Origin of the sequence: Paenibacillus xanthanilyticus, assembly GCF_042682185.1 — a bacterium.
Lineage (GTDB): Bacteria > Bacillota > Bacilli > Paenibacillales > Paenibacillaceae > Paenibacillus_Z > Paenibacillus_Z xanthanilyticus.
The window spans coordinates 2,533,955-2,591,625 of the sequence record NZ_JBHUHA010000001.1; the positions used below are offsets into that span (position 1 = coordinate 2,533,955).

The window sequence follows — 57,671 nt, forward strand, 5'->3', positions numbered from 1 at the left end:
CGGTGACAAGCGATCCGTCCGGACGGACGCCGTTGCCCGCGTCCGGCAGCTCCTGCGCGCCGCTCTGCTGTGCGCCGTATTTCTGCTGCGAGAAGCCGTACGAGACCGTCCGGTCCTTCGGCGTCCAGCCGATTGTCGGCACGGTCAGCAGCACGCTGCCGCCTTTGCCGCGCACGTCGTCGATGAACCGGTCGCTCGTCGAACCCGAAGGCAGCTGCTCCGGATTGGCGTTGTCGTTCGGATAGTTGATGTAATACCAGTCATTCGCCCGGTTGGACGTGTCGAGCTCCCAATTGTAACGGGTCATCTGGTTGCCGCCCCAACGCTGAACCGGGAACGGCAGCTCCGATTCGGTCGGATGCATGTCGTCGTAGTTGATGCCGTAGATCTCCGGGTTGATCGGCTTGCGGTCCGCCGATGCGTCGATGCCGACGCTGACCGCCGGCAGCTGCGGCTCGGGCAGCTCGCCCGCATGAAGATTGCGAAGCAGCGAGATGTCGTCGATATACACCGCGCCTTGATTCGCTTCGGTGGCCGCTTGGAAAATAACGCCGTCGAATTGGCCGTACGACAGCCCCAGATCGGCCAGATTCACCGTCACGGTCGTCCATTCGCCCGGCTTCAGACCGCCTTCCGGCAAATAATGGCCAAGGTCGATCGCGCCCACGCCGCTGTTGCCGTCGTACGCGTGCACGAGCAGCTGCTGCCCGCCTTGACTGCCGCCGTGGATCGCGAAACGCAGGCCGTAGTACGCCTCGACACTGCGCTTGTTGTCGCCTGCAATCCAGACGCCGTCCCAGCCGTCCGGCTCGAACTTGATCGACAGCTCGCCGCTTGCGGCCTGCTCCCGGTTGGCGAAGTCCTTCTCATGCCAGCTGAGGTTGCGGAAACCTTCCGCCAGCTCCTCGCCGTACACCGCCTCCGCCGCGACCTCCGTCACCTGCACGTACGTTTCGGCCGCGAACGTCTTGTACGTTGCCGTTACCTTCGCGATGCCCGGCGCGAGCGCCTTCAGCTTACCGCCCGGGAGCACCTCCAGCAGCTCCGGCCGATCGACCGTCCATTCCGCCGCATTCGTCACGGTCTCCGTCAAGCCGTTGCTCAGGAACGTCTCGGCCTGCAGCGCCTGCTCTTCGTCCGGCAGCATGACAAGCTGCGGACGGTCGGTGCGCAGCTCGACCACCTTCGCCTGAACCGAGGCCTTGGCGATGAGCGCCAAGTCGTCCAGATATACATCCGGCTGCAGCCCGCCATTTTCGGTACCGGCGATGAAGAGACCGTCATACAAGCCGCCCGGCAGCTTCAAGTCCGCGAGCGGAATTTCGACCTTAGCCCATTCGCCGGCCGGAACTCCCTCGGGGAGCAGCTCGCTCAGCTGCTTCGCGGCGACGGTCTGGCCGCCGGCTTTCCACTCCAGACGCAGCTCCTGCCCGCCGACTGCGCCGCCGTGCACCCAGAATTGCAGCTTCTCGTATTCCTTTGTCGTAAGCGGCCGGTCGCTATAGAAGTACAGCGCCTTGTCGCCGTCCGGCGCGAAGCGGATCGAACGCTCGCCGGTATGCACCGTCTCCGTCTCCGACAGACTATGTTCGGCCCAGCTGTAGTCCGTGATCCCTTGGCCAAGCGCGTCATCGAACAGATAGACGCCTTCCACCGGGTCGATCGGCGGCGCCGGCGTCCCTTCGACGACCGTTACCTGCAGCTGCGCCTCGAAGCCTGCATAGGACACGCGGATGACCGCTTCGCCTGGCGCGGCCGCCGACACGAGCCCGTCCGATACGGTCGCGACGGCTTCGTTCGACGAGCTCCATTGCGCGCCTTCCTTCACCGGCTTCTGCGTGCCGTCTTCATGAACGGCCGTCAGCGCTGCCGCGCGCAGCTGTCCCGCCTTCAATACGAGCTGCGGCTGGTCGAACAGGACCGCCGCCACCGGCGACGGCTCCGGCTCCTCGCCCGGCTCGCCCGTTCCGCCCTTCGCGTAGAAGGCGATGTCGTCAAGGAAGAGCGCCTCTTGATCGCCGCTCCCGCCCCAGATCCAGATGCCGTCAATAATGCCGCGCACGCCGTAATCGGCGAGCTTCACGGCGACCTGCCGCCATTCGCCCGCCGGCGCGCCAGCCGGCAGCAGCCTGCTCGAGTCGATCTCGGCCACGCCTTGGCCGCCGAGCGACAGCACGAGCTTGAACGTCTGCCCGCCCGTCTCTCCCCCGTGCACCCAGAAGCGCAGCGACTCGTAATCGTCCGCGTTCATGACCCGGTCTTTATAGAAATATAGCGCCTGCCCTTCGTCCGGCTCCATCCGGATCGAACGGCCGCCCCCGTGCACGGTGCCGCTCTCCGCGAGATTCTTGTCCGCCCAGCCGTAATCGGCGAATTCGGCCGCCAGCGCGTCGTCGTAGACGGCGAGCATGCGCGGCGCGTCGCCGTACGTCTTCGCCGGGATCTCCGCCAGCGGCGCAAGCAGCACGGCGGCGGCGAGCGTCATCGGCACAAGCACGCGCCTAGCGCTCCATCTTTTTGCTAGATTCATCATCGTTCCCTCCCTGTTTGTGTTCCCTCTCATCGTATGGGGCCGCGCGCTCCGGCACTAGTGACGCCCTGTCACAACATTTGTCACAGCGCGTCATTGGGCGCTCTCGTCACTATGCGGGCGCGGCATAGTTTGTTAGAATTTGAGCAGCGGCGGGTTGCGCGGGCGAAAATGACAGCGCGCGGTCCGTCTATTACTTTCATGAACGCAGAGGATGGGAACGGATGATACGAATATTGATAGCCGATGACCAAAGGCTGCTCCGGGACGGCCTGCAGACGATTCTGCAGCTGGAAGACGATCTCGAAGTGGTCGGCGTGTCGGAGAACGGGCAAGAGGCTTACGAAGCCGTGCGGGAGAAGCGGCCCGACATCGTCTTGATGGACATTAAAATGCCGGTGCTGGACGGAATCGAGGCGATGAAGCTGATCAAGCGGGATTATCCGTCCACGGTCGTGCTGATCTTAACGACATTCGCCGAGGATAAATTCATCGTCGACGCGATGGCGGGCGGGGCGGACGGCTTCCTGCTGAAAGACATGCCCGCGGACAAAGTGATTCAAACCGTGCGGGAGGCGGTCAAAGGGCAGCTGATCCTGCCGGCGGCGATCGCCGCCAAGCTGGCCGCTCGTCTGTCCGTCCTATCGGACACCGGCGCCGACGCGTTCGACGAGACGGAGCTGCGCCGCCAAGGCCTCGTGCTGACCGAACGGGAACGCAAAATCGTCCTGCTCATGATCGAGGGCTACTCCAACCGCCAAATCTCGTCGGCCTTGTTCATGAGCGAAGGGACGGTCCGGAATTACATCAGCGTCGTCTATAACAAGATTGGCACGAACGATCGCAAAACCGCCATCGCCAAGCTGAAGGACCTTCTGCTTGGCGAGGCGCTGTAAGCCGATGAGACGGTTAGGCCGATTCGCGGCGGCGGGACTGCTCATAGCCGCGGCGGTGCTCGGCGGATGGAGCTTCAGCGCGGGTTGGGCAGGCGCGGACTTCGCGCTGGCGGCGGGGGTAGACGGAGACAAGGAAACGGCCTTGCCGATAACGGGCGTGAGCAGCGGCGGCGCCTCCTCGGCAGAGACGTCCAACTCCGCGAGCAGTGTCAAAGCCGATAGCCCGAGCCGCCCGGTAAAGTCGTCGGGATTGGACTGGGACAAATATCCGGTACGCTATTTGATCAACTGGCAGCTGTACCTCGGGGAGAAGCCCGGTCCGGATGCGAAATGGCAGCCGCTCGACGAAGCGGCCGGCAAGCGCTTGGCCGATTATGAAGGTACGCTCTGGCTGAAGCGCGAGCTGCCCCAGCTCCCGCCGCGCGACCCGTATCTCTTCCTCTTCGAGTTCAAGCACGTGGAAGTGTTCGTGGACGGCAAGTCCATCTACGAATTCAATATGCGCAAGCCGGACAAATACATGAACCCGGCCGCCGCGCTGCTGCCGGTCCGCCTGTCGCCGGATGACGGAGGCAAGACGGTGGCGATCAAGCTGCTGTGGGACCATAAGCCGATGCCTTCCTTTTGGAACAACATCGGCGACCGGTTCACGCTATTCAAGTCGATGATCGGGCGCGATTGGATTCTCGTCGTGTACAGCGTCATTTTCCTGGTCAGCGGCACCATCTCGCTCTTCATGTTCCTCCGGCGCCGACAGGAGCTGCTGTACTTCTGGTTTACGATTCTGACCTACTGCGCCGGCATCGGGATGATTACGCTCATCATCTCCATGCAGTGGTTCTTTAGCGGCATCTACCGCCTGTATTACTTCCGCGACGCGCTGCTGACGATCGGCATTACCGCGAACATCGGCTTCTACACCGTCGCGCTCGGCAAGGAATACCAGCGGACGTACCGGGTGCTGATCGGCGTCATGGGCGCGTATTCGCTCATCACCGTCATCGCGTCCTTCATCCATCCCGGATTGTACGTCAGCCTGATCGTGCAATGGCTGCCTTATATCATGATTGCGCTATTCTCGGTCATGACCTACACGCTGGCCCGGTATATTCGGCACAAACGGACGCGCGAGACGTTCTGGCTCGGCTTCGGGTACGTGTTCCTGCTGATCTTCGGGTTTCTGCACGTCCTGATGAACTATTTCGCGTTCCTGCAAGACCGCTTCCAATGGCCGCGGTTCGTGCTGGAGCTCAGCCCGCACATGCTCCCGATCGGCATTCTGCTGTTCCTCTTCTCGCTCGCCATGGTCATCTTCGGGCGCTTCTCCGAGGTGCACCGGCAGCTGCAGCGCTATGCGCGCGAGCTGGCGGCGAAGAACGAGGAGATGGCCGTGTACGACCAGCTGAAGGACGACTTCCTCCGGAATACGTCGCACGAGCTGCGCACGCCGCTGCACGGCATTGCCGGTCTGACCGAGTCGCTGCTCGACGGGGCGGCCGGTCCGGTCGACGGCCACATGAAGGGCAATCTCCAGCTTATTCTGGACAGCTCGAACCGGCTTCTTCGGCTCGTCAACGATATTCTGGACCTGTACCATATGATGCACCGCGATTTGAAGCTGAAGCCCGAGCCCGTCGATCCGCGCCAAGCGGCCGGCGTCGTCGTCGCGGCGCTCACCCCGCTCTCGCGGCGCAAAGGACTGGCCACGCGCGTCGACATCCCGGCGAACAGCGGCCTGGCCGTCCATGCCGATCCGAACCGGCTCGAGCAAATTCTGTATAACCTGATCGGCAATGCGATCCGGTATACGGTCGAAGGGACGATTACGGTCGTCGCCGAACCGGCCGAAGGCAGCATGGTCACCGTAGCTGTCGAGGATACCGGACCAGGCATCACGCCGGAGCGGATGACGACCTTGTTCCAGCCGTTCGCGGCTGCCGAGAGCAGCTCGGGCGGCGGTACCGGCCTCGGCCTGTCGATCACGAAGCAGCTCGTCGAGATGCAGGGCGGCACGTTCGCGATCGGCCCGCGCCCCGGCGGCGGCACGCGGGCGAGCTTCACCCTGCCGGCGGCACCGGCCTCGCCGGAGGAATCGGCGGCCGAAGGCGCCGCGGCCGCATGGACGGAGCTGGCCGCGCTCGCGCGCGAGCCGGCGGCGGTGCTGCCGCTCGCGCCCGTCTTCGACGACGGCCGGGACGATGCCGCCGCGGGCAGCGAATCCCGATGGGGCGCTGCTGAAGCGACGGATCATGCAGATGCAGCCGAAGCGCGGGTGCATGCCGAGCAGGATGCCCGCGTGACCGTCGCCGCGACGGCGTTCGAAGGCGGTCCGGGCGCGCCTACGATTCTGCTCGTCGATGACGAGCCGATCAATCTTCAGGTGCTGCAGCATTTTCTCCGCGGGGAGCCTTACCGGCTCGTGCAAGCCAAGGACGGACAGGAGGCGCTTCGCCTGCTGGAAGACGGCGAGAAGCCGCAGCTCGTCCTGCTCGACGTCATGATGCCCGTCCTCACCGGCTATGAGGTGTGCCAGCGCATTCGCGAGCGATGGACCCCCAATGAGCTGCCGGTCATCCTGCTATCGGCGCGCAACCGGATCGTCGATATGACGCAAGGCTTCGACGCCGGGGCGAACGACTACCTTTCCAAGCCATTCTCGCAGGGCGAGCTGCTGGCGCGCGTTCATATTCAGCTGAAGCTGGCGCAGTTCCACCATTCGCTCGAAGAACAGGTCGTGCTGCGAACGCGCGAGCTCGAGGAAGCGAACCGCATTCTCGCGGGCTCCGTCCGCGAGACGGCCGAAGCGCTCACCGAAGTGTCGGTGCTCGAGGAGCGCAACCGGATCGCCCATGAAATGCATGACGTCGTCGGGCATACGCTGACGGCCGCGATCGTCCAGCTGGAGGCGGCAAAGAAGCTGTCCGACCGGGATTTTGGCAAGTCGGTCGAGCGGCTCGACGTCTCCAAGGAGCTCGTGCGCAAAGGCTTGGACGAGATTCGCCGCGCCGTGCGCATGCTCAGCGACGAAGGGGCTCCGTTCGATCTGGCCACAGCGCTGAACGAGCTGATCCAGGATACGCGCGACAACGCCGGCGTCACGATCGACTACAAGCCGGAGCCGCTGCCGCCTCTAAGCGGATTGACGCAGCGCGTCATCTATCACGCGCTCATGGAGGGCATGACCAACGGCATCCGTCACGGACGCTGCACGGCATTCGCGTTCGAGCTGTACGCCGAGGACGGCTGGGTCTACTTCGACCTCAGCAACGACGGCGAACCGTACGGCACCGCCCGCCCGGGCTTCGGCCTGACGTCGATGATGGAGCGCGTCCATCTGCTCGGCGGCTCCGTCCGTATCGGCTCGCGCAGCGGCGAGGCCGCCGGCGCCCCCGAGGGCTGCCGGCTGGCCATCTCGCTGCCATTGTCGGATGAGCGGTAGCTGCGACTATAGAACCGAACGCCAACCCGGCCGTTAAGGGCCCGGTTGGCGTTCGGTTTTTTGCTGCGAAAAGAGCGGCCGTCGTTCGCAACTATTTGGAAGAAATAGGCGTTTATTTCATGAGCGAATGGCAATATGCGATCTGCGGGAAGAAATTCCGACGGTCGAGTAGTTGGCCGCCTCCTTCCCACGCAATACGATCCCTTTAGGGCGATCGATTACACCTACAGGAGTTGAGGATTCATGCAAACCATTCGAACGATGTTCGCGCATTTGGATTGGGCGAACCGCCGGCTGCTCGAGTCGCTGCGGTCTGCCCGGTTGGATGAAGCCGGCAAGGCCGCGCCGCTGTTTCAGCATCTGCTGCAGGCCGAGCGAATTTGGCTCACCCGCCTGCGGCGCGAGGATAGCCGGCACCTTCCGCTGTGGGGCGACGACGTCGATCTCGACGCCTGTGCGTCGCTGATCGTCGCGAATGCCGCCGGCTTCCGCGACTTGTTCGACACGCTGCACGAGGACGCGTTGGATCAGCCGGTCTCCTATCGCAGTCAGGCTGGCGATCCGTTCGAGTCGACAGTGCGGGACATTTTGACCCACGTCGCCCTACATGGCCAATATCATCGGGCACAGATCAACACCGCGCTGCGCGCCGGCGGATTCGAGCCCGCGACCTTGGATTACATTCTGTACGTCAGACTCCGCGACAAGGCGTAATTCGCGACAGGTTGAACATGCCCTACGCGACATTTCATCTGACTCTCAAGCTGCGTGTTGTCGTCCTGCTCGCGCTTACCCTGTCGACGCTGGCGTCGTCGGGCTCGACCGCGCATGCGTTGTCCTGCGTCGAGCGGGAAGGCGGTCCGCAAGAAACGTTGAAGCTATACGGCGGCGCGATATTCGGCGAGGTCAAGCAGGTCAAGGACGATTTGCTTCAGGAAGGATTCGTTGGGAACAAGGAATTCGTGCGGAATGTACTGCTGGACGTGAAACAAAGCTGGAACATGGCGTTCGACTCCCAAGTCATCGTCGCGACGGATTTCGACTGGGGCTTTGATTTCAAGGAGGGCCGATCCTATCTCGTCTATGTGTACGACGATCGCGGCCGCTTGGTCAGCAGCCCATGCAGTCCGACGTATGAACTGGAAGGGCTGGCCGAGGCGTCCCGGTTGCTGGGGGATGGTCTACCGCCGGGAGACGAGGTGAATCTCGCCTACAAAATGTGGTTCATGACAAGTTACGACCTCGACTTATGGATTGTCGGCGGCGCTGCATTGCTTATCCTTACGCTGGCGGTTGTCGGGGTACGATGGCGGTTGCGAAGAAAAAGGCGCCGATAGCGTTACTCTGGCCTCAACTGTCCAACTTGCCCGCTAAAAAGCCCCTTGCCCGCGCGCCGGTTTCGATCCGGTCCTTGCGGGAAAGGGGCTTTGCCATTATTTACGCTTCGCTACATTCTTGTTCTTGTCGTCGCCGTGGTCGTCATCGTCGTCTTTGTCCTGTCTCGCGTCATGGAATTCGATCTTGGATTGCGCGGTAATGTAGTCGAAGGGCGTGTAGTCATTCGAAGGCCATCGTTTGTTCCGCACGGCCTGGATCAACACGGCTCCGCCTAACAGCATGATGCTGCCCGTGGCCCCGAGTATCATATAAACGCTGAAGTCCATTGGTCCGTCCCCTTCTCGGCTGCTGTGCCCAATTCATCGTTCGGCACACAGGTCCGCATGATCATCTGGTACGATAATCGCGACCGATGAAGGCAGACGGCTCCTTCCACCGTTGAAAGCGGGACAAGATCGCTTCGGTCTCCTGCCAGAGAATCGCTAGCGATTGGACGCCATGATTGGATCGACTAACCCCGGGAACGGCCCGGGAAGGAGGGTCTGCCAAACGAACCTGTACGAGCAGAGCGCCGGCGCACTCGATGACGAGCAGATAACAGATCGGCATCCGGTCTTTCAGTTCGAACGCCAATCGGCCGAAATCTCCGCGCACGAACATCAGCGCAAGCCGTAACAGCATCATAGGGTTTCCCTCCTTGTCCCGGTTCTTCAAGCTCTGCTTCTTTTACCATGTTGCCCGATGTCTTCGATTTCGTCAAATTCCCATGCAGGACGCCAGCCGTCTTGCTTCCAGCGGCAGCCCGAGCGCGAACAGCCTTGTGCAAACCGCCCGGACGACCTCGTAGTTGTCCACGCCCTGCGCCTGACAGTCCCGGATAAAACCGAACAAGCCCGATTGCTCCGCATTCTCGACGTAGGCGACCAGCTGCTCGGCATCCCGCTCCGGAATCGGCTTCCCTTGCCACGGATGCGCCGCCGGTTTCGTTGATGCAGCGTCTGTTGCGCCATGAAGCGTAACGCCCAACCCGTCAGACGTGGGGAGGATTGCGGCGAGCGAGCGGGTCAGCCGCGCCTCCTGCATATAAGCATAGCCGTCCGGAATCAGTTGGAAGCCGAAGCGCTCTAGGGCGGAGTCGCGAACGATGCCCCGCTCTCGCTTCCACTGCGCTCGACTGAAATAACCGCCGGATTCTTCTTCGTCCTCGTCTTCCTCGTCTACTTCTTGCTCTTTCAAATACTGCAGGTACCGCGCCTCAGAATCGAAATCGTTCAGCAGCAAACCTTGATGATCCGAGAAGTGGAGAGCGAAAAATTCGCGTATATTGTTGGCAACGATGCGCGTGCAGTTCCCGAAATCCATCGGGTCGACGCAAACGATCGGGGCTTCGCTCAAATCCGTTACGGCACCGAAATCCGTCAAAAACGAATAATGCGTGCCATCCATCCCCGTATTCGCGAATACGATCGCATCGGCAGGCGAACTCTGGTACCCGCCGTTGTCAGCCGGATCGAATTGCAGAAAGTATCCGGTCGGCGTCTCCAAATAAGGGACGTTGGGCTTGACCTCTTTCTCCCATTGCATCAACTCGTCGAGCAAAGGCGGTATGATATAGTTTGGTTCTCTATTCATGCGGCTCTTATCTCCTCCATCTTGTCCTAGCAGATATCCCGAATCATTATTGGCTCCCAGCCTGACGCTTTTTTCCGTTTGCCTAGTCTATATTCATGTGAAGAAAGGAGGCCGGCGAAACGTGCAGGGCGATTATATGAGATATCTATCCGAAATTAGTATAACGGATTTCCGGCTGGCGGTTGAAGCCTACGGCGACGACGTGTGGATTATGCCTACGTGCTGACGCGCGACCGGCACTTGGCGGACGAGATCGCGCAGGATACGTTCGTCAAGGCGTACAAGTCCTTTCAGACCTATCGGGCCGAAGCGTCCATGAAAACATGGCTGCTGAAAATCGCGCGAAATACGTGGCTGACCCACCGCAACTCGGCTTTCTTCCGAAGAGTCGTGCTGGCTCCTTTTCTAGCCGTCAAAGGGACGGCACCTTCGGCGGAGAACGCGTATATGGACAAGGTCGTCACGAGCGAAATCTGGGAAACGGTGCTGCGTCTGCCCGCCAAATACCGGGAGGTGCTACTGCTGCATGCGCATCATCAGCTCGAACTGGGCGAAATATCCCGCGCATTGGGCATCTCGGTGAGCGCCTGCAAATCCAGGCTGCGTCGGGCGAAAAAAATGGCGGCGGACGCCATGAACGAGAGGGGCGGATGGCGATGAAGGAAACCGAACGGAACTGGGAACGCGAGTTGAGACAGCCTCCGACGGCCGACAGGTTCTCGGAGGACATGTGGCTCGAAGTGGAGCGCAAGCTGCAGGCGAAGCCGAATCCATTCCGGTTCATGAAGCCGATCGTCGGAGCGGCATGCGCGGTCATGCTGGCCATCTTGGCCGTTTACTACTTCCCGGCTGAACAGGCGGATTACACCACGACGAGCGGAGATCCCGTCTATGCACAGATTGAAGATGAAGTGCTGCGAGATCTCTATAACGATCCCGACATTGAAATGATTCATGAATACCGCGGACATACGGACAATTGGGCGGTCGTGTACGTGGATTATCATCGCAAGGGGGAAGCACTGCATACCGAACGCGTGCTGTATCGGTATATTGGCGACGGACCCAAGCCGACGGGCCGCATCAGCTACTATTCGTATTCGCAACCCCGCGGCGTCCAAACAGGTAGCAGTTCGGTTTCTGCGGCAGAAACGCACGATTGGAAGAAGGTGTTCGAATTCGGCTCTTCCGGGCATGGAGGCGGTCCGGAGACGATATCCGCTTACTACCAGATCCAGCTCAACTGGAATCGGCAAACCGAGGAAATCAAGCTCTTCAATGCGAATCCGTCGCAGCAAACCACCGTGCTCGGCATCGCGCATACGTGCGACATTCCGCCGCGGGAAATCAGGACGAGCGACGGTCGTTTCTACCGGCTGTATAATGAGAGTACCGCCATCGACCCCGCCGTCAAGCTCGAATCGGTGACGTGCAAAGAAGGCGTATTCGAGCGTACAAACGAGTCTAGCGGCAATTCGAACGCGGTCTATACCATTACCGGCGGGCATCAGCTGCTCCTCGTCGGCAATTGGGGAAGAGCCCTCTATACCGAGATCGAGCTAGACCAAAACACTTCGGCCCAGGCCCAAAACCAACCTTAAGTTGATGCGAACGGATAAGAAGAGCAGCCGATCACCGGATCAGCTGCTCTTCTTCATCAAATAGACGATTAAAGCTTGCCTCAAGATGCATCTCGCCGAATAAGCGGGCACCGTTCCGCCGCATGCAATTCATGTCCCCTGCACCCACCGGGCATCTCACCCTTCGCGATCCATTCATCGAGGTGCCGCAACAGCTCCGGATTTTGATGCTCCAAGCCCAGCTGCGCGATAACTAGTCTGACATCGATCGTTCGTTTCACGCCATCCATCCTCCTATCGTTGATATGACCTACGTTGCCTTGTAAATAAAAACCGCCCGGAAGAAAGCCGCAGCTTCCTCCGGGCGGTCTTGCTTACATCGGGCTGTCGGCGATAACCGCCCCCGACCGCTCCATGACGCGCGCGACCAGCGCGGCCGCCTCGACGCGGGAAGCGGTGCGCTGCGGCGCGAGCTGTCCGGCTGCGCCGGTCAGCCAGCCCTCCCGGACGGCGGTCTCGACAGCATCCTTCGCCCAATCGGATACGGACGCGCCATCGCGGAACTCGGCTAGGTTGGAGGCTGCGTTCGACGTTGCCCCCGGTGCAGCGCCCATCACGCGCGCCAGCATCGCGACCATCTCCTCGCGCGTGACCGCGTCGTTCGGACGGAACTTGCCGTCCGCGCCCCGGACGAGGCCGAGCTCCGCCGCTTCGTTCACGTAGCCGGCATACCAAGCGCCGGACGCGACGTCCGCGAATGGCTGCGGCTGCGGCAAGGACTCGCCGATGTTTGCCCCAGCTTGCGTCTCCGGCAGCGCGCGCGCCAGCAGCACGAGCAGCTTGGCGAATTCGGCCCGCGTGATCGCCCGGTTCGGATCGAAGCGTCCGTCCGGCGCGCCGGCCGCCAGGTGGCGGCTGGCCAGCAGCTCGACCGCTTCCCGGCCCCAATGGCCGGTCAAGTCTCGGAACGAAGGCTCATAGAGCATGACCGCGTACGTGCCGGAATCGGTCATTGGCGCCGTCACGAGCCGGTTCTTCGTATCCACGATTCCGCCCATGTACGACCACCCGGAAGCAGTGTCGTCAGCTTGGCGATACACGCCAAGCTTGCGCGGGTCGGCTCCCTTCAGCAAGGATACATCATACGACACCGAGAGCTCGGCACGCTTCAGCAGCGACCCGCTACCGACATGCAGCCGGTAAGCCGGCGATGCGACAGTCCATCCCGCTGGCGCCGCCGGATTCCCGACCTGCTCGGCGGTCAGCTCGGTTGATTCTCCAACCGCATTCGCCGCCAGCCGCAAGGTCAGCTTGCCGTCAAGCAATCGATGCTTCCCGCCCTCGGCCGTCAGCTCGATCGTCTCGCTTACGCTTGCCTCCGGTTTGTCGTCCGGCTCCCCGGTCTGGCCGCCCGTCACCGGCCCCGGCCCTGGTCCCGGATTGCCGCCCGGTCCGCCGGAGGTGCCGGCAGACGTGCGCGCTGTCAGCGTCACGCCGGACGATTCATTGCCCGACTTATCGACGGCTAATATCGTTACTTCGTACTCTGTCGACGCCGTCAAGCCTTCGATGACATGCCGCTGCACGCCTTTCGCGACTTGCGCGGTCCCTGCCGCTACCGCATCGCCGCTCTTGCGCCAGCTCACGGTGACGACGTCCAGATCGGCATCGGCCGGATCCGTCCACTTGACGGCGATGCTGCCGCTGCCCGGCGTCAGCTGTATTGAAGCTGCCGGTTTGGGTCCCAGCACGTCGGCGCCCGCAAGCTGCTCGCCGGCGGTTCTTGCCTCGATGGCCGTCTTGGACGCATTGCCTGCCTCGTCGACCGCGAGCACGTCGATCGCATAGACCGTGCCGCTTGCCAGACCGTTCAGCAGCGTCCACCTCACGCCTGGCTCCACGGATGCCGTCTTCGGCTCGCCCGCCGAGCCTTGGACGCGGTATTGAATATCGACCCGCGACAAGTCCGGATCGAACTGCTCCTGCCAGCCTAATATGATCTGCGAGGCATCTGCCTCTGCATTCACCTCGGTTACGGCAAGCGGCGGCGTCTCATCCGCTTCGGCGACGAGGAACTCCGCTTCATATGCGGCTGCCATCGGCACGCCCGCATAGCTTTGAACCGCGCCGTCGACCGCGAGCTTATACGTTCCGCCGACGGTCAGCGGCGCAGCCGGGGTGAATCGGACGGAACGCGCGACCTGCTTGCCGTCATAGGCGATCGCATCGACGGCTGCCCACTCGCCCGGCACCGTCTCGCCGCTTGCGGCATCGGTTACCGCGAATAGCTGTCCGTTCGCGTCGTCCGCCAGCACATGCCGGTTGAACACCGCCTCGACCGACCCGCCACCGGGAGCCGCGCCGACGCGCGTCACGCTGGCCGGCTGCGTCGAGATCATCGCCACGTTCACGTCGAAATGCGGCGGAAGGACGATCAGCTCCCGGCTCTCGGCCGGCAAATACCCTTCCTTCTCATACCGCACCTTCCACTTGCCCTCCGGCACATCCCAGCCATAGCGGCCGGCATTGTTCGTATGCATCGGATTCAGTTGGCCGTACCATTCGGCGTTCCAGACCTGCCAAGCGCCCGCTCCCTCGTTCCACCGCAGCGCCGTCGTCCGCACATCGGGAATCCGGTTATCTTCGGTCACTTCATACACGTAGCCGCTTGGATCATGAATCCACTCCGGATCGGCCAAGTCGTCGTCCGGGCGATCGTCATCGTCGTCTTCCTCGTCTCGACACTCCGCATCATTGGCGATCGCGTTGCGCAGCCCTTGCAGACGTCCGGCCATCTCGCCGTCGAGCACCTTGCCAGCGGCGTTGGTTACCATGAACATAGCGATCGTGCCGAGCCCGAACGTCTCCGGCCCCGCGAGCACGCCGATGATCATCAGGGCAGCCTTCGTCGATTCATAGGCGATCAGGCGCGTATACAGCGAATCCAATTCATTCACGTAACGGTTCACGGCGGACGTCGAGCAGCCGTCCGTCACTTGATCCAGAATCGCGCTCATCTCGGCGAGCGTCTCGTTCACGCCCAAGCCGTCGACGAGGCTGTAGCCCGCATCCATGGTCTTCCATGTCAGATCGCCTGCCCGCGAGGCGAAGGCCGCGCTGAGCCGTGTCGCCACGACGTTGACCGCGGCGTTCACCGCCGCGCCCGATAGCGCCGCCGTGCGAGGCGATCCGGAAGCGCCGCTCCGCAGGCCAAGCCCGCCCTCGGTCAGGAGCGCCATCGCCCGCTGCGTCGTCAGACCTTCGCCGGTATCCGGCATATAGGCACTCAGCTCGATGGTTAGCTTGCCGTCCCGGAAGCCGTGGCTCATCTGCAGCCCGTACAGCGCCACGCCGGTCTCCCGCTCGCGCGCCAGATCGGCGGCCGTCGGCACGTACTGCTTCCGTTCCATCGTGACGCCCAGCCGCATGTCGACATCGCCGCCCGACGTCGGGATCGTCCCCTTCAGCGTAGCGGTTTGCCTGGTTGCGCCAGGCGTTCGTTCCGACACGTTCAGCTCCTTATCCTTTACATTCTGGAAGGCCGGCGGCAGCTGGCCGTTCAGTTCTTCGGCCGGCGGCGCCTGCGCGGCATCCGTAGCCGGCGCTTCGATCGTCCGGTAGGACACGCTCACGCGGCCGTAGGAACCTTTGACGACCGCGCGGAAGACGCCCTTGTCGTCCTGACTGGCCTTCACGCTCGCGTCTCCGAAACGGAACACCACGTCGCGCACCAGCTCCGGCTTGTTGAATTTCAACGCGAAGGTGAAGGGCATGCCCGGCACATATACGTACGGGAATCGCCCTGTGCCATCGGCCGGATCGAGCTGCACTTCCCGCCCGTCCGTCTGCTTCATCGTGAAGCTCACCATCTCCGGATGGCCTTCGTCGTAGCGGATCATCACCGGGTCGCTTGCGTAGTGACGTTCGCCCTTGACCGCTTCCGCCCGAATGCGATGAATCGCGGTCGCGCCTACTCCGGCAAGCTCCGCCTTCAACGACCAGAAGCCGCCCGGCGTCGCCGTCGTCTCGCCGAGCAACCGCGCCCCCTCGAGCACGACGACACGGCTGTCCGCGGGCGCCCGGCCGCCAAGACGAACGTCCTTGCGTCCGATCGTGCCCGGCGCTTCAAGCGTCAAATGCTGCAGCTCGGCCGTCACCGTGCCGATCGCCTCTTCCCGCTGTTCCCCGCCGACCGTATAGACGATCTTCGGCACGATCGCAAGCGGCTCGGCCGGTTCGTTCTCGGCCGCCTGGAGACGATACTGCACGACGCCCCCCATACGCGTCAACAAATCGCCGAGCGCAACCGCGATCCGCCCGCCTTCGCGGATGACCTGCTGCGGCTGACCGGCGTGCAGGACGCTGCCTTCGACAAGCGACGTGCCCGCCGGGACATCGAGCACCAGCTTGGCGTCTTTTACGGTTTGGCTGCCTTGATTCCGAACGCTCGCTCTCACCAGCATGTCGGTGCCCGGCGTCAATACATCGCGATCGAGCGTGACCTCGTTGCCCTCCCGACCGCCGAACCATCCATCGCCCGCGAAGGCGATCTGCCCCAGATTGACCGTCTGGTCCGCCGCCGCTTGGAACGTTCGCTTGACGTATCCGTTGTGGTCGGGGCTGAATACCTCAAGCTCGTATTCGCCCGCCTCCGGCAGCTGCCATTGCATGCGGCGCTCGCTCCAGGCGCCGTCCGCAATCAGCCGGCGGGCGCCGTTCCGCTCGCGGCCGAACATTTTCCACGTATTCGGCGCCTCGGGATCAACCGGCTCCTTCCAATCGGCTACCGCCGCGGCACCTGATTCCTCCAGCCAAAGCTCGACTTGGCCGGTCCGCTCGGCGGAGATAACCGCCTCGCCGCAGACGAGCGGCATGCCCGCTTCCAGGCCGTCCGCGCAAATTCGCACCTTCTCGCCCGGATTCGCCTTCACGACCAGCGGATTACTCCGAGATAGAAGCAAGTGCGAGGAATCGATATGATAATGGACGAACGTCCGCCAATCTATCTCGTGCGGACCGATCCACGCTCCCCCCGCGGCGCGGGTGAAGAGCTCGACTTCGACCTTGGACGGAAGCTGCTCCGTGATGTGCAGCGGGACGTCGTTGACACCTTCCGCCATCGTCTTCGAGATCCAAGGACCGTGCGTATACGGCGGAATGGATGCCTGGATTGCAGCCTCGCCGCGAAGGACGCGTGCTTCATAGCGTCCCTCGCGGTCGGTAAGCGACGAGAAGATGCCATCGCCTTGCCGTATGGTTACGGTCGCCCCGGCGATCTTCTCGCCGCCCTGTCCGGTCACGGTTCCGCGTACGACCGCGTTCGCGTTCCACGGCAGCTCAATCGCGGCGTTGTTCATGCCCCTTGCCAGCTTGCTCGTTATTTCGGCCGGCAGCAGCCGGTCCGATCCCGCCTCCACGCGAAGGCGAACCGTCCTCCCGTCCATATCCGGCAATCCGCCGAACTGCGCCTGGCCGCTCCCATTCGTGACCGCCGTATAGCTGCGGCCGCTGCCCGGCTCCACCATCGTGACCTTGGCGCCTCCCGCTGGAAGATTGGAAGGGGTTCTCGCGGTTACGGTCACACGCACCGTATCCTCCGGTTCGATCCCGACCGTTGTTCGCGTCCCTGCCGACACCTTAACGGGAGCCGGAGGCGCATCGAGCAGGAGGTCACCCGATTCGGGGTGATTAAGCGTCACTGCATAATCCTCCGCGGGCGCAAGCCCCTTCAGCAGAAGCGTGCCGCTAGCTCCTGGACGCGTCGTCCGGGCGGCCTCCGCCCGGACGCTTTGCACCGTCAAGATCGCCTGCTGCGCCAGCGTGCGATTGCCCGTAATATGGATCTGCAGCGACCCGCCGACTGGAATCGCCTCGCGCCATACCGCGGATCTCGCGCGTTGTCCGTCCTTCTCGGCCGAAACCTCGGCGCTCAGGAGCCGAGCCGCGTCGCCGGGGATCGTTACGCTGCCTTTATAGCGCCCGGTAACGCCTTCCGCCTTGATCGACACGGCCAGCTCCCGGGTCGCGCCGCCGGTGGTTTCGTAGACGATCGTTCCGGACGCTTCCGCTCCCGGCTCCGACATGAAGCCGAAGTCGACGCGGTCGCCGAGGCCGGCGTACGTATTCGCATACAGCGGCATGACATAATGAACACCGGTCACGGCCAAGGTCCTCACCGTGATGCCGCGTTCATGCGTGTACGGCGCCGAGATGCCGCTGCTATCCTTCGCGACGAGCGCATATCGGTAGGTCTTGCCTGCCTGCGCGGTCTCGTCGGTATACGAGCGGACCGTGACGTCCTCCAGCGCCGCCAGCTGCACCGGCTCCTGATCGCCTTCGCGGCGCATGACGGCCAGCGACGCGATATCTCGACCCGCAGCCGGCGGGTCCCACTCCAGCCGAACCCCGCCGCTCGCGGGCAGCGACAGCTTCAACTCGGCGAGCGTGGGCACTGCCATCGTCCGGGCGCTTGCGGTCGGACCGTCCGTCGTCCATGTCCCGCTGCCCGACGAGGCTTCAACCTTCAATTCGTAAGCTGTATCCGGCTCAAGTCCGGTCAGCTTCGCCGTCGTCGCGCCGTTAGGCGCATCCTTGACGACGCCGCCGTAGTGGATCCGGTAAGCTGTCGCGCGCTCCGCCGCCGTCCAGCTGACGGTCAGCGAGTCATGACTGGCTGCCGTCACCGTAAGCGCGCTGCCCGCCGGCCATGCGGCCGCAGCCGGCTCCGCCGTTTCGACGCTCGTCACGAACAGATCCAGCTGCTTGCGCAGCTCGCCGGTCACGAAGTTGTTCGCGCTGGATTGGAACGTCATCCAACGTCCATCCCCGCTCAAGTCGCCGCGCACCGCCGAATCGTTGCCCTGCTGCGCCGGATCATGCGGCAGCGTGGCCCGGATGTTCGTGCCTTTCACCAAATCCCGCACGAAGACGTCCGCCTGGGCGTTCGTATCTCCTTTGACCAACGTCTGGTCGTTCGAGGTGAACGCCACGTAACGCCCGTCGTCGCTGATCGAGGCGCCTTCGCTGTAGCCCATCGGCGACCTGCCGTCGTAAGGGACGACGACGGATTGCGGTGTCGCGCCTGCCGCGGCCTCGCGATCGACGAGGAATACGCCGCCCATTCGGTTCTCCAGCTCGCCGATGCCGAACACGATGTAGCGCGCATCCTCGCTCATGTCGTAAGTAGAAGCCCATCCGCGCTGGAATCCTTCCGGGAATTTCGAGATCCAGGTCAGCTCCTTGGTCGCGAACGCGTACGCATAAATATCCTGCTTGCCGTTCTCGTCTCCGGGCGCATTCTCCCCGAGCGTCGCGAACACGGCATGCGAGCCGTCTCCGCTGATCGCGCCGTTGGACAGCTCCGGCGTCGTGCCGTCGGCCAACGTTAATCGGGTGAACGAGCGATCCGCTCGCTCATAGCGGATGTAGTGGTAGTCGTCCGGCGCATCCGGCGTCAAATTCCGCGCGCGGCTCATGAAGAGGATGCTGTCGCCGTTCGTCGTGATCGTCGGCTGCCAGCTGCCCCCGTTCGTCTGCGCACCGTCCGGCAGTAGCGTGATTTTCGTAAGCGTTACGCCTTCCTCGTCGAACACGCCGTTTTGATCCGGATCGCGGTCATGCAAGAAGACGTCCCAGTTCTTGTTCGTATCCGGCGCGGCGGTCAGATTGGTCGCGCCGGAGCCGAAGACGATGAACCGGCCGTTGCCGCTGATCTTAGCTCCGCTGCTGGCGCCGTTGGCGGTTGTGCCGCCATCGCCCAGCGCACGGCTGATTAGCGAAGTGCGCCCTAGCTCGCGGTCGTACAGAAACACATCCTGTTCGCGGTTGTCGTCACGCGCCGCGATGTCCGCCGCGTCGGTCGCGAAGACAATGTAACGTCCGTCGTCGCTCATGCTCGATTCGTCGATATCGCTCGCGGACATTTTGCCGCTGCCCGGCCGGACGTTAACCCGTTCCACGCGCGGACCCGCTCCGGTCGTTGCGCCCGCCCACTCCGAGGCGGACATATTCCCGTCGCCGTCATACGCGAGCACCCGGAACTCGTAGGCGGTCCGGTTCATGAGACCCGGCACCTCCGCCCACTCGTCTCCGCGGGCAAACATCGGCGTCTCTCTCGGCTCGCCTCCGGCCTTGCGCCACTGCAGCTTGACGCCGGTCACGTCGAGATCGTCCGGGTCCTGCCACGTCACGCGCATCCCGCCCGGAATCGGCGCGCCCTGGACGTTCGACGCTTGCCCTGGCGCCTCCGTCTCCGGCTGCGCAGACGTATTCTCCGTCAGCTCGAGCGCGGCTGCGGACCAGACGAAGTCCGCGCTTCCCGCCTGTACGCGGAAGGAATAGGTCGCCTCCGGCGCGAGGCCCGCCGAGACGTAGCTCGCCTCGGACGTGATCGCTTCGAGCGCGCCGTTCCGATAGATCCGGTAATGCGCGGCTCCTTCAGCAGCCGGCCACGATAAGCCGATGTACGTTGCGCCGAGGCGCGACGCCGTCAATTCGGCGCCTGCGCTCCAAGCCGGCGCGCTCGTACCGGGATCCGGCAGCGCGGCGGCGTAGATATCGTAGAACCCGTCCGTATCCGCCGGGTCGAGCAAATTCGCCGCGTGCGACTCGAACGCCACCGTACGGCCGTCCGCGCTGATGAACGCGCGCACGCTCCACTGATCGCCCGAGCCCCCCGATGCCGCCCGGCTGGCCCAGAACGTCCGGCCGAGCGCGCGATCGCGAACGTACACATCAGCCACGCCCGTATCCGCCGGATCGAACGCGTTATCCGTATGGAACGCGACGAACCGCCCGTCGGCGCTAATCGTCGCGTCGTTGCTGGACAGCTTCCCTTTGACCCCGTCGGAACCATAGCTTGCAACCTCGGTCAATCCGGTTAGCCGATCGTAGACAAGCACGTCCTGCTGCGCGTCCGTATCGCCGGGCGCCAGATTGGACGCATACGATTGATAGGCCACATAGCGGCCATCGGCGCTGATGAACGGGAAGCGGCTGTCGCCGTTGCCCTGCGCGCCCTCGGCCGATACGCTGATCCGCTTCAAGCTCTCGCGCTTCGTATCGTACAGGAAGATGTCGCTTCGTTCGTTCGTATCGCCGCTCACGAGGCTTTTGTAATAGGAATCGAAGACGACGTACCGGCCGTCCGCGCTGATCGACACGCGCGGCAGCGGCGGCTGTCCGAAGACGAACACCTGGTCCGACGCCTGCTGCACGTTGCCGGTCACCCGGTCCTTCACCATCACTTCCCACCCGCTGAATGAATTCGGCTTCGGCCCGGCGAACGCGATATAACGCCCGTCCGCGCTCATCTGGAACGGACTGCCCGCCGCCCCGTACAGGGATGCCTGCACGTTGTCGAAGATTTTCTCGATCGACCCCTTCTGGTCGTCGTACAGGTACAGATCTTCCAGCCCGCTCGTATTGCCCGGCATATTCTGCGCCTTCGACGTAAACAGCACGAAACGTCCGTCCAGGCTGATGACCGGCAAATAGCTGTGGTTGTCCGCCTGCTGGCCGCCGGGACCGAGGTTAATCCGCTTGGTCGTTCCGCTCCCCCGGTCATGCAGGAATATATCCGCGTACCCGTTCGTATCGCCATCGACCAGATTGCTCGCCTTCGAGGCGAACGCGAATTTCGCGCCGTCCCCGCTGACCGACGCCGTCTGGCTGTCGCCCGTCGAGACGCCACCCGCCGAGGAGCTCGCCTTGTACAACCCGCCGCTTACGTTCGCGAGCACGGCGTTCTCCTCCGCCAGGCCTTCTTCCTCCTCTCCTGACGCGGTATCATCCGATTCCAGCTGGCCGTCGGCCGCCGAACCGCCCGCTCCAGGCTCGCTTTCGACCTGGCCCTCCGCCGCCGGATCACCCGTCGTTGAATGCTCGATCGTCACATCTCCTTCACCGGCCGTGATGTCCTGCAGCCCTTCCAACAGTTCCTGCAGCTGCGGGTTGACCGCTTCTTCCGCGGCATCCGCGCCGTATGCGTCCGGCTGCGCGACCGCGCCGAACAGCAAACACCCGATGAGCAGCATCGGGATCCAGTTCCATCGTTTTCTGAAGCTTCGCTTGCGTTTGTCCATTCCCACTCTTGCGTTCCTCCCCGTCTACGCCTCGCATGCCGCGACTTCCGCGCATGCCGCTGCTATGCTACTCATCGTAAACGCTCGCAGGCGGGGCCAGCCAGTGACCGGCTGTCATCATTTTTGTCATTCGAAACCGCGACCGTCATGACGACAGATGACCGTTTTTTGATTTTAACTACAGGTAAGCGACGAAGCGCGAACAATTCCGATCTTTCTATAGCTGATATAACGATTTCCAATATGGCGAGATTGCTTACGGCATGACCGGGCGCGTCCGGGCATGACAAAAAGCCGAGGCGCAAAGCCCCGGCTCTCCATGTCGATATTCGGTTCGCGCGCGATTAACCAAGGAACGACTTCAGCATCCACACATGCTTCTCGAGCGAGCTGTGGATGGCCAGCAGCATGTCCCCCGTCGTCTCGTCGCCTTCCTCGTCCGCGATGCGCATGCCTTCCTTCAGCTCGTCCACGATCCGCCCGAAGTCGCCCTTGATCGCGCTCACCATGTCGGTCGCCGACTCCCCGCCCTCCGCGTCCCGGACGGTAGCCAGCTCCAGAATTTCGCGCAGCGTCGCGACCGGGCTGCCGCCCAGGGCGAGCAGGCGCTCCGCCAGGTTGTCCACGTGCAGCGCCGCTTCCGTGTACAGCTCTTCGAATTTCAGGTGCAGCGTGAAAAATTGCGGTCCTTTGACGTACCAGTGGTAGTTGTGCAGCTTCGTGAAAAGCAGGCTCCAGTTGGCGATTTGAACGTTCAGTACTTGAGGCAATTGGCTAGACATGCGGGTGTCCCCTTTCCAAATTCAAAATTAGCAGTATTTTGCAGGGACCACTATATCACAGCCTCGCCTCGGCTGCCTATTCGTTTTGTCACACCCATCGCTGCAAATTTCGTATAGAAATTAGCTAATCGATTGCTATACGAAGTATAGCGAACGCGATATTGCTTGACTCGGAAACTCGGTGGACGCCCGCTTGTTCACCGATCTATCATTGATCTTGACGGCATTCGGCGGTAGAATGATAGAAAAAACGGAGGCTTCCCCATGATCCAACGTACCGTACTGCTCAAATTCGCCGACACGACGACGCAAGAACAACTGCAAGAGGTCATCCGCCGCTTCAAAGCGCTGGATCAAGTATTGACCGGCATCGTGGAGATCCAAGCCGGACTGAATATTGCCGAGAAAAGCAAGGAATATCAAGTGATTCTCATGGTTCGCTTCGAGAACCAACAAGCACTCGACGCGTATACGGCCAATGAGGATCACCAGGCCGTCGCCACCTTCATCCGCGAATCCGGCAGACTCGACAGCATCGGCGTCGATATCGAGCTGTAATCGAATCGCGCCATGACGAACAGGCTTACCCTCCTTCATCCCGGGATGAAGAGGGTAAGCCTTTTTAGCATTTGCGCCAATGACAAGCTGGCCGCCTACGAACCGGACTGCCCTCCGGTTTGTTTGAATATGCAGCCGAATTGGAGCATCGGCACATCCAGGCTGCCCGAATCTTGTTTGCCATAGAAGCCTTCGACGGTCAAGGCGCAGTCGTACGCGAAGGGCGAGCCTCCGTCGCCGCCGAACGGCCCGTACGACCGCTTATTCGTATGAATCGTCAGCTGATCGATCCAATTGCCGCTTCTACCCGAGATGCGCACGATATATTCATCCTCGTCGAAGCCGAACGTCTCCACCGCGCCCGATTTGGCCGGTCTCCACATGCGCTGCATGCTGGAGCCGCGCTCGGGCCGGAGCAATCCGACGATATCGAACACGAATTTCTTGTTCCCCTTCAGCGGCTTATAGACGCCATGGCGGACGGCAAACCCGGCGAGCCGCCGCGATTCCGCGATCGGGTCGCTGAACGCGATGCCTTCATCCAACCCGTGCACCGGGCCGCGTATCCATTCGGTCGTGGACTCCGGCACGACGACGAACAGTCCAAGTTGCTCCAATGCATCCTTCGACGCTAGGCCGAACAGTCCCAGCACGGAATCCGAATCGATCCGGAACGAATAGCCTTCCCCTGGTCCCCCGAACGGTCCGTACGTGCGCTGATTCGTCCGAATGGTCAGCTGCCGGACGACCATGCGCCGTTCGGGACGGGCCGAGACCGTCCCGGCGTACCCGGTAATCCGGGTGATATGCTCGCCCGGCTCGAATTCAATCCGGTGCGGCGTGCCCGCCGTCCCCCCGTGCGTCCCCTGCTTGACGATCCGGCCGTCCGCCTCCTCGTATTCGGCCGCGATGGAATGGATGACCTGGCCGGCGCGAATCGTCAAGGCGGCCATCCGTCGAGCCGTATAGATATTATCGGCGAAAAACGTGCCCTCCGTCCCCCCGAATCCGCGGGTTTGCGGAAACTTCGTGATATCCGGGCAAGGGAAATGCCGGATGCCGTACCGGTCCATGTACTCCGCGGAATCCATCACCTTCCGAACGACAAGCTCCCAGTCCCGCTCAACATGCTCGACGTAAAATCGTTCCCGGTCGCCCTCGCGCATGGAACGATGCAGCAGGATCGACAGCAGCCGTTCCAGCGCTTCTTCGAAGCTTTTTCCTGAGACGCCATATAACCGATAATCCGGCGAGACCGCGATTTGGTAGACCACGTCCTTAACGTGCCGCGTTCCGTCCAGCAGCGACGCGCGATCGCGCTCGTATTCCGGCTCGGACGCCGGACGAAACAACAGCTGCCGGTAGATCATGTCAATGGCCGTTCTCGAACCCTCGCCGAAATCAGCCGTCCAATCCACGAGGAAGGACGCGATTGCCTGAATGCCGGCCGGAATGCATGCCATTAACGCGACGTCCACCTCGGGTCCGAACGCCTCGTTATTCTTCGTCTGCCTAATGATCGGTTCCAGATGCTGCTTATACACGTCCTTGGAATTTCGCGCCAACCCGTGAATGATCGCTTCGGGCGTAACCTTCGTCCCCTGGTTGAGGCGGACAGTCGGGGCGTCTTCGGCAAAATGCGAAAACGCCGGGTAATGCGCGTCGAAATAGTGCTCGAATTTGGAATGCCGCCGGTCGCGGACCGTAACGATCGGAATCGGATGATCCTGGTCTTCGCCGAAGACGTTCGTAAAGTTGGCCGCATGCATCGGCTGCGATAAATCCGACAAATAATGCAAAGCCAGCCCCAGCGAATAGCCGATATCCGCGAGGTGGCCCAGCCGAAAGCCGTGCCCTTGCAGGAGCAGCGTCTTGGTCTCGGCGGCCAACGCGAGATGCTTCCCGCGATAATGCAGGCAGCGCTCCAGCGCGTTCTCTTTGGAGCGGCCGCCGAACAGCTTGCCTTTGTTATAGGATTGCTTCGTATCGGGATCGTAAAAGTGGCTGTCGTAGGATTCTTGCCAATAGCCCATGAACATCATCGTCCCGACGTACGGCTGTTTGTTGTCGCAATCATGCAGCCCTTGATACAGCGCCTCCCGGAATTCCATATTGTCCCAGAAGCGTAGGAACAAGCTGGCATAAGGAAGTTGTTCGCTTCGCGAGCGGATCAATTCGACGGCTCTCCCCACGACGAACTGGTGACCCTTGTCATCCCACTTCAAGTCGCGCGGGCTGGGCCCGTCTTGATGGTGACATTCACAGCCGAAGGTCAGCTGCCGTAAGTCGCCCAGCACCGATTCGAGCCGGTACGCGGGAGGCGCGCCGACATCCTTCAGGATCACCTCGCCATGATCGCCCGGGGTTAGGAAGGCTGCTGTGCCAGCCGCTTGGATGGTCCATCTCCGCACCCCTTCGGGCTGAATCCGGAACGGCGTCGCGTGCCTTTCTTCCGGGACGAGGAGCACGCGGTTGTCCGCTCCCGCAGCCAAATAGTAAATACCCATCCCGAGCAGATAATTCTCGCCTTTCTTGCGCACGGCCACCACTTCGGTCAGGCCGTAGGACGCTTTATCGACGACCGTCAAACGGTCGCCGTAACTGAACATTTTCCCCGACGGATCGGTCAAGACGACGCAATCGAAATCCGGCGCCAACCATTCGGACATGAACGACACTCCTTCGCATTCTTTGCTGCCAACTATAGCCGCTTCGCACACGCCGCGCCATACCGCTTTCGCGGTATTTTCATCCCCACATATTCCCAATATCAGTCCCGAGACGGGTTACAGTCCAAGAGCGGTTTCGTAAAATGTGGTTGTGCTAGTTGAAACATCCGTCTGCCATGGCGGATGAAAATACTACGAAACCAACCATCTGTTAGGAGGATCCAACCATGTCCGCAACACGCCGCCGCCGTTCCGTCCGTCTGTTAACCGCCGCCCTCATCGTCACGTTATCCTTGGAAGCCGGTGCCCTGGCCGCCACGGCCGCGCCTCACGCCGCGCCTTTGGCCGCTGCCGCCAGCTCCGCCGCTGCGTCCGCGAGCCTCGGTCCGAAGGACGCCAAAGAAGTCGAGGCGTTCCTCGACGCCTTCTTCGCCCAAGAGAGCGTGAAGGCCAAAGCAAGCGGCGTCGCCGTCAGCATCGTCAAGGACGGCAAGCTGCTCGCCAGCAAAGGCTACGGCATCGCCGACAAGGCGTCGGGCACCAAGGTCGACCCGGAGAAGACCGTCTTCCGGATCGCTTCGGTGTCCAAAATCTGCACCGCGACCGCCGTCATGCAGCTAGTCGAACAAGGCAAAATATCGCTGACGGATAATATCGAGAAGCACCTCGGCGGCTACAAGGTCGTCAATCCGTTCGGCAAGCCGGTTACGATCGAGATGCTGCTCACGCATACGACCGGATTCGAGGTACGCGAGCCGACCGCGGACAATATTCTGAACGACCCGGCAGCGAAACCCCGGACGCTCGAGGAGCAGGTCAAGCTTGTCTTCCCGCCCGTCGTCCGCGAGCCCGGGACATCCTATATGTACGATAATTTCGCGTCCAGCCTGCAAGGGTATATCGTCGAGAAGGTGAGCGGCGAACCGTTCGAGACGTATATGCAGAAGCATATTTTCAAGCCGCTCGGCATGACCTCGTCCAGCTTCGTCCAGCCGAAGGAGCTGGAGGAGCGGCTCGCCTCCGCTTATGACGCCGAAGGAAAGCTGCTTCCGCTCATTTATCTGTCCCCGCGAGAAATTCCGGAGGGCAGCATGCTGTCGACCGCGTCGGACATGAGCAAGTTCATGAACGCCTTCCTGACCGGCGGCAAGGCGCCGGGCGGCACCGTCATTTTGACCCCGGCTTCCATTGCGGCCATGTCCGTCTACCGCAGCTCCATTCATAAGCAGGTGCTCGATACGACCTACGGGTTCGAGGCGCCGTCCGTGCCCGGAGGCACGAACGGTCAGCACGTCATCATCAAGGGCGGAGACCTGGACGGCTTCAGCTCGCTCGTCTGGCTGCTCCCGGATCAGAAGACCGGCGTGTTCATCACCTACAACGCGAACGGCGATATCCGCGACGACCTGTACAAGGCGTTCATGGATCGCTATTTCGCCGGCGCCAAGGATACATACGGCGTAACCGGCTTCAAGCCGCAGCCGGCCTCGGAGCTCGGCAAGTTCGAAGGCATCTACAAGGATTTGCGGGTAGGCTTGCTCCTGACGCACGTCAAGGTCGCCGGCGACGGGACGCTAGCGGTGAAGGACGCGATCGGCGGCAAGCAGACGCTGAAGCAGGTCGACGAGCTGCTCTTCCTCGACGAGAAGGGCGTGCCGATGGCGTTCAAGCTGGGGGCGGACGGACAGATCACGTATGCCAAATACAACAATTTCGGCAGCTACATGGCGAAGCTGCCGAAACCGGCGGGATTCGCGGACGTGCCGGCCGGCCATCCGTACGCGGAGCCGATTCTCGCGCTGCAGTCGCTCGGTCAGTGGGAGAACGGGACCTCCTTCGACCCGGCCGCGTCCGTCAACCGCGCCGAGTTCGTCCATGCGGTCATGAAGCGGTTCAATTTGTCCCCGTCCCCCAATGCTTCCATCTTCGCCGATACGGCCGGCAATCCGTACGAAGCCGAAATCCAAGGCGCAGCCGAGCTTGGGCTGGTCACGGGCAACAGCAGCAAGCAGTTCGAGCCGGAACGGGCGATCAAGCGCGAGGAAGCGGCGGTCATCGTCAGCCGTCTGCTCGAGCTCTCCGGCTACAAGGAGCCGGGCGATGCCGCGATCAAGCTCGCGCCGGATACCGGGAAGTGGGCCGTCGAAGCGATCCGGCGGACGATTAAGCTTGGCCTGCACGGTCCGGAGGTCACGACCCAGAACGGGGTGTATCAATTCGAGGCCAAGCGGGCGCTTAATCGTCAAGAGCTCGCGGCTCTTCTATACACCCTAATTCTGGCTTAGTCGCTTCAAGCCGGAGCCTAACAAAGTCAAAGACGCTTCCTCTGCCGCTTGCGGCGGTTCGGAAGCGTCTTTGCGCGTTTGTCCCTATATCGCGGCCGGACTGGCGACTCTCCCGCTCGGTACGGCGGACGCCGCTCCCGGGCCGGGTTCTCCCTGCGAGCCGGACCAACTCTTCTTCGCAGCCCTTCCGCGCCATGAGCTGTCCCCTTCGATGTTAAGGCTTGACGTTTCATCAAGCGCGATGTATTCTGATGTCAGTCACCACTGACAGACACCTTGGTCATAAGGAGGATTCCTGGATGGATCCCATTAAGTTGAGCAGCAGCGACAGGCTGCTGTGGGCGGCGATCGACTTAATAGCCGAGCAGGGCTACAACGGCGTTACGACCCAAGCAATCGCCGCGGCTGCGGGACTAAGCGAGAAGACGCTGTTCCGGCAGTTCGGCAGCAAGCAGAACCTGCTCGAATCAGCGCTCGACCGGTTTCATTACGGAGAGGAGATGCGTACGCTATTCGAGGAGAAGCTTGTCTGGGAGCTGGAGACGGATCTGCTTACCGTCTGCCGTACCTACCACGCGGTGATGAACCGCAACCGGAAGCTGATTCAGATCAGCATCAAGGACGAGGCGCAACTGCCGGGGTTTAAAGCGCGCTCCAGGCAGCACCCTATGCAGCTGCTGGATTTCCTCACGAATTACTTCATCGCAATGGGCGAGAAAGGCAAACTCGTTGCAACTGACCCTCGCATGCAAGCCTTTACGTTCATGATGTCCCAGTTCGGGGCGTTCCTCAATGATCTGGAAGCCGGAGACAACTACCCGGATATCGCCTTGGAGCCTTACATGAAGGCCAGCGTCCAATTGTTTGCTAGGGCTTTGACTCCCTAGCCGTTTTTTCTTCTGAATGTCAGTCACCACTGACTCCCAATCACTTGCGAGTTACTCCATTCGTCCATCACGCCGGACGAACCACATTGAGAGGATGATGATTATGAAGCGGAATGCGAACGATTACGATGTCGCAGTAATCGGCGGCGGGCTGACTGGCTTGACCGCGGCCGTGTATTTGGCCCGAGCGGGCCAATCCGTCCTGGTCCTCGAGAAGGAACGCGAGCTTGGCGGATTAGCCCGCACGGCCAATCTGAACGGAGCCCTCTTCAATCTAGGGCCGCATGCGATGTACGAAGGCGGCGCCGCGCTCTGCATCCTAGGCGAGCTCGGCTGCCTGCCGACGGGAGGGCACGCTGCGAAAGGAAGTTTGATCGGGGTTCTGCAAGGCCAGATCCTCGAGGTTCCATCCGGGTTAACACCAGAGGAAAACGAGGAGTGGAACTCCGTTATGGCTGGTCTGCGTGACATCGATACCGAGCCGATCCGCTCCACCGGCGTTCAAGCTTGGGCGGAGCAGCATATTCGCCTCGAGCGCGTTCGCCTGTTCTTCTACGCCATGTGCCGGCAGTGGTCCTATTGCGACGATATTAGCCGCCTAAGCGCCGGATACGCGATCCGGCAAGGCCAGCTGGCCGGCCAAGGCGTCCGATACGTCGAGGGCGGCTGGCAGACCGTCGTCGACCAGCTGCGTCAAGCGGCGCTCCAAGCCGGAGCTGCAATTGCTTCCGGGAGCGGCGCGGAAGAGATTCTGATCGCCGACGGGCGGGTCGAAGGCCTGAAGCTGTCGGACGGCGCCTTTATCCGCGTCTCCTCGGTCATCGCCGCCGCAGGAATCCGCGAAGCGTGCCGTCTCGTGAAGGACTTCGAACAGATGTCGCTTGGTAGGTGGCTATCGGCCTCCAGCCCGCTGTACGCCGCTTGCTTGGACGTCGCGCTCAGGCGCGTGCCACGTCCGGAGCGCGTGTTCGCGCTCGGACTAGATGAACCCTTCTACTTCTCTAAGCATTCGGGTCCCGTCTCCTTAAGCGACAACGGCGCTCAGGTCATGCATGCGATGCGCTATAACAACGGGGACGGCGCGCGGGATGCCGTATGCGACAAACTAGCCTTAACCCGGCTTATGGATCTGCTGCAGCCCGGCTGGGAGCGCGAAGTCGTCGCGATTCGCTATTCGCCGAACATCCTCGTCGCCCATGATGCGCGCACGGCAATCCATAACGGAGCCGGCCCCGCTCCCGATCACACGGTTCCGGAGGTAGCCGGCTTGTACGTCGCTGGCGACTGGGTCGGTCCGGAGGGACGACTCGCCGACGCGGGAATGGCAAGCGCCAAGCGCGCCGCCCAGGCGGCAATCGCTAGATTGTAGACTGACCTCGCACCCCATTCATCTCGCACGAAAAAAAGAGCTCTCCCGCAAGGAAAGCTCCGAATCGCTTTTATCCACTTGGCTTGCGTTCACCCGCTTGCACTCGCAACCGACTTCTCTTCATTGGCAAAATACGCCACGACGAAATCTCTGAACTCGCGGGCCGCCTTGGACAGATAACGCTTATCGTTCCAGATGAAGCGGAAGTGGCGCTGGCACGCGGGCGATTCGATGGCAAGCAGGTTCAGCCGGGTCTGCGCGCCGCCGCAATTGCCGACCAGCGCCACGCCGAGTCCCGCGGCGACGAGCTTGGCGATCGATGCCGCTTCGTCAACCCGGCAGACGAAGTTCGGCGTGAAGCCGGCCTCGCGGAAGAACGCGTCGTTCATCTGCTGAAAATGGAATCCTTCCTTGTACCCGATGAAGGGCTCGTCGGCCGCTTCGCTTAAGCGCGCGCTTCGACGGCCAGCCAGCCGATGGCCGGGGGGCACGGCCAAGTAGACGTCCTCGCGCAGGACGGATACCGCGCTATAATGCGTGCGCTCTATCGGCATCGGGGTAAAGCAAAGATCGACCTCGCCGGCTTCCATCAGCTGCGTCATCTCGCACATGGCCCCTTGCGTAATCCGAAAGTTCACCTGCGGATGACGGGCGACGAAAGCGTTGAGCGGGTCCGACAGCCGATCCAGCGTCGGAGTCGCCAGATGGATGCTGCCGTGCTCCAGACCTGCCAGGTCCGCGACTTCCTGCTGCCCCTCTTCCAGCAGGAGGAGAGCGGCCTCCACTTTCGACAAGAAAGCTTTGCCGAAGGCATTAAGCCGGATTTGCCGGCCTTCCCGATCGAAGAGCGGCACGCCGACGTCCTTCTCAAGGCGAGCGATCGTCTTGCTGAGCGCAGGCTGCGCCACCCGCAATTGCTGCGCCGCCTTGGTCATATGTTCCAGCCTCGCCACCGTGCGAAAATATTGCAGCTGCAGCAGCTCCATGCCGACCCTCCTTATATACTCAACGGAATGAATGATATGAAGTAAGATGTATTTTTCATTATCAATTATCGGCTATACAATCAGGGTATGCAAGCGGGAGCCAAACTTCCCGTGAAGAAGCTCCTGCTCGGGCAGCAGGCCATACAGACGCATGCAACAGAAAGGGAGATGCGCCGTGAACCAAGGAGAAACCAATCCGAACAAGACGCGGCAGCCGGGCGAACGCTTGCTGCGCGTGCTCGCCTTCACGCTCGTCATCTCCGTCATGAGCGCGACGATGTTCAATATCGTCCTGCCCGACATCCGCGAGGAATTCGGCCTCACGCTCGCCCAAGTCAGCTGGGTGACGTCGGCCTTCCTGCTCATCTATGCGGTCGGAACCGTCATCTACGGAAAACTGGCCGATATTTATCCGCTCAAAAATCTGCTGACGTTCGGTCTCCTCTTCTTCGCGTTCGGATCGATCGTCGGTCTGGCCGCCCAAGCATATTGGATGGTGCTGCTCGGCCGAATCCTGCAAGCGGCGGGCGCCGCGGTCATCCCGGCCACGGCCGGCATCATTCCGGTCCGGTATTTCCCGCCCGAGCGCAGAGGCCAGGCGATCGGCATCGCGATGACGGGTCTGGCGATCGGCGGCGCGATCGGGCCGGTCGCGGCGTCGCTGCTCGCAAGCGCGGTGCATTGGCGGTGGCTATTCTGCATGCCGCTCCTCACCCTGCTAACCCTGCCCTACTACCGCCGCTACTTGGACGACGCCCGCGGGCGCGCCCCCGCCATGGATTGGGTAGGCGCCGGCCTGATCGCCGGCGCCGCTTCGCTGCTGCTCCTGGCGATCACCAACGCGGCATGGCTGCCCGCGGCCGGCTGCATTCTGCTGCTCGTTCTGTTCATCGCCCAGATCCGCTCGGCGGCCAGCCCCTTTATCCGTCCAGAGCTGCTGCGTAATAAGAGCTTCACGCTCGTGCTCATCATGGCCAGCTTGACGTCCGGCATCGGATACTCGCTCGCCTTCTTAAGTCCCCAGCTGCTGGGCGGCGTCCATCAGCTGGACACGAGCATGATCGGCTTCGCGATGTTCCCGGCCGCGGCGGCGACCGCCCTGCTCGGACGCAAAGCAGGCCGACTGGCGGATGCCAAAGGGAATGCGGCGCTCTTCTATACCGCCTCCGCTCTGCTGCTGGTCTGCTTCCTGCTGCTGTCCGCCTTGGCAGCCCGTTCGTCCCTCTATGTGGCCCTCCTCCTGATTCTCGGCAATGTCGGCCAGTCGTTCCTTATGATCGCGATGTCGAATACGATCTCAAGGACGCTGCCGCCGGAGCAGACCGGCGTCGGGATGGGGCTGCTCTCCATGCTGAACTTTATCTCCGGGGCCGTAGCCGCAAGTCTGTACGGCGCGGCCGTCGACCGCGGCGCAGGCTTCGCTTGGAACGGCATTCCGGCGGATCCGGCCGCGAACGTGTTCAGCAACATTTATTTCCTTCTGGCCGTGCTGCATCTGCTTATCCTGGCCTTTTATGACGTGCAATTCGGCAGAGCCGAGCGCAAGCGCAAGGCGGCATCGCGCCGCGCCATGATTCGATAACCAAGGAGGACGATCATATGAAAGCAGCGGCAATTACTGCATTCGGCGGACCGGAGGTGATGCGCCTGATCGACGCGCCCGAGCCCCAAGCGGGTCCGGGACAGGTGCGGGTGCGCGTTAAAGCAGCCGGCGTGCAGCATTACGATTGCGCGGTACGCGGCGGCTGGACGCCGGCCTACGGGCTGACGGTCCGGCTGCCCCAAATTCCGGGCAACGAATTCGCCGGCATCGTCGACCAAGTCGGCGAGGGCGTCACGGCATTCGCCATCGGCAGCGAGGTGCTCGGCTTCAATCTGCTGAACTGCTACGCCCAATACGTGGTCGTCGGCGTCGATCAGATCGTCGACAAGCCGACGTCGATGACATGGGAGGAAGCCGGCGGACTGACCGGCAACGGCCAAGGCGCGCACATCGCGCTGCAGGCGATCGGCGTCAAGCCCGGCGATACCGTGCTGATCAACGGCGCGGCCGGCTCGCTCGGCGCGTTCGCCGTGCAGCTTGCCAAGGAGTGGGGCGCCAAGACCGTCATCGGCACGGCCAGCTTGCGCAACCATGACTATCTGCGGTCGCTGGGCGCTGTCCCGCTCACGTACGAGGCCGGTCTCGCCGAACGAATCCGGGCCATCGCGCCGGACGGCGTTCAGGCGGCGTTCGATACGGCCGGGGGGGAAGGATTGGAAGCGGCGGTCGCGCTCGTGCCGGATAAGAATCGCGTCTGCACCTTCTTCGCCTACGACCGGATCGAGGAGCTCGGCCTTCGCGTCGTCCGGGGCGAACGTTCCGCGGCCCGCCTGGCGGAGCTGGCCGAACTGCACACCCAAGGCAAGCTGCGCATCGAGATTCGGGAGGCGTTCCCGCTCGAGCGCTCGGCGGACGCGCACCGGTTAATCGAAACCCGCCACGGACGCGGCAAAATCGTGCTCACGATCGATTAAGCATGCCACGTTGGGTCCACCATCCGTTAAATGCCTATAATTAAAAAAACGGCGCCGCAAGCATTCCTGCCTGCGGCGCCGTCGTTCGTCAGCTTCATTGCGCCTTTAATTGCTCATGCAGCAGCTCCGCCTTGCGCATCGCTTCCCGATCCTGCGCGATATCGCCCGGCTGGTTGCCTTCGCCGAGAATATACCCGCCGTACGTCGTGCCGAAGAAGCCGAAGATATGCTGGAACTGCAGCACGAGCGGCAGTCCCTTCAACAAAGGCTGGTCGCCCCCCACGGCGATCACGTACGCGGTCTTCGCCTTCATCTGCTCCCGGAAGTCCGGCCGATTCGCATCCCGCAGCGTTTGGGACCAGCGGTCGACGAAGTTTTTCATCGGACCCGACATGCCGTACCAGTAGATCGGCGTCGCGAACAGCAGGATATCATGCCGCAGCACGCGGTCGATGATCGCGTTATAATCGTCGCCCCGATCACGGAAGCCTTCTTCGCTGTGCCGATGATCCTCGATGGCCCGAATATCGTAGTCCTTCAAATAAATGCGCTCGGCCTCCAAGCCATTCAAGACCTGCTCGGCCAGCTGCTCCGTGTTGCCATTGGCGCGCGTTCCCCCGTAAATAACGGCAATACTCATTTGTCTGCACCCTTTCCTGCCGCCAGCCCTCAATCCCGCTTCGCAGCCGTCTATTCGCGATTGCCCGCGAGTCGGCTCTATTATATAACGGTCCTCGGGATTCGCAAAATCGAATATGCCGATGACGAACTACCCGCTCTTGGTTCCCGCTCCTGCTCGAATGAGCAGCTCCGGCGCCGCCAGCACGAGCGCGATCGCCCCGTACACGGCGATCGTATAACTCTCCGCGTAAGCGATACCGATGATATCGTGAAGCACGAAAGCCAACAGATGAATCAGCATGTTCGTGAAGCAGAAGGCATAGCTGCGCAGCATCCACTGCCGATGCCGGTCTGCCCGCCTCTTGAAAATATAAACGAGCGCCGTCGTCGTCGCGATCAGCCACAACATATTGAGCAGATTAAAGCCCATGCTGCTAACTTTCCCGCCGTTTGCATAGGGAGCCATGTAGCCGGAGGTCAGCACCACGATAAGCACGGATGACACATACAACCAGCCGTTCGCGCGGTGAAAATGGCGGTGAAGGACATAGCTCCACGACGAAAAGTTCGCCAGCCCCGAAGCCATGGCCAAGCAGGCGAATCCGACGTGCACATACATGACCTTCAGCCAAATCCGTAGTTTCAGCTCGCGCCCCAGATCCGTTTTATACCCGAGGAACGTCTCCGCGCCAGGATCGATCACGTAATTGTTCAGTACGACGTACAGGATATAGAGGAGAACGACGCCGGCGATGAGCAAGTAGACCCTTCGGCGCCGCTCCGGCCGTACGGGCATCAATAGACCCGCCTTCCCGACAATTTGGATGCCGGCAGCACGCCCGCCTTCGCCGTGCCGGTCATCTGATCGCCGTCGACGCGCGCCTCGAACGCCAGGTTGAGCCGCATCGGCTTCGCGATGCGCAGCGACCATCGGAGCGTCCCGCCGTCCAGCACCGGATCGATAAATTCGCTCCGCTCCTCGCCTTGCGTCGCCGTGCCGCGTACGAGCCCCCCTTCCGTCTCGATGCGGAAGAGGACGGCCATCTTGCCGACCGGCGTGGCGATCGTCACCTCCCAATCTCCGTCGAAAACCGATTCCTCGCCGCTGACGCGCGCTCCGACAACCGGCGGAGCCTCGTGGACGCGGACCGCGCCCGCTGCCGCGGCGTCCTCCGCGACGCTTGCCTTCGGCGTGATACCGCCGCTCTTCCATGCCGTGCCTCTGCGCTCGTACTCGAACAGCTGCTCCACCGCCAGCGCGACGCTCGGTCCCAGCTCCCGCTCGACCAAGTAGATCGCGACGTCCAGTCCCGAGGTGACCCCGCCGCCGCTGACGAAGCTGCCGTCATCGACGATTCGTGCTTGGATCGGCACCGCCCCAGTCGCGCCCAGCACTTCCATGCCCATGTGATGCGTGACCGCCGGCCGCCCTTCCAGCAGCCCGCCCATCGCCAGCAGCAGCGAGCCGCCGCAGACGGTCGCCACGGTGATGGCCGAATTGCCGAGCGCTTGCTTCACCATCCCGGTCAGTTCCGTCTCGGCCGCCCGGGCGAGGATGGCGGGAATGGCCTCCGGACCGCTCCCCGCAAGCTCGCCCGATGCGCCGGGAACGAGCACGATGCCCGGCCGGGCAGGATCGAGTTGGCCGCGCGCTTCCAATTGGGTGCCGCCCACGCCGCTCGTTACCGCTCTCGCGCCTTCCGCCGTGACGAATTCAGCTTGAACCGCGCCCTTCGCATACATCCCCGCCGCGCAAAAAACTTCATAAGGCGCGATGGCATCCAGCAGGTCGAAGCCGTCAAAGAGCACGATTTGTACCGTCAACATATTCCATTCCTCCACTCCATTTGCTTGCGATGGGTACCAGCATACCAGCCCAACATCACGAACAACGCGCCCAAAAGGTCACAAATTCATCAACAAGCGATCACGATTCGCGCGAAGCCGCTTTTTACCGCCTCGGGAATGGTACACTGGGAGAGAAAATGACGAATACGGAACATAAAGGCGGGATGGGCGTGAATGAACGGCCTACGGTGCTGATCGTGGATGATGATCCGAGCATCGTTGACATATTGAAGGATTTCCTGGAGTACGACCACTATCGGGCGGTGACGGCGAACGACGCGCAGGAGGCGTGGGACGCGTTCCGGGATAACGAGGTACGGTGCATCATCTTGGATATCATGATGCCGGGGCAGAACGGCTTCGACTTCTGCCGGCGCATACGCGAGACGAGCGACGTCCCCATTCTGTTCTTGAGCGCCAGGAGCGACGACGTGGACAAAATCCGCGGCCTCACGCTCGGCGGCGACGATTATATCGTCAAGTCCGCTTCGCCCGGCGAGATCGTCGCGCGCGTGAAGGCGGTGCTGCGGCGGGCAGGCGCAGCGCAAGGGAGCACCGCGGAGAGAACGCTCGACTACGGCCACCTGAAGCTCGACCTGAATTCGCGGGAGGTGTTCGCCGGGGGCCGAATCGTCTCGTTGACGCCGAAAGAATACGACCTGCTGCGCCTGTTCGCCGAGCATCCGAAACAGGTGTTCACCTACGACCAGCTGCTCGCGAAGTTCTGGGACGGCGTCGGAGATAAGCATACGATTCGCGTCCATATGGGCCGGCTTCGCGAGAAGATCGAGCCTAATCCGGAGCAGCCGCGCTTCATTGCCAACGTCTGGGGCGTCGGCTACCGCTTCGAGGCGGCGCCATGAGAAGGCTTCGCATTCGCGCTTATGCGCTGCTCAGTCTGCTGCTGCTGCTCACGCTGCCTTGGATGTTCTTCGTCGTCGCGCTGCTATTGACGACCCAATCGCTGCAGCTTGGCGCGAACCGGCAGCATTCGTATATGATCGTAATCCCGCATTTCGCCGCGTTCGCGGGACTGCTGCTTGCCTTCTTCCTGGTCGGCGTCCGTCTGCGGCGGCTTCTGCTCGCCCCCTTGGAGAAGCTGAGCGCCGCCTCTCGCCAGATCGCCGAGGGCGATTGGGACGTCCGTCTACCGCCGTCGGCCATTCGGGAGATCGCCGACGTGCAGGCCGGCTTCGAGGCGATGGCGAGCGGCCTTGCGGCCTCGCACCGGAAGCAGGCGGAGCTTGAGGAGCAGCGCCTGTTCGTCATCGCGGCCGTCGCCCATGACCTGCGCACGCCGCTCTTCGCGCTGCGCGGCTACTTGGACGGACTGGAGCAGGGCATCGCGCGCACGCCGGAGCAAGCCGCCAAATACGTCGCCGTCTGCAAAGCAAAGTCGGCGCAGCTGGACCGGCTCGTCGAAGATCTGTTCGCCTTCGCGAAGCTGGACGTGACGGACGAGGCGACCGCGGACACCTTCCGGGTCGCCGACCTTCGCGCCATCGTGCGGCAATCGATCGACACCGTACTCCCCCATGCGGGCGAGAGGCGAATCGAGATCGCCGCCGCTTGCGGCGACGCGCAGATGCTAGCGGTACGCGCGGATGCTCATTTGCTCGAACGCGCCATGGTCAATCTGCTGGACAACGCGGTGCGGCATACGCCCGCGCAGGGGCGAATCGAGGTTCGCTGCCGCCGGGAGGGCGACCGCGTCCTCTTCGCCGTGCGCGATAGCGGCGACGGCTTCGCGGCTGAGGAGCTGCCGCGCGTCTTCGAGCCGCTCTATCGGGGCGAACATTCGCGGAACCGCGCGACCGGGGGCACCGGATTGGGACTTACGATCGCCCGGCGCATCGTCGCCAGGCACGGCGGCGAGCTTGCCGCCGGCAACGATCCGGACGGGGGCGCGATCGTGACGGGCTGGCTTCCCGCCGCGGATTAGTCTATCCGCTGAACGCCAACAACCGAGGATGCCGAACACGGCCCCTCGGTTGTTGGTGTTGTGTGTTATTGGAAGCTAATGCGCGATTCCGTCGGGCGCCGCGAGCATGCTCTTGATGACCTGCAAATAGTCAACCGACGTCTGCCAATCGGCCTCGTCGGGCCGCCATTGATAGACGTTGCCCGTCAGCAGCGACACCGCCTCGATCCGGGATGGCATCACGCCGTACAACGCCCGGAAATACACGGTCGTCATGTGCGCGTACAGCTCGAGCGCCTCCGGCGATTCGTCCACGATCAGCTTATGGACGGCCATGCCGCCTTGATCGGTCTCCTCCTGCAGCACGAGGTGGAACGTCTGCTTGACCTCCATGTCCAGCTCCGGCAAGTAGTGGACGAACGTCTCGAACAGCACGATCGGCACGGCGCCCGCGAGCCGCTCTACATAGTCGCTCATGCGGCCGACGACCGCCTCCCGGGTCAGCAAATAATGCTCGGGCGAATGAAAACGTTCGTACCTCCTGTTCCATCTGCGAATGACCGCCATCTCCAGCTGCGCGTCGCGACCCGTCCGGCTGCCGCCGCTAAGCACGTCGTACAAGCAGGCGCACGCCGACTCGAGCACGAGCTGCTTCCAAGGCTTGCCGGCAGTGAATCGGCTGCCGGACGCCGGGCGGCGCTCCCCGCGCAGCATCCGCTCCATGGCATCGTCCTCCAGGCGGACGAGCGGATCCATCGCTTGAAGGTCGCCGCTTCGGAATTCATCCTGCTTCATGTGGCGACCGACAGGAGTCCGGCCAGCAGCTTGCCGATCTCGGACGCCCGCTCCTTCTCGCCGGAGGAAGCGCCGTATTCGAATTTCAAGCTCTCGCACACGACTTCCGCGCCAAGCTCCTTCAGCTTGTTCTCGATCGTATCGACCGCCCCGCAATAAATGGGGTACGACGTATCGCCGGAGCCGAACACCGCCGCCTTCTTGCCCGTCAAATCCAAGCCTGCCATCCCGTCGTAGAAATCGAGGAACTCGTCGGGCAGCTCCCCGTCGCCCCATGTATAGGCGCCGATGATGATGCCGTCGTATTGCAGCAGCTCTTCCGCGTTCGCATCGAAGGCTTCCTTCAGCACCGTATCGGCGCCGGCTTCCCGAGCGGCCGCGGCGATCACTTCCGCTGCTTCTTCCGTATTGCCGGTCAGACTTGCATATACAACTAAAATCGAGGACATTGCGTAACCTCCATGCATTTGTTGATAATGATTCTCATTATCATAAATGATATTCAGGTTTCCGGCATTTGTCAACCGACGAGTTCCGTGGGCAAAATACGCTATTGGATTCCCTGATGTATGCGACTCAGATAAGCGGTTCGTTTGGGCGGATCAACGCGGAATCGTTCTTAGAAGATTAATCCCGTAATCAGGGTAAGCCATGCGCTCGCGATGATGATATTTATCTTTTAAAGAAGAGTATCTTTTAAAATCATTATCTTTTAGGGCTGCCGCTTTTCCGTTGAAACCCTTGATATATAAGGCTTTGCCGCGAGTCTAGCGCTATTTTTTCAGCCCTCGCGATCGATCGGGTCAATTTTGCAGACAAGCCGTACCATTGGTTAAAGAAACAGACAAAGGCTACCTCATGCGACATGCTCGCGCGGCTGTTCCGGATGAGCATCGGTTAACCACCGTTTTTATCCCCAGTTCACAGGCTGCGTCTGAAATGTTAACGATCCACGGAATAGCCGGGTTAAAACATGACGCTAACGTCTGTATTTATAACCATTGTTGAAAATCCTTGCGCATTCGAGGGCTGTCATTCTCATCCCCGATGCGCGCAAATACCCCTATCCCGCCTCCTGATTTCGCGGCCCACCGCGCTTCCTTCCTCGCGAACCAACGCCAAATAGCCCCGCGCTACTGCAGGGGCTAAGATGGGATGAGGCTGCTCGATTAAGTTGTCGCGAAGTTCTCGATCAGGAAGTCCTCCAGATAGAAGCCTTCTCCCCCTGCCCCGCCAAGCGTCGGTGCTTGTCCGTGCAGCATAGGAAGCGCCCGGCGGCAGATCGCCGCGAAGCGCTTGAGCGAGAAATACGTCCGGACCGCCCGGTAGAACTGAACGGGACGGGCCAGTCCGAATTCATCCGTCTCGTCGCAGACGATGAACGGATAGATGCCCGTGCTCTTGGCGAGCTCCATGAACTGCACGAACTCGCGGTCCGCCAGCTCTGATTGCAGGACGAGGATCGGGTCGGCTGTAAGCAGCGGATCGCGCCGCATCATCTCCTGGAGCCGGCGCGCGGCGAAACGGAGCTTTTTCAGTCCGCTATTATGAAGCAGCTGCGCGAGCCGCAGGAAGGTTTGCCCATGCTCCATAAATTCGAAATCGCCGATATTGAAGCTATGCAGCAGCATGCGAAGGCGACCTACCGTTCTCGAGTACGGCACCTTGGCTTTCGGAATCGAGCGGTAATGCCGGCCTGCCTCATGACGCGCCAGATAGACCGGGTTCGGCACGCAGCGCAAAGACCACCGTCCCAAAGCATCCTTGTCGACGGAAGCTTCGCTCAGCAGCGTCTCGCCCGCGATCGGCTCGAGCGCGGCAAGCGAACGAAGCAGCTCGCGCACCTGAGCCGGACGGGATTTGTGCGTGAGCGTATAGAGCCAGCAATCCTCGCCGAGGAATTCCTTGAATTCGGTATTTATTTTCTGACCATTCCGGCTCATGACGTAGAGGTATAGCTTTTGGGCGGCGAGGGGCAAATCCGTGAACGCTTTCGTGAACACGACCGGATTGAACAGCACGAAGCGACCCGTGCCCTTCTTAAACGATTCGACGCGCCATTGCGAGATGATGCCGCTGCGGTTCGTCGAGATCAGCTTCAGCTCGATGAATTTGCGTACTTCCGCATAGAACTGCTCCTTGGAGCCAGCATCCTCGTATTCTTCGTTCATCAAGCGGTAGAGACGGTGGATGGATACGCCAATAAGCGATCCTTCCGTATTGAAGCGGCGGAAGATCGTCATCATTAAACGGAGGGACATCTCGGTGACATGGAACTTCCGCACCGGATGGCTGTTGCGGCGGAACAAGACGACTTCATCCTCGTGATAGGAGCGCTCGATCTGGAAGAGAGCCTGCAGGAAAGAATAATCGACCGCAACCGGGTAGGTGGCGCCTTCGTTCTTGTTGTTCAAGATCATGTAGTTATAGGTTTGCGTACCCTTCGGCTGCTGCTTTTTACTCATCCTGCGTCTGCTGCCTCCTTCCCTCGGTGTCGTGTCAAAACTAGCGTGCAATCATATTTACGCCAAGCTATTCGGGCGGTATAATAGAGGGCAGACCATAAAAATGGCAAAGCGAAAGCAGACCTTTTTGATCGCGTTTTTTCGCGAAAAAAGGACGTCTGACGAATGCATGGTAGAATTGTATTCACCATTGCTTCAATCCGTTGGCGCGGATTCGAAGCCATCTTATGTATCGCATCTGCATCTATTCGCCGCTTCCGGTTGGCGCCGGAGCAGCTCGCGCAAAGTTTGGCGACTTTGCGTTCTTATCCCCCGCGGGCAGCGGGGGTTTTTCTTTTTCTACCGTATGTAACGCGCCTCGCCGCTCAAGACGGCGCCGGCCGGTTCATCTTATGTAAGCAAGACAACATGTCTCGCCTTGCGCTCATCACAAAACAGGTGACTCAGGTCGCCTAGTTTCGACAATATCATTACGACGAATCGGCGGTCAATCGTAATGCAGAGGAGGTTTGTTCGTAATGCAAAGGAGGTTGCCGGCCGTAAAACAGGGCTTTTCGCCTATGCGAAACTTATTTTCGTAATACAGAGGAGTTTCATTCGTAATGCAGAGGGGTTTCGTAGCAGAAAGGATGATCGCTCGTAACAAAGAGGAGTTTGGCTCGTAACGCAGAGGCGTTTCGTAATACAGAGGCGTTTGGTTCGTAATCGAGAGGAGCGAAATCGCGAAAAAAAATTTTGGGGCACCCGAACATGAATTCCCCTAATTTCGTAATGCAGAGGCGTTGTATTCGTAACGCAGAGGAGTTTCGTAATACAGAGGCGTTATGTTCGTAATGTAGAGGAGTTTCGTAATACAGAGGCGTTTTCTTCGTAATGCAGAGGCGTTTCGTAACACAGAGGTGTTTTTGTTCGTAATGCAGAGGAGTTTCGTAATACAGAGGCGTTTTCTTCGTAATGCAGAGGCGTTTACGATCGCATTCGCTGCGTACGAAAAACGCCGATCTAAATATAGATCGGCGCGTTGGCATTGTCGATGAGCAGCTGTTCGTCATAGCTGTTCGCTTGAAGCAGCCAGTCGCTCGGTTGAAAAATGATTTTAACCGGGGTCCGGCCGTTTTTCAAAATCGTGAAGCTTTGAATAACGTCGAAGTTCTGCAGCTCCTCGAACGATGCTTTGAGCAGCGAGTAGGCTTTGGACTTCTCGTTCGAATTGATGCCCAAGTGGCCGATCAGCGGCTCGACCTCCAAGATGAATTCCTTGTCCTTCGTCTTGTTGACGACGACGAGGTACAGGTTCTTCGAGGTTGGCGTAGCCAGATCGTTGAAGAGCGAGATGCTGATGGAGACGACGTTGCCGAGCAGCAGGTTTTTGAATAGATCGTCGCTCAGCTTCACGTACGCCTGATTCGAGTCCCGGTCGATCTCGACGGTCTGGAACGGATTATGAATCTTCGTTCTTCTCCGTTTCTTCGCCTCGGCATCGTAATACTCCTCCATGACGATCGACGTCTTGCCCAAGTTATCGAGGCTGTCGTGCAGCGCTTCGTATTCTCCGCCGTTAATATCGGCCTGGACGCATTTGAGCAGCTCCCGGAATTCGAAGGCGAATTCCTTGCTCTTGCCCTTCTGCTCCCACATTTTGAAGATGCCCAGCATGTTGCGCGCGTCCGAGGGCAGCAGCACCTTCCCGTTGCCGTTCTGGTAGAACAGATTGCGGAAGCCCGTCTTGCTCATCTCCAGCACGCCGTTCTCCTTGCGCTTCTTCTTCAGCGTCGCCTCGTTCGGACTGCTCGAGGAGATGAACGGATGGTCGATGAAGTTCCGCTCCACGCTATGACTCAGCTGGCGGTTCTGCTCCTGCTTCTTATGGATCGCCTTCTCGAGCATAAGGATCTGCATCTCGACCGTATCGAGCTGCTCGATCAATTCGTCGCTCGGATTTTTCTGCTCCATTCGCGTGTTCAAGAACTGGCCTGACAGATCGTTGCGCTTCTCCATCAGCTGCAGATGCACCCGCTTGAGCTCGTAGATGCGTTTGTTCAAAAGCGGCGTGCAGTATGTATCCGCCTCTACCTCCAGCTGCCCCTTGATCATCTCTTCGTCCATCGTCCGGCCCGTAAGCTGCTCGCGAATGGCCACCAGATTCGGCGCGTATTTTTCGAGTGTATTGATGATGGCTTTGCTCAAAGTTGACGTAACCCACTTTCAATCGTCGTTGTCTATCTATTGTAGTGCGAATGCGGACGTCTGACAATCGGGCATGCTTACCAGCGGGTTAAAGCTCCGAGGCAAGGTGCGACGCAAAGTTTATGGCTATTCTCGATCAGGCAGCACGATTCCTCGCGTTGATGGCGAGTACACCCGATGGTAAGATGTGGATATGTCTACCCCTAACTTAACCACCAAATTTACGATTCCGCCCCGTCGGCTCCATAGCGTTCTCCGGCAGCGGTTGGTCGAGAAGCTGCATCTAGGTTTGCACCGCAAATTAACGCTTATATCCGCGCCCGCCGGTTACGGGAAAACGACATTAGCCGGCGAATGGATCGCCGATTGCGGGCGTCCCGTCGCCTGGCTGTCGCTTGAGGAAGGGGACGGCGATCTGGTGCGCTTCCTGTCCGGTCTCGTCGCCTCCCTGCAGACGCTCGAGGCGACGATCGGGGAAGGCGTGCTCGCCGTGCTCCAATCCCCCGAGCCGCCTCCCGCGGAATCGATGCTGGCGGCGCTTCTTCGGGACGCCGCCGCTATGGCCCCTTTCCTACTCGTTCTCGACGATTATCACGAAGCAAAATCAAAGCCCGTCGACGAGGCCATTGCCTTCCTGCTGGATCATCTTCCCGCGCACATCCACCTGGTGATGATCACCCGCGAGGACCCTCTTCTTCCATTAGCCCGGCTGCGGGTTCAAGATCAGTTGACCGAGCTGCGCGCGGCGGACCTGCGATTCACTTCCGCCGAAGTCGAAGGATTTCTAAACGGCAGCCTGGGACTCGGTCTCCCCGCGGACCAAGTCGAAACGTTGACTTCGCGGACCGAAGGCTGGATTGCCGGATTACAGCTGGCCGCACTCTCGATTCAAGGCGATCGGGGGGCCGAGCGCTTCCTGCAATCGATCACCGGCAGTCATCATTTCGTGCTGGATTATCTGGTCGAAGAAGTGCTGCAGCGGCAATCGGAAGCCGTCCAGCAGTTCCTGCTGCGAACCTCCGTCTTAGACCGCCTGTGCGGTTCCCTTTGCGATGCGATTGTGCCCGATTCCGGAATGTCAGGTCAGCAGCGGCTGCTTGAGCTTGAACGCCGGAACTTGTTCGTCATTCCGTTGGACCATGAACGACGATGGTATCGCTACCATCGCTTGTTTGCCGAATCCTTGCAGAGACGGCTGCAGGATAGCCTGGACCGAAGCGGCATCGCAGAGCTGCATGCGCGAGCAAGCGCATGGAACGAAACCCACGGTGCCGAGATCGAAGCGTTGCGTCATGCCATCGAAGCGGCCGACCACGAACGCGCCGCGCGACTGCTGGAAGGGGGCGGAATGCCGCTTCATCTCCGCGGGGCGGCAGGCCTTACGCTGAAATGGCTGGAGTCGCTGCCCGCCGCGGAGCTGGACGCCAGACCCGCCTTATGGGTGATGTATGGTTCCGTGCTGCTGATAACGGGGAAACCATCGCACGTCGAACCGAAGCTGAGATCGGCGGAGGCCGCGCTGGACGGCGCCGACCGGGACTTCCGCGTGCGAGACTTGATCGGGATGATCGCCGCAACCTGGGCCGCGGTGGCCTCGCTCCTGATGGCGGCAAAGTCGAATGCGGCCAGACGGGAGCTGCTGGCCGCGGAATCGTCCATGCAGATGACGGCGCAAGAGGATAAGACCGATGCTCTTATCGAGCTGATTGCCCCGGCGAAGGATACGGGAGCGGACGATAGCCGCGAGCTCGGACACGTTGTGACCCAGGCGCGCCGCGCGTTAGACCATCTTCGTCCGGATAATCTCCCCGTTCGGACGTCGGCCGCATGGATGCTCGGCGTCGCGTTCCAACGGCGCGGGGATTATGCCGAGGCCCGGAACGCTTACCACGATGTCATCGCGTACAGTCATCAGATGGGTCATAAACTGATGGCGGTCATGTCGCTGATCGGACTGGGGCAAATCGAGGAATCGGACAATGGGCCGCGTCAGGCGGAGGAATGCTACGAAGAGGCGCTTCGGCTAGCCGGCGATCTGCCGCTTCCGGCGCTTCGCGAAGCGCACGCCGGTCTGGCGCGCATTCGGGCGGCCCTCCAATCTGGCAGGAAGCGCGGTCTGATCGAGCCGCTCAGCCCACGCGAACTCGAGGTGCTCGCGCTCATCGCCGAGGGACTTTCCAACCGCGACATCGGCGCGAAGCTCTTCTTGGCCGTGGACACCGTCAAAGGGCACAACCGCAGAATTTTCGAGAAGCTCCATGTGCAAAGACGCACGGAAGCGATCGCGCGCGCCCAGGCGCTGAATCTACTCCCGCCCCCTCCTAAACCACACTAAAGTGTCTACTGCCCCTCCCGCCTCCTTCGCTATAATCCTACTAACATGAGCGAAGGGGAGATGAGATTGAACAGGATGGCAAGGGTGGCTGGGGCATTGTTTCTAATATCAACGGCGGCTTACTTGGTCGGGAGCGGGCTGTTGAATCCCGTTCTCCAGCGTGCCGAGTTGCTCGCGGGTCTGGATGCGGACCGAACAAATGTAATCGCGGGATTGCTGCTGGAGTTGATTAACGCGGTCGCGGTCGTGGGGATTGGTATGCTGCTCTACCCGATTCTCCGAAAGCATCACGAGGCGTTCGCGCTCGGCTATTTCGGTTCCCGGCTCATCGAGTCCGCGATCCTCATTATTAGTTTGGCCGGACCGCTCGTTCTCTTGGCGCTCGGCGACGAGTACGCGGCGGCGGAAGCCTCGAATCGTTCGCACCTCCAAGCGATCGCCCATGCAGCCGTGGACGCGCATGACCTGCTCTTCGAGCTGGCGATGGCCGTGCTCAGTTTAGGCAGCTTGCTCTTATGTTCGGTTCTCTACCGGTCGAAGTTGGTTCCGCGCGGGTTGTCCGCGATCGGCTTCATCGGGTATATCGGGCTGCTGGCTAGCAGTTGTCAGGCGATCGCCGGTCTAGACACCGGCGCCGTGCTGTATATTCCGGGGGCTATATTTGAGCTGGTGTTTCCGCTGTGGCTCTTAATCAAGGGAGTCAAACTGCGTGAATGAAGGAGGAGGCGCCATCCCCCTGGCTGGTTGCCGATTGCTATGCGTCTAACCGAACCCACTTCCCGGCGTTCCGCGTCCAAATCGCCTTGCTCAGTAGATGATCGCCATTCACCCAAATCCGCTCGATGACCGCTCGCATTTGCGCTATGCCTTCCTCCGATCGGATATCGCTGAACATCAGCACATCTCTCGCAGGGAACGCCACGGCATAGCCGGATGGCGCGTAGTCGTTCAGCGTTCCGTCCCACAGATCATCCAGCAGCAGCAGGCTCGCTTCGAAGCTGCCGTCCATCAGCAGCATGGTATACGCGGCATCCTGCAGCTCCTGCAATTGAAGCTCATGGCTCTCCGTTCGGTCGTACAAATGATCGAGACTTTGGGCCAGCAGCTGCTCCGGCGTCAGGCCAAGCTCGCGAAGGTCGCGATTTTGCACGTAGCGGTAGACGTCCATGCCTTCATCGTCGCACAGGAACGTGACGATGAATCCTTCGTTCCACGGCAGCTCGACGATGTCGTCTTCCGGCGACAGCGCATAGCCTTGCTCGTCCTCCGCTTCTTCGATCGCAATCGGCTTCAAATAGGGCAGCGCTTTATATACGGGGGATGGTCCGTTCTCGTTCATGGTGTCGTCCTCCTTCCTCTGGGGATATCGCTTGTCAAAACCATTTTACTCCAAAACCTGCCCAAGATCCGATACCTATAGTCTAGAGCCGTGCATCGCGTAAGACGCTTGCATTAACACCATTTATTTCCGCCTTGGAGGTGGAGAAATATGTTAAAATCGGGACGCATACCTGCAAATTTCTCCTAAGGAGTCATGTCCAATGGCTGCGCCCTCGAACAGAATGAAGAAGATTCCCGGTACGCTAGAGAAGACCGCTACCCATCAACAAAAAATACTGCGCCTCAACGGAATGTCCGCCATTGAATCGTGCACGCGCACGGAAGGGGCAACCGGGACGCTTTTCTTGGAAGACCATATGCTCTTGTTCGTGCTTGAAGGGGTGTACACGGTTCGGTTCGGAGCGGAGGTCCATACGGCGCGCAAACACCAGATGGTGCTGATCCATAAGTCCGTCGCGATCCAATACGAGAAAAGCGGGGAGCCGGATTCCGATTATACGCTCAACTACATCATGTTCTTCTTGAAAGACGAGGTCATCGGCGAGTTTGTCCGGATGGCGGACTATTCGGCTTCTGCCGAAGCCGACAGCAAGTCGACGATCTCCGTCCATCCGATCGATGACCGGCTGTTCAGCTATCTCGCGTCGCTGCAGCCGTACTTCCATGAACCCGAGCGGGTGAAGGATGGGCTGGTCAAGGTGAAGCTGCTGGAGCTGCTGTTCGGCATCGCCGACCGGAATGCCGGCTTCTTGTTCGAGCTCTCGCAGATGAAGCGCCAAGCGCGACGAAGCATTGCGGACGTCGTGGAAGCCAATCTCGCCAATCCCGTCTCCGTGCAGGATCTCGCCTATTTAGCCGGACGCAGCCTCTCCGCCTTCAAGCGCGATTTTAAGGCGATCTATAACACATCTCCGCTGCAGTGGATCCGGAATGCTCGATTGGATCAAGCGAAAGATCTGTTGGCCCATTCGTCGCTATCCGTCACCGAGGTGTGCTTCCGGACGGGCTTCGAGAACGTCTCCCACTTCTCCAAGGCATTCAAGCTGAAATTCGGCTTTCCGCCGTCCGCGCTCAAACAGCCGTCGCTTCCTCCGACATCAAGCTGAGCGAAATGAACAACGAATCTGGGCCTCCGAACAAAGCTCGATGCGCCATCGTCTGGTACGCTTATACCTGTCATTCCGATGATGTGCTGTGCCATTGAACTTAAGGAGGAATCCGCATGTCCGATCTCACCCTTCGGCAGGACGCTGCCGCCAACCCGATCGCCTCGATTCGAGGTCACCATATCGCGATCCGCGTGCCGGACTATGAGGCTGCAAAGAACTGGTACGTGGAAAAGCTGGGCTTCCGCGTCTTGCAAGAATGGCCGTTTGGCGATATGAACCTGGCTTATGTAGCCCCGCCCCACGACGATTCGTTCGTTATCGAGCTGATCGGAGACGGAGAAGCGAGCGAAGCGCCCCAGTATGAGGATCTCGGCAGCAGCTTACGCCAACCCGGTCATCATCATCTCTGTTGGAACGTGAACAACGTGGATGAAGCGATCGCGTATTTGGCCGCGCAAGGCGTGACGCTGGTCGGAGAGCCGTTCGAGGTGGAAGCGATCCACCGCCGCCTCGCGTTCTTCGCCGATCCGTGGGGAAATTTGTTCGAATTGGCTCAAGCGACGGCGTAACGGCTGCGACGGTTGCCGTTAGAAGCTGCTGAAATGCCACAAAGTCCGCCCGAACGAACACGTTCAGGCGGACTTCGCCATTCAAGGATAATTTTCACGATCGCAAACTAGCGCTTATGGTGATGCCCCCGGTGTTTCTTCTCCAGTTCGATCTTGGCGATGGAGGCCCCGATCCCCGGTTGGTTCGGCGCGTTGACGCCGCGGGCGACGTCGAAGTTGCTGACATACATCGTATCGCCGACGACGTGCAGACTGGCCGGGAATTCCAGAGGTCCGCGGCTGTCGTTGGCGGCCACTTCCTTGACTTTGCCCGAACGGGACACCTTCACGATCGCGTTGCGCTCATTGGCCGCCACGTACAAGTCGCCATCCGGTCCGAAGGCGATGCCGTCCGCGCCGTAGAGCAGCGGGTCCTTCGCGAAGCGCTCGACATCGCCGAAGGTGCCGTCCTTCTTGATTCGGACCCGATTGATCTCGCCCGCGCTCGTGTTGGCCATATACAGCCGACCGTCCCGGCCGAACGCCAGTCCGTTCACGGTAATCGGCTGCTCCGGCCGCTCGGCTGCGATGCCGCTCGCCCATACGGTGCGCTCCCCTTGCGGGGTGATGACGTAAATATTGCCCGTCGCCCCACCGCTCACATACAGGTTGCCGTCGCGATCAAACGCCAATCCATTCGCGCCGTCGACATCCTGCGCGAACGTCTCCACCTTCCCGCTCTCGACCGGCCCGCTTACCAGCGCATCGGCGGAGATCCGCAGAATGACGCCGTCCACGCCGCTGCCTCCACCGCTCGCCATGTACAAGTTGCCCTGCTCGTCGAACGCCATGCCGGTCGCGGACCTTGGCAGAACCGTCAGCGTTTCCAGCTGCCCCGTCGCGGGCGTGAACCGGAACAGCCGCTTCGAATCCATGTCGATCGTGTACAAGCGCCCCTGCTTGTCCCCGGTGATGCCTTCGACGCGCATGCCCGTCGCGCTATTCGGATCGAGATCGACCGCGATCGAGACACTCGCCGCTCGCTTTGTCCCCTCCGAAGCTTGCATCGCAGGTGCCATGACAGCAACCGCCACCATCGTAGCTGCTAGTACGGGAATCACCTTTCTCCTCAATTGCCTCGCCTCCTTAATCGCAATTTAGCCCATCGTAATAAGACTAACCAGCTGTTAAGGAACCCAATCAACATAAGCGGTAGATCGGATCACATCGGGACAACGGGCGCGCATCGCGGAATCGGAAACGGGGCCGAGGATCGGTTTACTTGGAACTTCTTTCATCTCCGCGTCGTCTAAGCTGGAGGAGGTGCTGGAAATGAAATTTGGTTTAGCAGGCATACTGCTCGGCGCGATTCTAGTTACGGGGTGCGCCAACGAAGCCGTGAACGTCCAGGACGTTGCCGTTAATCTGGAGGAGCACCAGAAAGAAAGGCAGCCCGCGAGCGAGGAACAAGTCATCGAAGCCTATCTGACCGACAAGCTCATGAGCCCGTCAACGGGCGATGTCAAATTCGCAGCCTTCGAAATATTGGAAGAGGATACGCAGGCAGGCAAAATGTACGCCTGGAGCTTAATCGAGGCGTACGACCTGGCCCGGGATGCCTCGGAGTCCACTCGAGGCGTGTCCATTCCGGTCGTCCTGAAAGTCAGCCGAACGAACGGATCGCTCGCGATTACCGGGCACACCACGCCACGGGACGGCAGCTATTATGCACCCGATGTTCGAGCGTTGTTCCCTGCCCGGATCCAGGACAAAGTGCTGCACTACTCCTCGCAGCACATCCAGTCCTTGATGAAAGAGATGGAAGAGAAGGTGAAGGCCGCCAAGGAGAATGGAATGCCGCGCCAGCAGTCCTGATGGCCGCGCGCCATGTCTGCTCATGACGTTCTGTAATCGTCCACGATGACGTCAATCACGCGCTTGCCCCAATCCGATGAATCCGATCCGCGATCGCCCCTTGAATTGCGACCGGTTAACGCCTATACTGAGTTTGTAGACTGGATAGTCGGTTTATTATTACGCCGCAGAGAAAAAGGTGAACGCATCATGGCAAGACCTGCCGGAGCGGGGGAACAAACGAAGAAACGGATCGCGCTAAAGGCGAAACCGCTGTTCGAGCAGAAAGGGTATTCGGCTACGACGATGGACGAGATCGTCGCCACCGCCGGATCGAGCAAGGGCAGCATCTACTACCATTTCAAGCGCAAAGAAGAGCTGTTCCTGTACATACTGGAGCTGACGATGCAGGAGTGGACCGATAAGTGGACGCGCGTCTCCACCCCTCTCCATACCGCGACCGAGAAGCTGTATGCTTTGGCCGAGTTGTTCGCGACGGATTTCCAGAATCCACTCTTGAAAGCGGCGGAGGAGTTCGCAGGGAGCGAGATGGCAGACCCGGACATTCACGCCCGCCTGATCGAGATGACGCGGATGCAATATCCCATTCTTCAGGAGCTGCTGGAAGAAGGAATGGCAAGCGGGGAGTTCGAGCCGTACGATACGAGCGAACTCATGTATATCGTGCTCGGGCTGCTGGGCGGTCTCGGGGTCGCCTATTACGACTTGGGCACCGAGCAAATCATTCCCCTCTATCGCAAATCGATCGATATTCTGCTCCGGGGCATACAGAAAAAATAGACGCCCGAAGAACGCTAAATTTTTTTGCGCAATTAATAGACTGACTAGTCGGATTAATAATAAGGAGTGATGAGACGTGAAAGAATTGTTCCGCAATCGGGTGTTCCTCATCGTCGCTTCGGTCGATCTGATCCAACAGCTGGGCATCTGGGTACGCAATATGGCGCTGCTGTTCTACGTCATGGAACAGACGGGCAACGATCCCGTCGCCGTGTCGCTGCTGACGGTGTTCGAATACTTGCCGATCTTCGTCTTCTCGATGATCGGCGGCACGCTCGCCGACCGCTGGAACCCCAAGCGCACGATGATCGCGGGCGATGCCCTGAGCGCCGTCTCCATCGCCGTCATCCTGGTCTTCATCGAAGCGGGATGGTGGCAGGCCGTATTCGCGGCGACCATCGTGTCGGCGATCGTCAGCCAATTCTCGCAGCCTTCGTCCTCCATCATGTTCAAGCGGCACGTGCCGGATGAGCTGGTGCCGGCGGCGATCGGCATTACGCAGAGCTTGATGTCCCTGTTCGTCATCGTCGGGCCGATGATCGGCACGACCGTCTATGTCTGGCTCGGCGTAAGCACGTCGCTGCTGATCCTGGTGATCGCCTTCGCCGCCGCGGCGCTGATTCAGCTGGCGCTTCCCGCCTATGTGAGGGAGAAGCGGACCGAGCATAGCTCCGTATGGAGCGAGATGATGATGGGGCTGCGCTACGTGGGCAGTCAGCGCAATCTGCTGCTTATCACCGCGGCCTTCGCGCTGATCGGACTCGGCTCCGGCTTGATCCAACCGCTGGACGTCTTTCTCATTACCGAGCGGCTCGGATTGGATAAAGAGGACCTGAAATGGTTCTATGCGCTGTCCGGCATCGGCATGCTCGTCGGCGGCGGAGCCGCGGCCGCATTCGGCCGCAAGGCGAATCCGCGCATCGTCGTCGCGTCGGCCATCGTCTTCCTGGCGGCGTCCATCGTCGTCGAAGCGCTGTCCGTATGGGTCGGCTTGACGGCGACGATGCGGTTCTTGGTCGGCGGCGCGGTCACCTTCATGCAGATTATTCTCGGCACCGCGCTCATCTCGATGGTCGCGGAAGCGTATATCGGACGGGTGAACGGAACGATCGTGCCCGTGATGATGGCCGGCATGCTGATCGGCTCGGGGCTCTCTGGTTTCCTGATGAAGTTGACGGGGCTCGTCCCCACGTACATCATCGCCGCGGCGATCGTATTGTTGGCCGCTCCCGTCGCGCTCCGCATGAAGATCGCCAAGCCGGAAGATGCCGCGGCTTCCCAGCCGCTCGCCCAAGGCGAAACGGCCGACGCCGTCCATTAGCTTCGCGCCGCGCGATAGCCCATAGACATTAAGCCGCCCCGGGGCCATCTCGAAGAATGACGCTCGGGGCGGCTTTTGGCGTGCGCGGTTCTCGGTTCAATCTTCCAATTACGATTCGAAATGCCGGGCGAGGAACCGGAGCGCGAGACCGAGCCACTGCGCGGCGTCGGCATTCAGCTGCTCGTCCTTCCCCGTCACCTTCGTCGCGAGGCTGAGGCCGTGACCGCCCGTCTCGAACACATGCAGCTCGTAAGGAACCCCGTGATTCTCGAGCTGCAGCGCCAGCTTGAGCGAATTGCCCGCAGGGATGAGCCCGTCCCCCGCCGTGTGCCAGAGGAACGTCGGCGGCACGTTCGGGGTCACGTGATGGATCGGATTCGCCAGCGTGATCGTCTCCTCCGTGAAGTTCTCGCCCAGCATTGCCGTGTCGATCTTCCGCATCAACGCCTTGAAGTCGTCGTCGGCACCGCGAAGCGCGATCGCGTTCGTGTGCGCGACGTCCAGCCACGGATAGCCGAGGATGAGGGCATTGGGACGGAGCTGCTCCGGCTCTGTGCCGAGCTTCTCGCTAAGGAAGGCGTCCTGCCAGCGCGTCGCGAGGGAAGCCGCCAAGTGACCGCCGGCCGAGAAGCCGCAAATCGCGATTTTGTCCGGATCGACGCCCCATTCCGCGGCGTTCGCTCTGACGGTCTGCATCATGCGGGCCGCATCGTACACGGGATTCGGATAGGCCGGATTCCCGTTCGCCGTCGTCGTGTAGCGCAGCACGAACGCGTGGTAGCCGGCGGCGAGGAACGTCATCGCGATCGGTTCCGCCTCCCGGTCCGACGTGTACATGTAGCCGCCGCCCGGACAGACGATGACGGCGGGACGCTTCCGATCCGCCTCGATTTCGCCCGAGTTATCCAACAAGTACTTCACATAATACGTTTCGCTGTCCGATTCCCACAGCTTGCTTTGTTCGACGCGCACGATCATGCCCTCCTTTTGGTTTGGCTGCAATCGCTTTCGATGTACTCTCGTAGCCATTGTAATCCGATTCTAGCGGGGCGACAATGTCCAATTGGCTTTTAAGCTCAAGCGACGGCCTGTGTGAATGTCTGCCTCTTCCTTGGGGAATGACTACGTAGTACCAGATTCATCCAAGCGAGCGTTCGCGGCATGCATCGCGCAGAAGCTTGCCATAGGTCAACTCCTTAACAAGGAAGGAACCTGCTATGTCCAGCAATGCCTATTGGTATATTGGCTTAAGCATCGTCAGTCTTCTCGTGTTAACCATCGCGCTGGCGCGGGCCAAGTCGCTTCGCGCCGTGTTCCACGTATTCATGATGACGCAGATGGCGTACTTGATCGAGACGGTCATTTATATATTTGGCAGCAGCTACTTTTATCGTCCGGGGTTTCTGAAAGACAGCGCCTACTTCGACAGCAATATGGGGGCGCTTACCTCCAACATGCTCGTCATCCCGACGGCCGCGCTCGTCATCGCCGTCTATCGCCTGCGCTGGAAGGGAATCGCGGTCGCCATCGCGCTGATCGGGGCAATCGAGTGGCTGTGGGTCGAGCTCGGGCTGTACACGTTAAATTGGTGGCGTATCGAATATACGGCGATCGGATTGACCATGTACTTCCCGTTCGCGCGCCTCGTCTATGACCGCCTCCGCCGTCCGGCAGCCGGGATACTCCATTCGTCGCTTCTCTTCCTGGTCGTCGCACCGATTCTGGGAACGCTGCACATCGTCCCCATCATGCTGGTCATGAACCGCAGCTACGATCCGGGCTGGTTCGGCGATCCGCCGCATGATACGACCGCCTTCTCTTCCGTGTATTACGTCGTGATGGCGCTGGTCATTGTGACGACAATGAAAATACAACGAGGCCATACGTGGGTCAAATTCCTCGCGATCGCCTCATTCATCTTCATCGTAACCCGGGTTTTATTGGCGACGGAGCTGCTCCGCATCCATGTGTGGTGGGATCCCTGGTACTATTGCTTGTTCCCGTCCACCGCCTACTTGCTGTTAAAGCCTGTAAGCGCTCGCTTGGCGAGAGGCGGCTGAACCGTCTCGCCGCAGACGAAAGACGCCTGCTCCTCGTTGGGAGCAAGCGTCTGAACCCTTTATTTCGAAAGTTCCGTTGCCTCTTCTTCAGCCTGTTCCTTGACCTGTTCCTTGGCCTGGGCTTGCGGCGCTGCCTCCAGCACCGCCGTCAACAGCGCGAGCGCCAGCCCTTGGCCCCAGCCCTGCGCCCATTTGCGGTCGATGGCGAGATAGCCGGCGACGTCGTTCATAACGGCGGTGCCGCCGGATACGTTCCGGACCCGGCCGTTGTCCGCAATATTCGCGATGACGCCTTCCAGCGCCTTCTGCACGTATTTGGCGTGCAGCGGATTATGCTGCATGACCATGGCGGCGGCGATGCCTGCCGTTGCCGACACTTCCCCGTAAGCTTCCGGATTGTCCAGCACGGTGCCCCAGAGACCGTCCGTCTTCTGCAGTTTCTTGATCGCGGCCAGCTGATCCCGCAGAGAACTCCAAATATGCATCATCGGCGGATACAAATACGCTTCCGGCAGCACTCTTGCGGCGCGGGACATCGTGTAAGCCGCCCACGCGTTGGCGCGCGCCCAATAGATGCCCGACATGTGATCCTTCTTGATGTTGTTATAGCCGTGGTACCATAGCCCGCTGTCCTCGTCCTGCAAGTAGTTGATATGCCAGAAGAACTGGTGCAGCGCGTCGTCGACGAGCCGCTTCTCGCCCTGCATGATGCCTACGCGCAGCAGGAAATAGGCGGCCATGAACAGCGTGTCCGCCCAGCACTGCTCCGGAAAGTCGTTCTTCGCCGACACCGTATGTTGGAGCACCCGGTCGCCGAAACGGAGCGCCTTGTTCTCCAAGTAGTCCACCTTGCTCATGATGAGGTCGAGATATCGCTGTTCCCCGGTCTGCTCGTACAAGGTGATCAGCATATGTCCCATCGCGCACGTGTTCACCGTCCAGACGGGCAGCCCCGCCTCGATATATTCGTCCACCCATGCTGCCATCCGCTCCAAATACGCCTGCTCGCCCGTCACCTCGAAGGCGCGGCTCACGCCGTAGTAAGCGACGCCGCCCGGCCAATCCCACGTCAGGTCCATGCCGAATGTGTATTCGACTACGCGGTCGATCGTCTGCTTCAGCTCGGATTGGTCAATCGAAATTTTCACGATGATGCGCCTCCTTGTTTAAAGCCCCAGCTGGGGGCTGGGGCTTTGGAAAATTTACCTCTAGTTAAACTTACCCGCGTCGATCGCGGCTTGCTTCTCGTCGAGAATCTCTTGGTAGCCCGCTTCGAGGTACGCTTTCTTGGCCGCCTCGTACGTCGCGGCGAACTCTTCCGGCTTCGCGAGCACGCACTTCACGTACAGCTCTTGGAAGAGGGCGTTCAGATCGGCCTTGTACTCGTTCACCTTCTCCAGCACGACGCTGAACAGAGCGTCCGGCGTGCGGAACTCGGCATATTTATCGTAGTACTTCAACAGATCTTCCGCCAGGTACTCATAGCCTGCAGGCGCCCATTGGCGAATATAGGCCTTGCGCGTCACGGCAGGATCGTCGTACTGCACCATCTCGGTCACCAGCGCCCAATAGTCCTTGTTATTGTTCTGCGCCAGGACAGATTCGCCCTTGAAATCCGGGTTCTTGACCGCGATGCCGTCGGCGTCGAGCGTGTAGTTCTGGCCTTCCACGCCATTCTGCAGGAAGAACAGGTTCTCCTTCTGGCTCATCCACTCCAGGTACATCCAGACCGCCGCGCGCTCTTGCTCGGTGGACTCGTAGTTGATGCCCATGATGAAGCCGAACGGCCAGTATGCGCGTGCCTGCGGCTTTTTGCCTTCCGGCACGCCCGCCGCCGCGTCCAGCACGGCGAATTCCGCGCCCGGGTTGTTCGCAAGCGTCGCGGTCAGCACGTCGGTGTTGCTCGCGAGGTAGAAGCCGAAGCTGCCCGTTTTGCCGGCGACGAACTCCGCTTTGATTTTCGGCTCGTCGTCGCGCAGGTAGAATTCCTTGTCGATGAGGCCTTTGTTATACAGGTCGTTCAGGTTGCGCAGGTAGTCTTCCGACGCCTTGGTCGTCAGATCGGCCACGCCCAGATCGGAATAGAGCGCGCGTTCCTTCGGATCGACCGGCCAGTCGCGGAAGGCGTAGCTGTAGATGTAGTTGTTCTTCAGCAAGGATTGGGCGCCGACGCCGAGTCCGGCTTCCTTCCACTTCGCCAGCATCTCGTTGTATTTCTCGAGAGAGGTAATGTCCTCCACCTTCATGCCGACCTTCTCCACCCAGTCCTTGCGGATGATGTTCACGAAGTTATCCGCGGCCGGACGCGCGGCGAAGAAGAAGGCGTTCTTGTCGTCGACCTTGCCGTATTGTTCGATCGTGGCGCTCATGTTCTTCCAGTAGGTCGGCGCGTAGTTGGCGATCTCGGCGTGATCCAGCTCCTGCATGACGTCCTCGCTGTAGTAAGCGAGCGCCTGCGGCATGTCGTAGTGGAAAATGATATCCGGCGCCTTATGGGAGGCGAGCAGCTGCTGGTAGTCCTTCACTTCGCTGCTGCGCGTGATCGGCACGAATTTCACGTTGATGTTGTACTTGTCGCCGAATTCCTTCTGAATCCAACGCGTGTAGAAGTTGTCGGTGACGTTCCAGCCCTCGAACGCCCGCTCGTAGACCGGGATGTCGAGGTTGACCTTCTCGGGGAAGCCCTTCGAATAATCAGGATACTTGCCGCCCTCGGCCGCGGCATTGTTGGTCTTCGTGCCCGTGTTGGTTGTTGCCGGCGCCGGGTCGCTGCCCTTGTTGTTGCCGCCTTCGGAATTGCCGCCCCCATTGTTCGAACAGGCAGCCAACATGCCGCCCGCCATCACGACAGACATGAGCACGGATGCGAATTTCTTTGTTCTCATCGCCTTTTCCCCCATCGATTCATAGTTTTG

The 57,671-nt window shown here is 60.7% G+C and carries 42 protein-coding genes (1 of these 42 cut by a window edge); 22 read left to right on the forward strand and 20 right to left on the reverse strand.

All coding sequences use genetic code 11. The features are described 5' to 3' along the window. On the reverse strand, positions 1–2,530 hold the 5' portion of the coding sequence (locus ACFSKT_RS10705; protein ID WP_377722723.1) for a glycoside hydrolase family 44 protein. It extends 1,079 nt beyond the left edge of the window; 2,530 of the gene's 3,609 nt are visible here — the first part of the coding sequence; it begins with the start codon at positions 2,528–2,530; its stop codon lies beyond the left edge, outside the window. Between the two features lie 224 nt (positions 2,531–2,754). Here ACFSKT_RS10705 and ACFSKT_RS10710 point away from each other — a divergent pair, with 224 nt between their 5' ends. The 4 genes from ACFSKT_RS10710 to ACFSKT_RS10725 all read left to right on the forward strand — a co-directional run bounded on the left by ACFSKT_RS10710 (position 2,755) and on the right by ACFSKT_RS10725 (position 8,202). Then, positions 2,755–3,426 (forward strand): response regulator, encoded by a 672-nt coding sequence (locus ACFSKT_RS10710; RefSeq protein WP_377722724.1) that lies wholly within the window; start codon positions 2,755–2,757, stop codon positions 3,424–3,426. 4 nt (positions 3,427–3,430) lie between these two features. Continuing rightward, the gene (locus ACFSKT_RS10715; protein WP_377722725.1) at positions 3,431–6,865 is read left to right on the forward strand and encodes an ATP-binding protein; all 3,435 of its coding nucleotides are present in this window, start codon (positions 3,431–3,433) and stop codon (positions 6,863–6,865) included. A gap of 243 nt (positions 6,866–7,108) precedes the next feature. Further along, on the forward strand, positions 7,109–7,579 hold the full coding sequence (locus tag ACFSKT_RS10720; RefSeq protein WP_377722726.1) for a DinB family protein: 471 nt from the start codon (positions 7,109–7,111) through the stop codon (positions 7,577–7,579). 17 nt (positions 7,580–7,596) lie between these two features. Further along, a complete protein-coding gene (locus ACFSKT_RS10725) occupies positions 7,597–8,202 on the forward strand; it encodes a hypothetical protein (RefSeq protein WP_377722727.1) in 606 nt (201 codons plus the stop codon). Between the two features lie 96 nt (positions 8,203–8,298). Here ACFSKT_RS10725 and ACFSKT_RS10730 read toward each other — a convergent pair whose 3' ends face one another. From ACFSKT_RS10730 to ACFSKT_RS10740, 3 genes are all read right to left on the reverse strand, one after another. Beyond that, positions 8,299–8,529 (reverse strand): DUF3951 domain-containing protein, encoded by a 231-nt coding sequence (locus ACFSKT_RS10730; RefSeq protein ID WP_377722728.1) that lies wholly within the window; start codon positions 8,527–8,529, stop codon positions 8,299–8,301. A 61-nt stretch (positions 8,530–8,590) separates the two neighbouring features. Then, on the reverse strand, positions 8,591–8,887 hold the full coding sequence (locus tag ACFSKT_RS10735) for a hypothetical protein (protein WP_377722729.1): 297 nt from the start codon (positions 8,885–8,887) through the stop codon (positions 8,591–8,593). A 72-nt stretch (positions 8,888–8,959) separates the two neighbouring features. Then, on the reverse strand, positions 8,960–9,835 hold the full coding sequence (locus tag ACFSKT_RS10740) for a hypothetical protein (RefSeq protein WP_377722730.1): 876 nt from the start codon (positions 9,833–9,835) through the stop codon (positions 8,960–8,962). A 204-nt stretch (positions 9,836–10,039) separates the two neighbouring features. Here ACFSKT_RS10740 and ACFSKT_RS10745 point away from each other — a divergent pair, with 204 nt between their 5' ends. Beyond that, the gene (locus ACFSKT_RS10745) at positions 10,040–10,495 is read left to right on the forward strand and encodes an RNA polymerase sigma factor (RefSeq protein WP_377722731.1); all 456 of its coding nucleotides are present in this window, start codon (positions 10,040–10,042) and stop codon (positions 10,493–10,495) included. Next, positions 10,492–11,436, forward strand: coding sequence for a hypothetical protein (locus ACFSKT_RS10750; protein WP_377722732.1), 945 nt, complete (start codon positions 10,492–10,494; stop codon positions 11,434–11,436). The genes ACFSKT_RS10745 and ACFSKT_RS10750 overlap by 4 nt, the downstream gene beginning before the upstream one ends. Positions 11,437–11,789: 353 nt before the next feature. Here the strand turns inward: ACFSKT_RS10750 and ACFSKT_RS10755 are convergent, their stop codons facing one another. Then, positions 11,790–21,497 carry a fibronectin type III domain-containing protein gene (locus tag ACFSKT_RS10755; RefSeq protein ID WP_377722876.1) on the reverse strand — a complete coding sequence of 3,236 codons (9,708 nt, stop codon included), beginning with the start codon at positions 21,495–21,497 and terminating at the stop codon, positions 11,790–11,792. 344 nt (positions 21,498–21,841) lie between these two features. Next, on the reverse strand, positions 21,842–22,279 hold the full coding sequence (locus ACFSKT_RS10760) for a Dps family protein (RefSeq protein WP_377722733.1): 438 nt from the start codon (positions 22,277–22,279) through the stop codon (positions 21,842–21,844). Between the two features lie 264 nt (positions 22,280–22,543). Between ACFSKT_RS10760 and ACFSKT_RS10765 the strand changes: the two genes are divergently transcribed. Then, positions 22,544–22,837, forward strand: coding sequence for a Dabb family protein (locus ACFSKT_RS10765; protein WP_377722734.1), 294 nt, complete (start codon positions 22,544–22,546; stop codon positions 22,835–22,837). Between the two features lie 95 nt (positions 22,838–22,932). Here the strand turns inward: ACFSKT_RS10765 and ACFSKT_RS10770 are convergent, their stop codons facing one another. Next, a complete protein-coding gene (locus ACFSKT_RS10770; RefSeq protein ID WP_377722735.1) occupies positions 22,933–25,506 on the reverse strand; it encodes a jacalin-like lectin in 2,574 nt (857 codons plus the stop codon). A gap of 227 nt (positions 25,507–25,733) precedes the next feature. Here ACFSKT_RS10770 and ACFSKT_RS10775 point away from each other — a divergent pair, with 227 nt between their 5' ends. The 3 genes from ACFSKT_RS10775 to ACFSKT_RS10785 all read left to right on the forward strand — a co-directional run bounded on the left by ACFSKT_RS10775 (position 25,734) and on the right by ACFSKT_RS10785 (position 30,047). Next, positions 25,734–27,791: a serine hydrolase gene (locus ACFSKT_RS10775; RefSeq protein WP_377722736.1), complete on the forward strand. Its 2,058-nt coding sequence runs from the start codon at positions 25,734–25,736 to the stop codon at positions 27,789–27,791. A gap of 299 nt (positions 27,792–28,090) precedes the next feature. Further along, entirely contained in the window at positions 28,091–28,678 is a 588-nt protein-coding gene (locus tag ACFSKT_RS10780; RefSeq protein WP_377722737.1) for a TetR/AcrR family transcriptional regulator, read from the forward strand. A 103-nt stretch (positions 28,679–28,781) separates the two neighbouring features. Continuing rightward, complete coding sequence (locus tag ACFSKT_RS10785; RefSeq protein WP_377722738.1) at positions 28,782–30,047, forward strand: phytoene desaturase family protein; 1,266 nt, start codon at positions 28,782–28,784, stop codon at positions 30,045–30,047. An 89-nt stretch (positions 30,048–30,136) separates the two neighbouring features. On the opposite strand, the gene ACFSKT_RS10790 is transcribed toward ACFSKT_RS10785, so the two are convergent. Continuing rightward, on the reverse strand, positions 30,137–31,033 hold the full coding sequence (locus ACFSKT_RS10790) for a LysR family transcriptional regulator (RefSeq protein WP_377722739.1): 897 nt from the start codon (positions 31,031–31,033) through the stop codon (positions 30,137–30,139). 175 nt (positions 31,034–31,208) lie between these two features. Between ACFSKT_RS10790 and ACFSKT_RS10795 the strand changes: the two genes are divergently transcribed. After that, positions 31,209–32,615 (forward strand): MFS transporter, encoded by a 1,407-nt coding sequence (locus ACFSKT_RS10795; RefSeq protein WP_377722740.1) that lies wholly within the window; start codon positions 31,209–31,211, stop codon positions 32,613–32,615. A gap of 17 nt (positions 32,616–32,632) precedes the next feature. After that, on the forward strand, positions 32,633–33,550 hold the full coding sequence (locus tag ACFSKT_RS10800; protein ID WP_377722741.1) for an NADP-dependent oxidoreductase: 918 nt from the start codon (positions 32,633–32,635) through the stop codon (positions 33,548–33,550). A gap of 94 nt (positions 33,551–33,644) precedes the next feature. Here the strand turns inward: ACFSKT_RS10800 and ACFSKT_RS10805 are convergent, their stop codons facing one another. The 3 genes from ACFSKT_RS10805 to ACFSKT_RS10815 all read right to left on the reverse strand — a co-directional run bounded on the left by ACFSKT_RS10805 (position 33,645) and on the right by ACFSKT_RS10815 (position 35,998). Beyond that, entirely contained in the window at positions 33,645–34,190 is a 546-nt protein-coding gene (locus tag ACFSKT_RS10805; RefSeq protein WP_377722742.1) for a flavodoxin family protein, read from the reverse strand. 129 nt (positions 34,191–34,319) lie between these two features. After that, on the reverse strand, positions 34,320–34,967 hold the full coding sequence (locus tag ACFSKT_RS10810; protein ID WP_377722743.1) for a DUF2306 domain-containing protein: 648 nt from the start codon (positions 34,965–34,967) through the stop codon (positions 34,320–34,322). Next, positions 34,967–35,998: a DJ-1/PfpI family protein gene (locus tag ACFSKT_RS10815; RefSeq protein ID WP_377722744.1), complete on the reverse strand. Its 1,032-nt coding sequence runs from the start codon at positions 35,996–35,998 to the stop codon at positions 34,967–34,969. The genes ACFSKT_RS10810 and ACFSKT_RS10815 overlap by 1 nt, the downstream gene beginning before the upstream one ends. 158 nt (positions 35,999–36,156) lie before the next feature. On the opposite strand from ACFSKT_RS10815, the gene ACFSKT_RS10820 reads away from it, so the two are divergent. Then, complete coding sequence (locus ACFSKT_RS10820; protein WP_377722745.1) at positions 36,157–36,882, forward strand: response regulator transcription factor; 726 nt, start codon at positions 36,157–36,159, stop codon at positions 36,880–36,882. Continuing rightward, on the forward strand, positions 36,879–37,961 hold the full coding sequence (locus ACFSKT_RS10825; protein WP_377722746.1) for a sensor histidine kinase: 1,083 nt from the start codon (positions 36,879–36,881) through the stop codon (positions 37,959–37,961). The genes ACFSKT_RS10820 and ACFSKT_RS10825 overlap by 4 nt, the downstream gene beginning before the upstream one ends. Positions 37,962–38,036: 75 nt before the next feature. Here the strand turns inward: ACFSKT_RS10825 and ACFSKT_RS10830 are convergent, their stop codons facing one another. The 4 genes from ACFSKT_RS10830 to ACFSKT_RS10845 form a co-directional block, all read right to left on the reverse strand. Continuing rightward, entirely contained in the window at positions 38,037–38,735 is a 699-nt protein-coding gene (locus ACFSKT_RS10830; protein ID WP_377722747.1) for a hypothetical protein, read from the reverse strand. Next, positions 38,732–39,184: a flavodoxin gene (locus ACFSKT_RS10835; protein WP_377722748.1), complete on the reverse strand. Its 453-nt coding sequence runs from the start codon at positions 39,182–39,184 to the stop codon at positions 38,732–38,734. The genes ACFSKT_RS10830 and ACFSKT_RS10835 overlap by 4 nt, the downstream gene beginning before the upstream one ends. 720 nt (positions 39,185–39,904) lie before the next feature. After that, a complete protein-coding gene (locus ACFSKT_RS10840; protein WP_377722749.1) occupies positions 39,905–41,200 on the reverse strand; it encodes a hypothetical protein in 1,296 nt (431 codons plus the stop codon). Positions 41,201–42,202: 1,002 nt separating this feature from the next. Beyond that, positions 42,203–43,387 carry a replication initiator protein A gene (locus ACFSKT_RS10845; RefSeq protein WP_377722750.1) on the reverse strand — a complete coding sequence of 395 codons (1,185 nt, stop codon included), beginning with the start codon at positions 43,385–43,387 and terminating at the stop codon, positions 42,203–42,205. 193 nt (positions 43,388–43,580) lie between these two features. Between ACFSKT_RS10845 and ACFSKT_RS10850 the strand changes: the two genes are divergently transcribed. Both ACFSKT_RS10850 and ACFSKT_RS10855 read left to right on the forward strand, forming a co-directional pair. Further along, on the forward strand, positions 43,581–45,722 hold the full coding sequence (locus ACFSKT_RS10850) for a winged helix-turn-helix domain-containing protein (protein ID WP_377722751.1): 2,142 nt from the start codon (positions 43,581–43,583) through the stop codon (positions 45,720–45,722). 96 nt (positions 45,723–45,818) lie between these two features. Next, positions 45,819–46,439 (forward strand): DUF4386 domain-containing protein, encoded by a 621-nt coding sequence (locus ACFSKT_RS10855; protein ID WP_377722752.1) that lies wholly within the window; start codon positions 45,819–45,821, stop codon positions 46,437–46,439. A 37-nt stretch (positions 46,440–46,476) separates the two neighbouring features. Here ACFSKT_RS10855 and ACFSKT_RS10860 read toward each other — a convergent pair whose 3' ends face one another. After that, on the reverse strand, positions 46,477–47,061 hold the full coding sequence (locus ACFSKT_RS10860) for a DUF1444 domain-containing protein (RefSeq protein WP_377722753.1): 585 nt from the start codon (positions 47,059–47,061) through the stop codon (positions 46,477–46,479). 202 nt (positions 47,062–47,263) lie between these two features. Between ACFSKT_RS10860 and ACFSKT_RS10865 the strand changes: the two genes are divergently transcribed. Then, on the forward strand, positions 47,264–48,169 hold the full coding sequence (locus ACFSKT_RS10865; RefSeq protein ID WP_377722754.1) for a helix-turn-helix domain-containing protein: 906 nt from the start codon (positions 47,264–47,266) through the stop codon (positions 48,167–48,169). Positions 48,170–48,285: 116 nt separating this feature from the next. Next, a complete protein-coding gene (locus ACFSKT_RS10870) occupies positions 48,286–48,741 on the forward strand; it encodes a VOC family protein (protein ID WP_377722755.1) in 456 nt (151 codons plus the stop codon). A gap of 107 nt (positions 48,742–48,848) precedes the next feature. Here ACFSKT_RS10870 and ACFSKT_RS10875 read toward each other — a convergent pair whose 3' ends face one another. Further along, entirely contained in the window at positions 48,849–49,853 is a 1,005-nt protein-coding gene (locus ACFSKT_RS10875; protein WP_377722756.1) for an SMP-30/gluconolactonase/LRE family protein, read from the reverse strand. A gap of 199 nt (positions 49,854–50,052) precedes the next feature. On the opposite strand from ACFSKT_RS10875, the gene ACFSKT_RS10880 reads away from it, so the two are divergent. The 3 genes from ACFSKT_RS10880 (at position 50,053) to ACFSKT_RS10890 (ending at position 52,696) form a co-directional block, all read left to right on the forward strand. Further along, positions 50,053–50,595, forward strand: coding sequence for a hypothetical protein (locus tag ACFSKT_RS10880; RefSeq protein WP_377722757.1), 543 nt, complete (start codon positions 50,053–50,055; stop codon positions 50,593–50,595). A 189-nt stretch (positions 50,596–50,784) separates the two neighbouring features. Beyond that, entirely contained in the window at positions 50,785–51,375 is a 591-nt protein-coding gene (locus tag ACFSKT_RS10885; protein ID WP_377722758.1) for a TetR/AcrR family transcriptional regulator, read from the forward strand. A gap of 76 nt (positions 51,376–51,451) precedes the next feature. After that, on the forward strand, positions 51,452–52,696 hold the full coding sequence (locus tag ACFSKT_RS10890; protein WP_377722759.1) for an MFS transporter: 1,245 nt from the start codon (positions 51,452–51,454) through the stop codon (positions 52,694–52,696). A gap of 108 nt (positions 52,697–52,804) precedes the next feature. Here the strand turns inward: ACFSKT_RS10890 and ACFSKT_RS10895 are convergent, their stop codons facing one another. Continuing rightward, entirely contained in the window at positions 52,805–53,668 is an 864-nt protein-coding gene (locus ACFSKT_RS10895; RefSeq protein ID WP_377722760.1) for an alpha/beta hydrolase, read from the reverse strand. A gap of 245 nt (positions 53,669–53,913) precedes the next feature. Here ACFSKT_RS10895 and ACFSKT_RS10900 point away from each other — a divergent pair, with 245 nt between their 5' ends. Further along, the gene (locus tag ACFSKT_RS10900) at positions 53,914–54,756 is read left to right on the forward strand and encodes a hypothetical protein (RefSeq protein WP_377722761.1); all 843 of its coding nucleotides are present in this window, start codon (positions 53,914–53,916) and stop codon (positions 54,754–54,756) included. Positions 54,757–54,815: 59 nt separating this feature from the next. Here ACFSKT_RS10900 and ACFSKT_RS10905 read toward each other — a convergent pair whose 3' ends face one another. Together ACFSKT_RS10905 and ACFSKT_RS10910 are read right to left on the reverse strand one after the other, a co-directional pair. Next, positions 54,816–55,907 (reverse strand): glycoside hydrolase family 88/105 protein, encoded by a 1,092-nt coding sequence (locus tag ACFSKT_RS10905; protein ID WP_377722877.1) that lies wholly within the window; start codon positions 55,905–55,907, stop codon positions 54,816–54,818. 57 nt (positions 55,908–55,964) lie between these two features. Beyond that, complete coding sequence (locus ACFSKT_RS10910; protein ID WP_377722762.1) at positions 55,965–57,641, reverse strand: type 2 periplasmic-binding domain-containing protein; 1,677 nt, start codon at positions 57,639–57,641, stop codon at positions 55,965–55,967. Positions 57,642–57,671: the final 30 nt, after the last annotated feature.

Excerpts from the sequence above, each read along its gene's own strand:
- ACFSKT_RS10710 (WP_377722724.1), top strand. The coding sequence starts at position 2,755 with ATGATACGAATATTGATAGCCGATGACCAAAGGCTGCTCCGGGACGGC.
- ACFSKT_RS10715 (WP_377722725.1), top strand. The coding sequence starts at position 3,431 with ATGAGACGGTTAGGCCGATTCGCGGCGGCGGGACTGCTCATAGCCGCG.
- ACFSKT_RS10720 (WP_377722726.1), top strand. The coding sequence starts at position 7,109 with ATGCAAACCATTCGAACGATGTTCGCGCATTTGGATTGGGCGAACCGC.
- ACFSKT_RS10725 (WP_377722727.1), top strand. The coding sequence starts at position 7,597 with ATGCCCTACGCGACATTTCATCTGACTCTCAAGCTGCGTGTTGTCGTC.
- ACFSKT_RS10730 (WP_377722728.1), bottom strand. The coding sequence starts at position 8,529 with ATGGACTTCAGCGTTTATATGATACTCGGGGCCACGGGCAGCATCATG.
- ACFSKT_RS10735 (WP_377722729.1), bottom strand. The coding sequence starts at position 8,887 with ATGATGCTGTTACGGCTTGCGCTGATGTTCGTGCGCGGAGATTTCGGC.
- ACFSKT_RS10740 (WP_377722730.1), bottom strand. The coding sequence starts at position 9,835 with ATGAATAGAGAACCAAACTATATCATACCGCCTTTGCTCGACGAGTTG.
- ACFSKT_RS10750 (WP_377722732.1), top strand. The coding sequence starts at position 10,492 with ATGAAGGAAACCGAACGGAACTGGGAACGCGAGTTGAGACAGCCTCCG.
- ACFSKT_RS10755 (WP_377722876.1), bottom strand. The coding sequence starts at position 21,497 with ATGGACAAACGCAAGCGAAGCTTCAGAAAACGATGGAACTGGATCCCG.
- ACFSKT_RS10760 (WP_377722733.1), bottom strand. The coding sequence starts at position 22,279 with ATGTCTAGCCAATTGCCTCAAGTACTGAACGTTCAAATCGCCAACTGG.
- ACFSKT_RS10765 (WP_377722734.1), top strand. The coding sequence starts at position 22,544 with ATGATCCAACGTACCGTACTGCTCAAATTCGCCGACACGACGACGCAA.
- ACFSKT_RS10770 (WP_377722735.1), bottom strand. The coding sequence starts at position 25,506 with ATGTCCGAATGGTTGGCGCCGGATTTCGATTGCGTCGTCTTGACCGAT.
- ACFSKT_RS10775 (WP_377722736.1), top strand. The coding sequence starts at position 25,734 with ATGTCCGCAACACGCCGCCGCCGTTCCGTCCGTCTGTTAACCGCCGCC.
- ACFSKT_RS10780 (WP_377722737.1), top strand. The coding sequence starts at position 28,091 with ATGGATCCCATTAAGTTGAGCAGCAGCGACAGGCTGCTGTGGGCGGCG.
- ACFSKT_RS10785 (WP_377722738.1), top strand. The coding sequence starts at position 28,782 with ATGAAGCGGAATGCGAACGATTACGATGTCGCAGTAATCGGCGGCGGG.
- ACFSKT_RS10790 (WP_377722739.1), bottom strand. The coding sequence starts at position 31,033 with ATGGAGCTGCTGCAGCTGCAATATTTTCGCACGGTGGCGAGGCTGGAA.
- ACFSKT_RS10800 (WP_377722741.1), top strand. The coding sequence starts at position 32,633 with ATGAAAGCAGCGGCAATTACTGCATTCGGCGGACCGGAGGTGATGCGC.
- ACFSKT_RS10805 (WP_377722742.1), bottom strand. The coding sequence starts at position 34,190 with ATGAGTATTGCCGTTATTTACGGGGGAACGCGCGCCAATGGCAACACG.
- ACFSKT_RS10810 (WP_377722743.1), bottom strand. The coding sequence starts at position 34,967 with ATGCCCGTACGGCCGGAGCGGCGCCGAAGGGTCTACTTGCTCATCGCC.
- ACFSKT_RS10815 (WP_377722744.1), bottom strand. The coding sequence starts at position 35,998 with ATGTTGACGGTACAAATCGTGCTCTTTGACGGCTTCGACCTGCTGGAT.
- ACFSKT_RS10820 (WP_377722745.1), top strand. The coding sequence starts at position 36,157 with ATGACGAATACGGAACATAAAGGCGGGATGGGCGTGAATGAACGGCCT.
- ACFSKT_RS10825 (WP_377722746.1), top strand. The coding sequence starts at position 36,879 with ATGAGAAGGCTTCGCATTCGCGCTTATGCGCTGCTCAGTCTGCTGCTG.
- ACFSKT_RS10830 (WP_377722747.1), bottom strand. The coding sequence starts at position 38,735 with ATGAAGCAGGATGAATTCCGAAGCGGCGACCTTCAAGCGATGGATCCG.
- ACFSKT_RS10835 (WP_377722748.1), bottom strand. The coding sequence starts at position 39,184 with ATGTCCTCGATTTTAGTTGTATATGCAAGTCTGACCGGCAATACGGAA.
- ACFSKT_RS10840 (WP_377722749.1), bottom strand. The coding sequence starts at position 41,200 with ATGAGTAAAAAGCAGCAGCCGAAGGGTACGCAAACCTATAACTACATG.
- ACFSKT_RS10850 (WP_377722751.1), top strand. The coding sequence starts at position 43,581 with ATGTCTACCCCTAACTTAACCACCAAATTTACGATTCCGCCCCGTCGG.
- ACFSKT_RS10860 (WP_377722753.1), bottom strand. The coding sequence starts at position 47,061 with ATGAACGAGAACGGACCATCCCCCGTATATAAAGCGCTGCCCTATTTG.
- ACFSKT_RS10865 (WP_377722754.1), top strand. The coding sequence starts at position 47,264 with ATGGCTGCGCCCTCGAACAGAATGAAGAAGATTCCCGGTACGCTAGAG.
- ACFSKT_RS10870 (WP_377722755.1), top strand. The coding sequence starts at position 48,286 with ATGTCCGATCTCACCCTTCGGCAGGACGCTGCCGCCAACCCGATCGCC.
- ACFSKT_RS10880 (WP_377722757.1), top strand. The coding sequence starts at position 50,053 with ATGAAATTTGGTTTAGCAGGCATACTGCTCGGCGCGATTCTAGTTACG.
- ACFSKT_RS10885 (WP_377722758.1), top strand. The coding sequence starts at position 50,785 with ATGGCAAGACCTGCCGGAGCGGGGGAACAAACGAAGAAACGGATCGCG.
- ACFSKT_RS10900 (WP_377722761.1), top strand. The coding sequence starts at position 53,914 with ATGTCCAGCAATGCCTATTGGTATATTGGCTTAAGCATCGTCAGTCTT.
- ACFSKT_RS10910 (WP_377722762.1), bottom strand. The coding sequence starts at position 57,641 with ATGAGAACAAAGAAATTCGCATCCGTGCTCATGTCTGTCGTGATGGCG.